Source organism: Rahnella sp. PD4 (assembly GCF_049199325.1).
Classification (GTDB): Bacteria; Pseudomonadota; Gammaproteobacteria; order Enterobacterales; family Enterobacteriaceae; genus Rahnella; species Rahnella perminowiae.
The window spans coordinates 115,343-172,483 of record NZ_JBLZQF010000004.1; the positions used below are offsets into that span (position 1 = coordinate 115,343).

Below are 57,141 nucleotides of genomic sequence, written 5' to 3' on the forward strand. Positions count from 1 at the left end.
ACAAACAGTTGCAGGTCGGTCACCTTACCTTGTTCTTCAACCGGCACCACGCAGCATTGGGTAACATTGGTATTTGCGCAGACAGCAGATTCTATTTCTGCCCGTTCGATACGGTTGCCATGCAGCTTAAGTTGCCCGTCATCCCTTCCGCAAATAAACAGTGACTGGTTTTCATCGACAAAACCGCGGTCTCCTGTTGCGTAATACCGGCCAAATTCATCCTCACCGAAAGCCTGATTGCGCGGGTGATCTTCAGGCAGATAGCCTTGTGAAACCTGAGGACCATAAAGCCTGACTTCGCCCGTTACCGTCGCGGAAACGGCATGACCTGTCTCATCGACGATGCGCATGCGGTTAAGCCCCTGCGGCCTGCCCAAAGGCAACAAGCCGGCATTATGCTGCGGCGGATGGGACAAAAGATGCGTGTGCGTTACACATGTCGTCTCTGTCGGGCCATAGGCGTGCAGTACCTCAAGCCCCGGGAAACGCGTCTGCAATTGTGTGACTAAACCCAGCGCAACCCGCTCACCGCCGATATAAAAACGCCTCAGACTGGCAAATGTTACGTGGTTAAATAAAGGATCCTTCAGCATGATTTCGGCAAAACTGGGGGTTGAAAACCAGCTGGTGACAGGCGCTTCAGGCTCTCTGGTCATGAGCTTTATGTTTTGCCGGGGTAAAACATTATTGCAATGATCCAGCATCAGCACTGTCTGCCCGCGGCTGAGGACGGGGATCAGATCGAGAATGGCCATATCAAAAGAAAAACAGGCATGATTGACATGGCAACCCCTGTCTTTTCCGGCGGTGACCTGGGGCGCGAACCAGGCACTGAACGCCGCAAAATTGTCATAACTGACCTTGACGCCCTTAGGCTCACCGGTGCTGCCTGATGTCGACAGGATATAAAAAAGTGGCTGGGTTAAGATCGGTTCCTCGGGCAGAGAAGCGGCAGACATATCGTGCAGTGATGCGCTGACGCACTGCGGCCAGGGCTCCAGCCCTGCAAGCGGTTGTGCCAGGGTGGTGATGATCACTTCCGTACCTGTCATCCTGGCAATTTTCTCAATTCTTGACGGCGGATTCGCCTGGTCAACAAAGGTGAAGCAACATCCCTTACTGATGCAGGCCAGAATGCAGGCCACCGCATCGAGCTGTTTATGACCGAAAATCAGAACATTGCAGCCTGCATGCGGGGTAAGAAAATGCGCGATAGCTGCCGTGCGGGCGCCCAGTTCAGCAAAGCTGTACCTTCCCTGCTGATTAATCAGCGCAGTGGCGTTACTGCGGTTTCTCAGCCGGTCAAATAACGGTCTGATTTGCGATAAAAACATATTTTTCCCCTTTATTGAGCGCCAGATCGCGTGCCGCATTACGATCCAGTTTCCCGTTATGATTCAAAACAGTCTGAGGAATGGCATACCAGTAACGCGGGATGGACCAAGGCGGAAAGTGTGCCTGCATGGCCTGGCCCAGTTCAGAGAGCGTGCCTGAACCATTGAGGATGACGCAGGCCTGAATGGCCTCCGCATGACCTTTACGCAGATGAGGCGTAACCACGGCATCTGAAACGAGATTATGGTCGCGCAGGAAGTGCTCTATTTCATAAAGATCAACACGGTGCCCCTGGATTTTGACTTCCCCGTCTTCCCGTCCCAGAAAATAGTAATAATCCGCCTTCATCTGGCCGATATCACCGGTCAGATAAGCGTTTTGCTCCGCATGCCGGATAAACTGGGTCCGTTGTTTCTCCGGTGCATTGAGATAACCGGGGCCGACACAGGCTCCGCTAATGAGCAGCTCGCCCTGGCCGGTGCCACCGTGCCGCACGTACAGGCTGAGCATCGCACCAGGCCTGGCAGCACCAATCGGCAATGGCAATGCATCGCTCATCATCTCCGGTGTGATCAGCACGGAGGTCACTGCCACAGAACATTCCGTCGGGCCATAGGTGTTTATCACCGCAGCCTGAGGGAAGCGTGCCCATAGCTGAGCGACGATGTCTTTTGTCAGTGTTTCACCGCAAAAAATAAACCGCCTGAGCCGGGGAAGTTGCTCTGCATTGAACATGGGATCTAACAGATAAAGGCGGATCATCGAGGGCGTGGACACCCAGCAGACAACCCCGGCCTGTGCGTGCTGAGCAATCATCTTACGGGTGTTAATAAGTTCGCGATGATCGAGTACTGACAGAGGTTGCAGGAAAATCCAGGCTAACCAGATTTCAAATAACGAAACATCAAAGCAGTAGCGAACATTGCCGGTGATTGCGCCGTTTAACGGGAAATCTGCACGGATCCACTGGATGAAATTCACCATGTTTTGCAGGCTGATTTGGATCCCTTTGGGCTCGCCGGTGGTGCCGGAGGAAAACATGATATAAGCCAGGGGAATGCCGGATGCATCATGCAACCGCTGACGGCTTTCCCTGAGCAGTTCATGCAACATGGCTTCAGTACAACCTGACGCGCTGACAGCTGCCGTGTGGATAGCCCCGGCAATGTTTATCTGAACGGCTGGCGTGCCGGTATTCACCAGCAGGTCAGCGCCAGCCGTGCGTGCAATTTTCTCAACGCGCTCAGGACTGTGGTCCGATTCAACCGGCACCACCGGACAACCGCAAATCAGACATGCCCACCAGGCGGCAATAAAATCAAATGACTTATGCCCGTATACCAGCACCGGTTTTAAATGGGTGTTGTATTCGGTCTGGTGCCGGCGTATCTGCACGGCAAGATCTGCCGCGCGCTGGCCCAGCGCCGTATAATCACAGCTTTGCGCGTGATGGGTCCAGGCCGCACCGGGCTGATGCCGGAAACGCATAAAAATGGCGATAATTTCTGTCCATGCATCCATTTAAGCAGCCCGGTTCGCGAGCTGGAGTTGAATGAAGTTCGATAAACTGCCGACGGTTTCGAAATGCTCAAATTCTAATGTGGCGGGATCAAGGATCAGACCATCGATTTTCTCTTCAAGATACATAATCAGCTCAATATACAGGCCGCTTTCAAACCCTAAATCGCGCTCCAGATGCGTTTCTGCATGTAATTCTGAGAGATGAGAACTTTCAAGCACTAAACCGATAGCTTCAATGATGGTTGAGGTAAACATGATGATTTCCTTATAATTTTACGGATTCGCGTTTAACATCATGGGGCGGGGATAACAGGAGTTCAGGCAGCCGGTTACGGTCAATTTTTCCATTAGGATTTTTGGGCAATGATTCGCTGAAATAGTAGCGGTGAGGGCGCTTGTAACCTTCAAGATGTGTCTGACAGAACGCTTTAAGCAGGGCAATATCAGGGGCTGTCACACATTCAATACAGGCGATGATTTCATCACCGTAAACCGGATGAGAGAGGCCAATCACCGCCACTTGTCCGACGCCGGGTATACGTTTTAGTACGCCTTCGACTTCTCTGGGGGCAACTTTCTCACCGTTGGTTTTCAGAATGTCATCTTTGCGGGCGACAAAATAAAGCAGGCCGTGTTCATCCAGCCTGCAGATATCCCCCGTATAAAGTACGGATTCGCCGGGAAGCGGGCCGGGACGCAATTTATTTTGCGTTTGTTCCTCATTGCGCCAGTATCCCCGCATGACTGTCGCACCACGGATTACCAGTTCACCGGTGGCATTGTTACGGTGTTGCACGCCGTTATCATCGACCACCCAAAGTTCGGTATTCGGAATGGCGTAACCGACACTTTCTTTATGCGTTGACAACATCGCCGGCGGCAGCCAGGTGCAGCGATGACATTCCGTCAGGCCATACATAGAAAAAATTTCCGCCTGAGGGAATAAGGTGATCAGTGTATCAATATCATTGGAATGCAGTGCGGCAGCCGTATTGGTGATTTTACGCAGAGAAGAAAAATCATAACGCTTTGCCAGAGGGGCAATCAGAGCCAGCAATGTAGGAACAATTGGCAATACCGTTGCCTGGTGTTTCACCAATTGTTTTAGGGCAAACAGCGGGCGACTGAAATCCTTTTCAATGATCAGTGTTGCGCTTGCTCTGGCGGCCAGAATCGCCTGATAAAGCCCGTAGTCGAAACTCATCGGGATAGTGCAGAAGATGCGATCGCTTGCCCGGAGATCCAGATAAGTGCACACCGACGACGCCGCACTCAACATATTGCGTTGGGTGAGCATGACACCTTTGGGATGGCCGGTGGAACCTGATGTATATATCAGGCTGGCCAAATCGATATCCAGCGCATTTTCCACCGTCAGCGGCGCAACGTCTGCTTGTGCTGCGATATGCTGTAAGGTCAGCAATACCGGATGGATCAGGTTCTCCGCACCAGGCTTATCAAACAGCACCGGGCCCGGGGAGCGCTGGCCTTGTTCATCGGCGGGCAGGGCAAACAGCGCAGCAGCTTGTTCACTGCTACTGACCAGCAATGCAGCCTCGGCATTGTTGAATATCCAGCGCACGCGCGCGACGGGCGTATCAGGATTTACAGGAACAAAGACAGCCTGCAGGTATTGAACCGCCCAGAAACACACCACAAAGTCGATACTGTTGGGCAGCCAAACCACCACCCGGTCGCCCCGTTTAATAGAATGTTGCTGCAAATAGCTGGCCGTCTTCATGACTCGCCGGGACAGTGCTGCCCAGCTTATCTCATCATCACCGGCAACCAGGGCTGTTTTCTCCGGGAATGCCTGTGCAGAACGGGCCAGCCAATGCGTTAAATGACTTGTATTCATTGATTACCCTCACTTTCTGATTCGAGAACCATGGCGCCAAAGGTGCCCGCCACACCGGATGCCAGCGCAAGCATGCACTGAGACTTCGCAGGATTATCGTGACGGGCGAGAAGACTGTGGAGATTAAGAAACGCATCGCTGCAAAAGCAGTGACCCAGCGTGTAAAGGTTATGATGGAAAATGATCTCTCTGCCAAAACCGGTACGGTCGGCAATGCGATCAAAAGTCACCGGGCTGATGTGATAGGGGAGCACGGCGCTGAGGTCTTCAGGCTTGCGCCCGGCGGCTTCCAGCGCTTTTTGAATGGTTTCGGTCATCATCGGCAGAAATGCGTGATCATAAGCATTTTCACTTTCACGATCCGTTGACCGCATACGTGTGCCATAAGCAGCAAGTTGTTGTATGTGGAGTGCACGCAGGCGAAGTGACTGTACCGAAGGCAACATACCGACCAGCGTGGCGCAAAAAGCTTCGCCGAAATAACCGTTCTGATCGACGTATTGTACCGTACGGTGAAAGCATTTTTCGCCGGTGATCAACAGGCCACACACCGGGGCATTATTCTGCTGCGCGGTGCTCATTTTTGCCTGCAGATATTTCAGACTCATCAGACCCGAAGCGCAGGATGCCTGGGTTACCGAAAAAAATTCAATATCCCGATCACCAAAAAGCGCCTGAAGTCCGCCGGACTGTCCGGTCATAAGGTCGAACGGACTGACGGCATGCAGAGAATGCGCCCAGGCAACATAGCGAATTTGACGAAATAACCCGGGGTCACACTCCGCGCGTAATTGCTGCAGCAGTCGGATGATCAGATCCGGTAATGCCTCATGTTCAAAGAGACTGGCAGACTGCATCTTATGAAACCGGCTAAAAATCTTATGGTTGCGCTCCCCCCAGCGGTATTTTTTTTCCAGTACAGACAGCGGCGTAAGAACGGGAGCAACCAGTTTTGTGGTGGCATGGATATACACGATCAGCCCTCCATCACGAAACTGGCAAATATCATGTTCTTCCCCTCCGGGACGATGAATAAGAATCGCGTATTATTCCGGGCCAGCTTTTTTAGTAATACCCAGGGCGCTGAAGACAAGAAGGCATCGTCCCAGGTTTCTATCTGGATAGACGGGAAGTTTTCATCCCGGCGCAATACAGACGACAACTGCATTGTTGTCAGAATAATCAGAGGCAATTTGTTTTCCGTATCACTGAACATATCCAGCGTGGACAGCAAAGGATAAATGCCCGCCCCGGAAAGCGGGAGCGCGGTCTTCTGATAATTTTTAAAGATAATATTGCCCGGCACGCTGCGGACACCGGCGGGTGCGAAGCTCTGTAAAAGGAGCAAACAGCAACTGGCAGAAGGCCGGAAACTGGCGAGATAAGGGCTGTCATAAAGGATCGCATCCTGATCGGCCATCATCAGAAGCGCCTTGCGGGAACGCCCGTCCCCGCCAATATCCTCCAGGTAATCTTCAATGATTTGCAGCGCAACAAAGGCACTGCTTAAACCATGATCACTGATGGCGATACCAAAAGCGTTATGAGAGCCGGTTTCGTAAATAATGGCATTGGTTACCGACGCGCCGATTTCTGCATCAGGCGTCCAGTGGGTCAGCACCACCAAATCGAGATCATTCACCAGCGCCTGTTCTTCAAGCTGAGTGACCAACTTTTTGAGCATCGCCGTGAAGGTCAGGTTATCTGCATTATACCAACGGGAGACCGGCCGAAGCGGGGCTTCATTTATCCGGGAATGGGACTGGAAAAAAGCGTTAACAAAACTTTTAACTTTATCGAGTTGCTCACTGTCCGCTGCCGGAGAAGGCACGTTATTTTTTTCAAACTCATGCCACAGAATATTTGATGCGGAAAACTCCAGAGACATAGAGGTACCTTAGGCGTTCGCAACAGATAATGGCTGACAAATCTGAGGCGCCAATAATGTTTCAATGTTATCTGCGGTCCGGATAAGAAAAGCCTGATCTTTCTCCACCAGAATTTCGGCAGGATGACCAAAACCTAAAAAGTTTACCGGTGAGGCACTGGCCCCGTAAGCGCCTGAATGTCCGATGCCAATAAGATCACCTGGACGCAGTTCAGCCAGCATAACGTTCTCGCCTAATAAATCTGTGGGTGTGCAAAGCGGCCCGGTGACCTGGTAACGATATTGTTGGTCGGAGCGGGTTTCACCCAGGCGGGCCATGGGAAAATTACGGCGAATCAAAGAATTGATCCCTGCCGCACTGCCGTGACAGTTGGCACCTCCGTCACAAACCGCGAACCATTCATCCCGCGAGGGCTTGAGGTAGTTAACCCGGGTAACGAAAACACCGGCGCGGGCAATCAGATACCTGCCCAACTCGACGATAATTTTACACCGGGGGAAATTTTCGTGATAAGTACGGATAATGTCCGCTAACGCATCACCCAGCGAATCAATATCCAGCGCTTTTTCTTTGTCAAAATACCGGACACCAAAACCTCCGCCGACATCAACAAAATCAAAATGAATCTTGTAGGTATTCTGCAAAGATTCGGCCAGCGACAGAATATTCAAAGTATTTTTAGCCAGTGCCTGCCAGTCAAGGATCCGCGTACCGAGATAAATGTGGATCCCCGCGAGCCGTAAATGACTCTGCTGCCCGACACAGGAAAAGGCCTGTGGTAAAAGTTGTTCGTCTATGCCAAATTGCCGGGGCTTGCCGCTCATCACCAGTTTGGCTTTTTCGCCAATAAAGTCCGGGTTGATGCGTAACGCAATGGTTTGTATAACGCCCATGCTTGCTGCAATGTCATTGAGCAGTTTCATTTCTTCAATGGATTCTATGACGACAGCTTTAATACCAATACGACAACATTGCGTTAATTCAGCAATGTATTTTCCGGGGCCGACGAAAATAATATCTTGCGGCTCGACGCCCTGACTTAATACCGTTTCGAGTTCTGCCAGAGAACATACTTCACAGCCTGTTCCGGCCTGGTTTAACAGGCGTGCTAACGCTTTATTCGGATTCGCTTTAAGCGAATAAAAATAGTGAATATCATCAGGAAGTGAATTTTTTAACGCTGAAAAGTCTGCCCGTATTTGCGATGCGCTGTAGGCATAGAAAGGTGTCGGAACCTGGTCAGCCAGACGCTGATAACAAATGTCTTCGATTTTTTCTGCGCTGATAAACCGGCTGTCAGGAGGAAAAGCTAACATGGCTATACCTCCGGCTTAACAGCGCTTCAATTTCATTGATATTTTTGAAGTTTTCGAACAGATCGCCATCAAGGATATCAAAAAAACTCCCGGATGAATCGGTTCTGGTTTCCATCCACTCACCCATTTCTGCGATGAAACCCACTAAATGTATTGAGTCAAGTAAGCCTTCAGGTCCGTAGATTTCAGCGCCCTCTGCGATTGCTGCCAGCTTCCTATTGTCAACACCCACTTTCTCTAAAGATGAAAGTATAAATTCTCTCGTCGTCAATGAAATAGACATTGGTTTCGCCACCTTAAAAACTTCGAACCCACATCTTATCCAGCATGACAGAAAAGATTTGCTTGAAATTGCACCTGTTGTAAAAATAGGAAATCACTGAATGTCTGCGTCCCCGTCGTTTTCAATCATTTTGGTCAGAAGAGGAGGTTAATTGCGTTAAATACCGGAGGGCGGGGTATGGTATTATTTTTTTAAATTTCATATTCAGAAGGTGTTATGTTCAAAATATATCTGATCCTTGCTGTTTCTATCTGCGCTGAAACGCTGGCTACCACGATGATGAAGGCATCCAATGGATTTACCCGGTTAGTTCCGAGCGTCATTGTGATTGTAGGTTATGCCATATCGTTTTACGGACTTTCCCAGGTTGTTAAAGTGATGAATATCGGCATCGCCTATGCTATCTGGGCAGGAATGGGGATTTTCCTTGTGTCGACAATGTCATTTTTCATCTACAAACAACGGCTTGATACGCCTGCGCTGATTGGCATGGGCTGCATCGCCCTCGGTATTATGATCATCCAGCTTTATTCAAAATCAGTGTCGCATTAACCCCGGTACTCCCGTGTTGTCTTCCATCATTTTTTGACCGCCGTATCCGGCGGTTAATTTCACTGTTTTTGCACATTAGTTACAACATACTTATATGTGGAGAGATTTTCTGTCCGCATTATCTGTATGTGCCTTTTTCAGTTGAACCTCCGCGTACCTCTGCAGCCGGCATGGCAGGCGGAGACTGGCTTATCCGGCAGGCGGATAAGAAATACCCTAACACTCATTATGAAAATGCCTTGACCCTGTGATAGTGATCACGTTTATTAGCCAGATTATACAGACATGAAATAGTTCACCTTGCTAAGGATAATAAAATGACTGAGTGCTCATCGCTGGACACCCGGCCAGAAACTTCTGCGTTCCGCCGCTGGCTGGCGGTTTTCTCACTGGCCTGCGGCACCTTCGCGCTGGTTAATACTGAATTTTTGCCGATCGGTTTACTTTCGCCGATCGCCCAGTCTCTGGGCATTACCGAAGGGCATGCGGGGCTGGCGGTGATGTTGCCCGGTTTAGTGGCTGCAATTTCTGCGCCGCTGATTATGTTGTTTGCCCGAAAAATGGATCGCCGCACCTTACTGTTGTTGCTCAGCGCAACGGTGATCGTGGCCAACGGTATCGCCGTACTGGCGCAGTCGTTCAATATTCTGCTGATCGGACGTATTATTCTGGGCATCGGCGTGGGGGGATTTTGGTCGTTTGCCATTCCCTCCGGACGACGGCTGGTGTCAGAAGAGCAGGGTGCACGGGCCATTTCGCTGATCACCGCTGGCGTGGCGGTCGGCACGGTCGCAGGTGTACCGGCGGGCGCTTTTATCGGCGATCTGTTCGGCTGGCGGATGGCGTTTACGCTCAATGCCGTACTGGCGCTGGCATTTTTTGTGTTGCAATGGGTGGCGCTGCCTTCGCTGCCCGCCCAGCAATCTATCGGCCTGCGTGCGATGCTTGGCGTCACGAAAGTTGCGGGGATCCGCTATGCGCTGATCATCGGGGTATTTATGGCGGGCGGTCATTTTGCGGCCTATACCTACCTCGAGCCATGGCTGCGGTTTAACCTGCACCTTTCTGCCGGCAATATTTCTTTGTTACTGATGGGCTACGGTGTGGCGGGGTTGTTAGGCACACTGACCAGTGAAATCACTGTCCGTGAGTTCGGTGTGAAGAAGGCATTTATGCTCAACATGCTGCTGCTCAGCGTCTCGGTGCTGGTATTGTCGCTGTTTCCGGTGCCGCTGGCGCTGGCCTGTGTACTGGTAATTCTCTGGGGATTAGCCTTTGGGGCCCTGCCAGTATGTCTGAATATCTGGACCTATCAGGCGTCACCTGCGTTGTTTGAAACCGGTTCGGCGTTGCTGGTGTGTGTCTTCCAGACATCGCTTGCGCTGGGTGCATTGTCTGGTGGTATCCTCGCTGACCACGCGGGCGTCAGCAGTGCCTTTCTGCTCGGCGGTGTGCTGACACTGCTGGCAGGCATCACCATCTTTCTGTCCCGCCCTCAGCCTGCGGTATTACAGGCTGCGGGCGAATAATCGGTTTACGATCAGGAAATCTTTCCACATAAGAGTATCTCCTTCGACAAAACCCGCGCAGAGCGGGTTTTATGCGTTGTAAGGCAGATGAAACTCAATAGTTGCTTGTTTTCTGTCCGTTCCCATAACAGTCCCGTATCTGGTTATTTCTTTTTCGTATTTGCCCATTACGACCTGCTTTGAAACACTGTGAACTTCAGCGATGTTATTTCAACATTTTAATTATTCACGGAAAGAGTAAAAACTTTTATGCGCATAACACTAAAATTTTCAGTTCTGGCGTTGTCTCTGGCAGGTGCACTGGCGCTGAGTGCTTGTGACCAAAAATCGCAGGAAAACCACATTAAAGTGGGTATCAGTGCGGGTATTGATCAGCAGATGTGGGAAACCATCAAAAAAACCGCCAAAGATAAATACAACCTTGATGTGGAAGTCGTGACCTTCAACGATTTCGTGTTGCCAAACTCTGCGCTGAGCAGCGGTGACATTGATGTGAACTCATTTCAGCACCGTCCTTATCTGGATAAGCAGATCAAAGAGCGCGGCTACAAGCTGGTGGAAGTGGGGAAAACCTTTGTTTATCCCATTGCAGGCTATTCCCGCAAGATAAAATCCATCGATCAGCTCAGTGATAACGCGCAGGTGGCGGTACCTAATGACCCGACTAACCTGGGGCGTTCGCTGCTACTGCTGCAAAAAGAGGGTTTGATCAAACTGAAAGAGGGCGTGGGTTTGCTGCCAACGTCTCTGGATATCATTGAGAATCCCAGGCATCTCAAAATTGTTGAAATCGAAGCACCGCAGCTGACGCGCGCCATTGATGACGACAAAATTGAACTGGCAATCATCAACACCACTTATTCAGGACAGGTCGGGCTGACGCCGGGCAAAAATGGCCTGTTTGTCGAAGATAAAGATTCACCTTATGTAAATATTATCGTGGCACGGGAAGATAACAAAGACAGTCAGGCAGTGAAGGAACTGGTTGAGTCTTATCAGACGGATGCCACAGTAAAAGCGGCTGACGCTATCTATCACGGAGATGCGGTAAAAGGCTGGTAAAGCAGGCAGGAAGTAGAATCATTGAATCCTGGGATTTAACAATCTCAGGATTTTTTATTTTAATGCACAGGCTAAAATGAATATCTATTCAAAATAGAACCACGCCGTTTTAATCAGTCCCTTCTCCACTTCAAATACGGCAATGCTGTTAACCGGGGTGTCATAAATCCCGTAAATCATTTCATGATCAAAAACGTTATTGCCCAGTACTGTTCGCGAAATCAGCTCAGCGCGTAACGCCGCGTTGTTAAACCGGTGGTGCTTGTAAAAAGTTCTGAGTGCTTCTTTGCCCTGTAAGGAAGGCGACATGTTTGGCATACGATATGCGATGAAATCGTCGCTGTAGCAGGAAACGAAGGTATCGAGATCGTGACTGTTATAAGCCTGAAACTGTTTTTCTACCGGGATAACGACGTCCATTTATTACCGCCTTTAATGAATAATTATACTGTAATATCGAATATTAATTCATTAAAGGAGCAGAGGCAATACATGGGAAATAAAAAGGCCACCACGGCGGCCTCAATGGTCAATCGATGTGGTGATCAGCACACGCCAAAATCGCCGTCTTCATGATACAAATCGACGGTATCGGCTTTTACTGAAATTTCTGTGGCAGAAAAGTCATCTGTCCGCGAGCACCACAGCGTGTCGCCCTCAACGCGCCGGACAATCATTTTCGGGCCGCCGGTTTTGGACTGAACGAGATCTTGCGGTTTAAACATGCTTTATTCCCCGGTTATCTATGTTGTTGTGATTCATGGAAAAGGTGTCCGCAGACCGTACAGTCCGGTCATCCTCGCGGATCACTCATCAGAAGCTATACTTAAAGTTAATGTAATACAAACCGGAGGAAAAGATGACCATACATAAGAAAGGACAGGCACACTGGGAAGGTGACATTAAACACGGTAAAGGCTATATCTCTTCTGAAAGTGGTGCCCTGAAGGAACAGCCATATGGATTTAATACCCGTTTTGAAGGCAAGCCAGGCACCAATCCGGAAGAACTGATTGGTGCGGCGCACTCAGCCTGCTTCTCCATGGCGCTCTCGCTGATGCTGGGTGAAGCCGGGCACACGCCGGAAAGCATCGATACTGTTGCTGATGTTTCACTCGATAAAGTGGATGGCGGTTTTGCGATCACCAAAATCGCACTCGACAGTAAAGTGAAACTGCCAGGCATCGACAAAGATAAATTTGATGAAATCATCAAAAAAGCCAAAGCAGGCTGTCCGGTTTCTCAGGTACTGAACGCTGAGATCACGCTGACGTACCAGCTGGAAAACTGATGATTTAACAGTTCAGGATTTTCTGAAAAAAGCCACGCGATGTTTGCGTGGCTTTTGTGTGGTGAATCATGCTCATTTTTAAACAGGCGTTACTGAAAGTTTTGCCGCGGCGAAAGCAACCCAGAGACAGCAATCCCATTTGCCTTCTTATCCCGGGATACAGGAGCACTGTTTAGAAAATCTTCGCACAAGGCAGAGTTTCACCGCCTCAGGTTATTCCGGCGCGCCGCCACTTCCCTGTTGTGAGGGCCATTTCCAGTCACGAACTTCAGGCAAATCCTCACCATACTCACGCACGTAGCGATGATGCGCGGCAATTTTCTCTTGCAACGTATCCAGAACATCATCCGCCTGGCCTTGCAATTTTTCCGTATGCAGAATGGCTGCCTGCGCCAGGTGAAAGCGATCCAGCTTATTGAGCACGGTCATGTCAAACGGCGTGGTGGTGGTGCCTTCTTCCATAAAACCGCTGACGTGGAAATTGCGGTGGTTGTTGCGCTGGTAGGTTAAGCGGTGAATCAGGCTTGGATAGCCGTGGAAAGCGAAAATCACCGGTTTGCTTTGGGTGAAAATGTGGTCAAAAGCAGCTTCGCTCAGTCCGTGAGGATGTTGTTCCTGGGTCTGTAAAGCCATAATATCCACCACGTTCACCACACGGACGCTGAGATCCGGCAGATATTCCCGCAATAAATCGACCGCCGCCAGGGTTTCCATGGTTGGCACATCGCCCGCACAAGCCATCACTACATCAGGTTCCGTTCCGTCCGGCTCATGGCCCGCCCACGGCCAGATGCCCATCCCTGCGGCGCAATGTTCTGCGGCTTCGTCGGCAGACAGCCATTGCGGGGCAGGTTGTTTACCAGCCACAATCACATTGATGCGGTCCCAGGTTTGCAGACAGTGATCTGCGACCCACAACAACGTATTGGCATCCGGCGGCAGATAAATACGCACGATATCGGCTTTCTTGTTCGCGACATGATCCATAAAACCCGGATCCTGATGGCTGTAGCCGTTGTGATCCTGACGCCAGACATGGGAGGAAAGCAGGTAGTTGAGAGAAGAGATCGGCTGACGCCACGGCAATTTACGGGTCACCTTCAGCCATTTAGCATGCTGATTAAACATGGAGCCGACGATATGAATAAAGGCTTCATAGCAGTTGAACAGCCCATGCCGTCCGGTGAGTAAATAACCTTCCAGCCAGCCCTGACACTGATGCTCACTGAGAATTTCCATCACCCGGCCATCGGCAGCCAGTTGCTCATCGTAAGGTTCAATGTCTTCCAGCCAGGTGCGGTTGGTGACATTAAACACATCGCTGAGCCGGTTAGACGCAGTTTCATCCGGGCCGAACAGACGGAAGTTATCAGGATTGAGGGTAAAGATATCGGCCAGATAGCGGCCGAGCATTTCTGTTGATTGCACCTGCGGTTCGCCGCGTGAGGTCAGCTTAACGGCGAATTTGGCCAGTTCTGCCGGCACCAGTTTCCGCCGCAGTCTGCCGCCATTGGCGAAGAGCGAGGCACCCATGCGTTTATCCCCCTGTGGTGCCAGCGCCCGTAATTCCGGCTTCAGGCGTCCCTGTTCATCGAACAGATCGTCAGGCTGGTAGCTGCGCATCCAGTCTTCAAGGATCTGGCGATGCTCGTCGTTGTCACGGCAGGAAGATACCGGCACCTGATGTGCGCGCCAGAAACCTTCGACTTTTTTACCGTCAACGGTCTTCGGGCCGGTCCAACCTTTCGGACTGCGCAGGATGATCATCGGCCACGCGGGAACACCGTCGTTGGACGTACCGGCGCGGGCGCGTTGCTGGAGATCTTTAATCATATCCAGTGAAATGTTCAGTGCGCGGGCCATCTGAATATGCATCTGTTCCGGCTCGTGTCCGCTGACAAATAATGGCTCGTAACCATAACCGGAAAATAACTGACGTAGATCGTCGTCGCTCATTCGCCCCAGGAGGGTCGGGTTAGCAATTTTATAACCATTAAGATGCAGTATCGGCAGTACTGCGCCGTCCCGCATGGCATTGAGGAATTTAATGCCGTGCCAGCCCGAGGCCAGCGGACCGGTTTCGGCTTCACCATCGCCAATGACGCAGGCGGCAATGAGATCAGGATTATCAAATACTGCGCCGAACGCATGAGACAGAGAATAGCCCAGTTCGCCGCCCTCGTTAATCGACCCCGGTGTTTCCGGCGCCGCATGGCTGGGAATGCCACCGGGGAATGAGAACTGCCTGAACAGTTTTTGCATTCCGCTGGCATCCTCGCTGATCTGCGGATAAATCTCGCTGTAGCTGCCTTCAAGCCAGGTATTTGCCACCATGCCGGGGCCGCCGTGACCCGGACCGCAGATATAAATAATATCAAGATCACGCTGGCATATCGCCCGGTTGAGGTGCGCATAAATAAAATTCAGACCTGGCGTAGTGCCCCAGTGCCCCAGCAGACGAGGCTTGATGTGCTCAGGTTTGAGGGGTTCGCGCAGCAACGGGTTATCCATCAGATAAATTTGCCCGACAGACAGGTAATTGGCGGCCCGCCAGTAGCGGTCAATGAGTCTCAGTTCTTCTGTAGTAGAGAGGTGTGAAGGGGGGAGTGTCATCGTTTCCTCCTGGATGGGTTGGATGAGGTATACCTATTAACCCTAATAGAAAAATGCGATCCCGGCCAAGTTGCGCAATCTGCGAACTCTGACAAATGGCATTACATCAGCTATAGATACTGAGCGTTACCTTAAAAATTCGAATAATTTACCGGGGTTATAATGAAGGATAAAAGCGAAAAAACAGGTCTGATCGGGCTGGCAATCGGCGCGGCTGTTATGGGGTTAATTTCCAGTGGAACCGTCATTAACCGGGAAAGCATCATTGAAGAATTACGACGGCTCGGACGTAAAAAAGGGGATGGCCTGGAAGATGAGATCTTTGTCAAAGCCGCTCAGCTGGTCGGTAAAGGGCAGTGATTGAGTAAACGGGCGCAAAAAAATACCCGCCAGGGGAGACGGGTATTGGATTCGTTACAAGGGGAGTATCTTAGTATCTGTAGATAGCTACAGAAAACACTATGCTATCTCCTTTATGCGAATCATTTATTTAGGAGAAATCTGTTTTCTCCTGAACGGTTATTTGCGGCCTAAAAGCAACCCCAGCACCACGCCAATCGCGCCGGCAGCAATCAATCCCGACAGCGGATTTTCTTTGATCTTATCCGCCACGTCAGAGACAGCTTCACTTGCCTGTGCGGAGTATTTGCGTGCAGCACCTTTCAGCTGGTGTTTAGGAGAATCAACAAAATCTCCAAATTGCTTTTGTGCTTCACCGGCAAACTCATTGACCGTGTTTTCTACTTTATCTTCCACACGGTTAGGATCTTTATCAAAGTCTTGTGATGACATATCGTGCTCCTTTTTGGGTGGATTTTAAGTCTAGTCGAAAAGTCAGGACATGCAGGGTTTGCCTGCGAAGGAGTCATAGATATCAGACTTTTCTTGCCAGCAGTGTCGCAAAACGCAGCGAATAACGGTGTCCGTTTTCGTCACGTTTATGCAGTTCTCCGACATCCTCGTTGTATTTCACTATCTCCCAGTCGCGATAATAATCACGCAACTCTGCCGGCTTAAACGTGAACGGGAAAGGCAGCGGGCACGGATAATCCGGGCTGTCCATGGCGGCGACAATCAGGTTATAGCCGCCCGTTACGGTGGCTGCATGCATATCTTCAATGATGTGTGGGATGCTGTCGCGTTGCAGAAACATCATTACTACGGTCGAAAAGATAAAATTATATTCACCGGTGAAACGGTGGGTGTTCAGATCCGCTTCGCTGATAGTGATGTTGGTCAGGGATTCCGCCGCAATAATATTATTCACTTTTGCGACGCTTATGGCGTTGTTATCCCAACCCGTCACATCAAAGCCTTTAAGGTTAAGATACAGGGAGTTACGCCCGCTGCCACAGCCTAAATCCAGTGCTTTACCTGACTGTACATAATGTGTTGCGTTGATGATTTCTGAGTGGGTACGGGTCAGACCGTATTTTTCGGTGTAAAAATCTTCTGGTGCGGGTTGATGAGTCATGCCCTGGCTTCCTGAAAGTGAATCGAATATCAGCGATTATCCTCTAAAACGACAACCGCGCCATTATCCTTAATGGTCAGGGACCTGCGCAACAAGGCATTCCTTGCCACAATATGTAAGGAAAGATAATCAATTGAGAATTTTCCGTAAATAAAATTTCTGTTATCGTGGCGTTCTTAACTGGAGCCTGCCCTGGAATATCTGAATGCTTTTAACCCTCGTCTATCGCAGTCACATCAGCGACTCTGTCCGGCCTGCTTCTCTGGCAGAGATGGTGTCGCGAGCCAACATCGAGAACGAACGCCGTAGCATTACCGGTATTCTGCTTTTTGACGGAATGCACTTTTTCCAGTTGCTGGAAGGGCCGGAAGAAGCCGTCGATGCCATTTATAGCAAGATTTGCAGCGATCAACGCCACAACAATGTCGTTGTTCTCATGCGTGATTACGCACCGTCGCGGCGCTTCGGCAATGTAGGGATGGAGCTGTTTGACCTCAGGCATCATCATGAGGATGTTGTTCTTCAGGCAGTCCTGGATAAGGGAACGTCTAAATATCGGCTTACCTACGAAGACCGCGCGCTTCAATTTTTATGCACCTTTGTACAGGCTCGCGAAAAGGAAAATTATCTCGAAATTTTGCCAGCGGATGCCTGGTCCTTTATCGCAGATGAGCCACTGAAACCTGAAGCAGGATTTATCTTTCCCGAGATGAAGGATTACAATTTTACGTTTCAGCCGATTGTTGATCCCCTCAGTCGAGAGATTATTTCTTACGAAGCGCGTCTGTGCGGTCCCGGTGGCGGTTCTCCGATGGAATATTTCTCTGCACTTAGCGGCCCAAACATTTATGAAGCCGATTTACGATCCAAAAAGCTGGCTTTTGCGCTTGTCCGAAAGATGGGGATTGGCGACAAAATGCTGTCAATCAAACTGTTGCCTATGACGCTCGTCAGGGTACCCGACGCGATTGGATTTTTGCTTCGTGAGATTGTTGCTCATGATCTGGTACCGGAGCAGATTATTGTGGCAATCACAGAAAACGGTGTCGCGACGCGCGAAGATAATTTCGCGACAGCGTTACAACAGCTTAAAGCCTCAGGGATGCGCCTGGCCGTTGATGATTTTGGCGCCGGATCTGCCGAATTATTGCTGTTGACCCGATGCCAGCCTGATAAGATTATGATTGACCGCAATATGATTTGTGACATCCATACCAGCGGACCCAAACAAGCCATCATTCAGGCCATTATCAGATTATGTTCTTCTTTGGAAATATCGGTCATCGCGGCGGGTATTGAAAAACCAGAAGAATGGATGTGGCTTGATGCGGCAGGGGTCTGTAATTTTCAGGGACCGCTGTTTGCTTCGCCCAGGCTAAATGGGGCGCCGGTTGTTACGTGGCCGGAGATTAAGCAGGAATATACATTAATGAATCAAAATCTTTAACTATGCGGGTCTGTTAAAAGATTCTCAGAAAAGTAAACTCATCAGCCGGTGAGGTATCGTGTATTTTCCCGGCTGATTTGAAAAATTATTGCCATACAGACGATATTTTATAGTGTGTCATCATCAGGGGTACGGTATACCACATACTCAAGTGCTTCTAAATATACATCCTGTTTAATCGAATCACTTTCCTGCTCAATTTTTTGAATCAGGCAAAGAATAATATCTTTATGCGTAACCCGTTCTTTATGACTTTTTAAATTCTTATAAATACGGATGACAGTTTCATTTCCGACCAGAAGTTCCGGATCCTCTGCGAGAATGTAATCAGCCAATTTGACATGAGTATAAGACACATCTTGCATTTTGATACCCTCCGCACCTGCTGTTTATGAGAGAAAGCACGCTCAGTTTTAAAATTGAACGTGAAACGATTAAATATCAGTAGCCGGGTTCAGACGCTGATGTCATCAGGCGTCATACCCACAACTATTTCCAGTGCACTACGCAGAATATCCAATTGTACAACATCGGAAGTGCATTCAAGCTGGGTGATCAGGTGCAATATAATGGCTTTATTTGTCACTTTGCCTTTTTCAGCCAGAATGACACGAATAGCGGCACCCAAAACTTCGGTTTCACTCAAAAAAAGTTCGCCCGCTTTGTTAAAATAGTTATAAGCTTCTGAATTAAAACCAGAGTCTGTCATCGGCTGGGATTGGTTTGATTTCATCGGGTCGCTGTGATTTAGCGTATAGCTCTTTGATGAATCAATGTCTTTTCTTGTCATCGGACGGCCCTTCAGCATTGAAAAAGTGTCGCACATTGTCGACATCCCGCACTTCGTAAGTGATTCGCCCACGTTTATCAGCCAGATCATGGCGGATCTCATTAATAATTCGCTCACAGGCGCTTTTTCGATTGATGTTGTCAGCACTCACAGCCATAAACTGTAATTGTGCAATAAGTCTGTCAGTCGATATTGGGCTCTTAGATTTAAGCAAGGAAATTACAGCCTCACCTATCAGCTTATCAGTTAATCTTTCTTCGTTACTTCTATACATATTAGCAGCCTCTGAATATACGCCGGCCAAAGGTCTTGGGCAGATTAGCTTCAGGTTCAGAGTTAGTACTTTACGCCATCAGGCATAAAATTTGGTAGGCTGTAAATTAATCAAGCCCGCATAATATGTCGAACTGAAATGCTATGAAGCCAATCGTTGCACTGTAACCTTAATCAGGATGGATCATGAATCTCGCTCAAGTACCAGACGGATAAGCTTCATATAATGCTTTTCCTCTTCTTCGCTGCCAGCGGCTTCAACACGATTTAAAAGTTTCGAACATAAAGCTTTGCGATTGAGGTTCTTCCCTGCCTCAAGGATTTCAACCACAACACGCCCCATGGTTTCCTCATCAGAAAAGACCTGCGTATAGAGGGAATGAGACGTGTCCGGGGACGTTCCATTGTGCCTGTTCTGACGCATGATTAACCCTTATGTTAATAGATGTGTGATTAATGATTGCCTGTGTGACTATAAAGTTATACAAGATGTGAAAGGTTGTACAGGTATTTTAAGAAAAAAAAAGCCCGCAATGTCAGAGACTCGGAATTTTCCGATCTCAGGCCGGGGAAGCCTTGGCATGCGGGCCTTTATTCAGTCGAATGTTGAGCCATTTACCACGTACTGGCTGGTCTGCCGGTACAGGTAACTGCCGATGCCATGCACCGGATCACCCTCAAAACCCGTTTTTTGCATACCGATTTTTTCCAGAACATGCTGTGAAGCCAGATGATTTTCACGCACGGTAGCAGAAATCTGCGGTATCCCCAGTTTCTCAAAACCGGTGTTGAGCACGGCGGTGGCAAACTCCGTCGCCAGCCCTTTTCCCCAGGCTGCTGTCGCAAAGCGATAACCGAGAAACACACGATGATTTTCGTAGCCTTCACGGATACCCAGTCCGCCGAAACCGATGATCTCGTCAGGCTTATGGTTCAGTGCAATTGCCCAGTGCCCGAAGCCATGATCCGACCATTCCTGTAACCAGCCGCTCAGTTTTTCCTGCGCAGCCGTCATGTCTTTCAGCGGACCGCGCGGATTAAATAAATTAGTTTGCGGATCGCCGTAAATAGCAAAAAAAGAACCGATATCATCAGCCTCTACTGGCCGGAGTAGCAACCGCGCTGTTTCGAGGATCATAGTGAGCGTCTTCCTTCTGTGAACTGCACTAAATCTTACTCTGGGCAGGAGACTCCGCCATCTGTTTTTTGAGGAAATCAATAAAACGCCGCACTTTTTCCGGCACATGGCGGGTGTTGGGATAGAGTGCGAAAATGCCCTGCGGTGGGAAACGGTGATCGGGCAGCAAATGGCATAACCGCTGTGCGTCGATTTCCGGCTGTACCAGCCAGTCCGGCAGCAGGGCGACCCCTGCGCCTGCGAGTGCAAAAGCTAACAACGCCGACGCGCTGTCGGCCACAATGGCTGCGGGCGAAGAAACCCTGAACGGTATCTTATCTCTGCCGGGGGTTATCACCGGCCAACGCATTGGCAGCGGCAACCGGCTATGAGCAATTTCCAGTTGCTTAACGTTAAAACTCACCACCGCTTTGGTCAGCCCGAGCGAAGTTGCTGCGCGGGTAAAACTGCCTGCACTAACCACCGCAATGAAAATCTCCAGCCGCTGTAAATTCAGCATTCCGGGTCTCCTCACTGTCAAAATAATTTTGACAGTGTAACTGCATCACGTCCGTTTATCCCTCCGAAAATCTCCGCTACATTGCCCGCCTTTAAACATCAGTGCGAGTTTGACGAACTTGTCGAAGCTGCCAGAGCAGCAGCCGATGGTGGTGATTTCGCCGCATATATTTCTGCGCAGGGTGGGGCGAATGTCCCACGCGATGAGTAAACGGTAATAACCGCCCACCAAGTGATTGATGAGTTAAACGAGTACGACGAAGAGATCCAGAAAATCATCGGTGTTTATGCCCCTCATCTTGGCACTGACTGAGTAGCGTTGCGTGTGGTGCCTTTGACGAGCTAAGAAAACCAAAGAAAAAATGGCTACCAGTGTACTCTGGTAGCCTTGTCTTAACCGATGAATCAGGATTTATGTTGTAACTGTTCTGGAGCCAATGCCACAGAAGCGATTGTTCGGCCTTGTTGATCGCAGAATTCAACTTCATAAGCCATCGATGGCGAACTATAAACATCTATAATTGCCCCGGTCATTCCTTTAACTAGCCCCTCATCAGGCAGGTCTACATTTAATATAACAACATCAAAAAGTGAAAATTCCATATCTGGCCTTTATTTAACGAAGATAGTAGTCATTCTGGGAACGGAGGAACCGGTATCGTACATCCAACCTGTTCGTACAATTGCTGTATTCCCATTAATCCCTGTAATTGGCATCTCTACAGCCATACGTTGACCAAAATTGTCTGAGCCTAATAGTTTTGCTGGGTTGGAGACAATACCAGCCTGAACTTTAGTAATTAGGTCGTCAACATTCGTCTGGTTATAGCCTAAAGCTGACTCGAAAACCTTAGCTTTGTTACCGCCAACAGGATGGTCTGGATTTAACGCATATGAAATGAGTTTTTTAGGATCAATTACAGCTTTATCAGCGTTCAACAATGTTCCTGATTTTAATAGAAAGCCCGTTTCTGAAGTAATTGAATTTGTTTTCGCAAGATTTTCCAGTTGCTTTATCTCGCTAATTGCACCCATTCGACCAAGACCTAATCCCGCTGCCGCAGAGACAATAGCAATCGCCGAACCTGCGGTTGTCTCATTCAGCATCTGATCATAACCTGCCGGAGCTTCACCGCCGAGCTGCTGAGCTGTTTTGGCATAGCCTTCTATGTTTCCATTGTAGACACCGCCAGCAGCTAATAACCGCCCGGCAGCTTTACTATTGATTGTCTTAGTTGACTGGGCATGTTGAACAGGTGCTGAACCCCACCCCCCGTAATCGTATTTCTGAGTTGGAAGGGCTTTTACACCTTGTCTTTCGGCTACGGCGAATTCATAAGCATCCATAGTCTGTCGAATAAACCATTCGTGGTACAGATAGGCTCTGTCACAAATCAGGTCACCATTTTCATCAACGTAAAATGGGTTTTCGACCCAATTCCATTGCTCAGTGGTATCCACACCAATCAGCCAGCCTAACTGAAGATGCTCTTTTATTAAGTCGTAAATGGGATCCACATACCCGGCCTGTGCGCGTCGCCATGTGGGCTGTCCTGAGTAAACGCGCTCAGGAACACTAAAGGGGCTGAATTTGCTGCGGTAATTTCGCTCATCCAGATCATAGTGGGTTTTAGATTGTTCTAAAGCGTGCTCGGGTGAGCAGATATAGGCGAAGCCTTCTGGGCTGAGTTCCCATTTAATTTCACGGCCTTCGTAGAGTGTAAACATGATGCACCTGCTAATCCTTGCAGTTTTGGTTGATCAGATTTTCATCATATTACTTTTTTTGACTTAACCAAAATTATTGTGTTTATATGCCTAAATAACATTTAGTTAGTGAAGTAAATGCATGCATCAAAACCGCCAAAAATATGGCGGTTTATTCAGTATCAACAATGCTTAAAGCGCATAATCAGCAAACCTTCCTGATGTGATCGCAGAAACAAAAAAGCCCCGCACAGTTAAATGCGGGGCTTTTTTGTCGTTAAATCTCGAAATGGTCAATATGTGGACGTGGTTTGAAATAAATGCTTATATTTCAATTTGGTAAACCCTAAATCATGTCACCTTGAACTGTCTTAATAGCAAAAACAAAAGGAAATGCGATGAATCGTTTTGTTAAAGAAGTGTTTGATGCACATGTATTGATCCAGTGCTGGTTTTCCGATCCCGCTGCACATCAGCAGGCAGGAACCGAACTCCTGGCGCGTTTTAGTCCGGCATTTTCGATGGTAACCGTCACCGGTTACCGGTTGGATTATCCTGCATTATGTGCCTTTTTCAGGGAACAGCGGGGCACGAAAATCGGTTTGGAGATTAACGTTGAAGCACCCGTTGTTATTGCTGAAAATGAGGCAGGCGCAGTCGTTGCGTATCAGGAACGCCAGCAACTGCCAGGTCAGCCGGAGACGTTGCGTTATTCGACAGTGGTATTTGAAGTCGATACTGACGGGAAAGTGCTGTGGCGGCATCTGCATGAAACGGCGGCCGCTAATGGTCACTGACAATAATTCTTTTTCTTTCAGAAAATGATGCGGGTCAACAGCAGCGTTTATTACACAATAATAATCTGTAATCAAACTCGCTGACACTCAGTTTATGATAAAATCACGCCGCCTTGCAGGACAGAGGCTTATTCCCAACGGAGAGGGATGCGTGATATGACGTTATTTGATGTTAAAGATAAGTGTAAGTTAAATATGTTAGTGTTTTTCTTATACATATTGATTGTTTTAGTTCCTGTTACGGTGATGTCTCATCGCTATTTTTTTCATGAAACGCCTGCTGTAGTCTCAATATTTCCCGTCACTACCGCCATTTTATTTGTGCTGCATACCCTTATCGCCTTTTTCATGCTGATGCAATACATGGCGAATCGCAAGAAACTCTACCTGGCTGTATTATCCTTTGCGTACTCGTTGTCGGCATTCTATCTGGTTTACAAGCTGCTCTATTATCCGGGGATCTTCCTGACCGGGGCAGTGCTTGAAGGCTCCGTCAATGATCTGGCTATTTACTGGGTCTTTCGCAGTATCTCGATGGCCGCTGTATTTTTGCTCACTGCTTTCCTGTATCAGCGCAGGGATACTCTGTGCATCAGCCATCGTCGGGTGCTGAGCGTTGTGCTGGCCGCAAGCTGCCTGGCTGTGATTTTTGCCTATTTTCTTTCCAGTAAAAATCCGCTGTTCGGCATGGAGATTGTAACGGCAGACGGACGTGATTATAGCCAGCTTTGGTCTGGAAAAATGGGGTATGTTATTGGCGGTATCTGGGCACTGGCCACCGTCCTGATTATTTCTGTGACCCGGCTTAAAAATACCTTCTGGCTTGCTATCGGATTGAGCTGCATTTCCTATTTAGGCAACGTATCTATTTTACACAGCAGCATTTATATTCATTCGCTGGTCTGGTATTACGCGCGTTTTTTTGAAGTGTTATCGACGTTCTTTGTCGTGATTGTTTTACTATACGATATTTCTATGGTTTACAAGAAAACATTGATGAAATATCAGATTTCTTATGAGTCTTCTATTCGCGATCCGCTGACTAATCTCTATAATCGCCGGTATTATTACGATGCAATGAAAACTTATTTAGATAAAAAACAATCAGGGGTAAGGCTGGCGGTAATGGTGGCTGACATTGATTATTTCAAACGCTTCAATGATACCTACGGACACATTCAGGGCGATGAGGTCATTAAATATGTTGCCTGGTCACTTTCGCATTCCCTGCGTGATCAAGATATTCCTTCACGCATTGGCGGTGAGGAATATTCCGCACTGGTGATCGGTGCCTCTGAAGAGGAGGTTCGTACGATGGCAGAGCGTTTTCGTATCAACGTGACACAACATCATAGGTCAGAATTTCCCGGCACTCTCCCCGCGCCGGTAACGGTCAGCGTCGGCATCTATTTTATGGGTAGTGAGGATGATAAAGCCGAAGCTTGTGTGGCGAAAGCTGATGCTGCGATGTATCAGGCGAAGCAAAGCGGCCGCAATCGCATCGTGGTGTTCGGCGAGGCGTCCCTTTGAGAAGATGACATAAAAACGGCCTTCCGTGAGGAAAGCCGTTTGTTGATGAGCAGAACGTTTAGTGAGCCAGAGTTTTTCTCACTTCACTGACGTCTTTTGCTGTGACAGCCGGTGCGTTGTTGCTCCAACCCTGACGGATGAAGGTCGACAATTGTGCTGCTTCTTCGTCAGTCAGACGGTGGGCAAAGCCCGGCATGACCAGTGTCGACGGTGCACGTGCCGTTGAAGGTTGCTGTGCACCCGCGAGAATGGTGTGGATCAGTCCTGTCGGGTCTTTCGCGTTCACAATCGTTGCCTGATCCAACTGTGGGAACACGCCTGGTGCGCCTTTACCAGTCACAAAGTGGCAGGCACCACAGTTATCCAGATACAGACGCTCGCCTTCGGTGAGATTTTTCGCTGCCGTCAGTCTGGCTTCGGTCGCGCTGGCTTTCTGCGAATCTTGTGCCGGAACCGGTGGATTACCGCCCAGGAACTTGATGTATGCCGCAATGGCTTTGAGGTCTTCATCGGTCATATGGGCGGTGCTATTTTCCACCACAGACGTCATTTCGCCGCCTACCGCCGCTTTGTCGTTACGCCCTTTGCCCAGATAATCGACGATCTCCTGTTCGTTCCAGTGCGCTACGCCGCGCAGCGACGGGACGTCCCAGTTATTGAGGCTGCCACCCGCCAGAAAATCAGAGTCGCTGCTGTCGAGTGCTTTTTCATTCATGCCGAAGCCGCGCGGAGTGTGGCAACTGCCGCAGTGGCCCAGGCTTTCCACCAGATAAGCGCCGCGGTTAACCTGTGCGGACGCACCGCCGATTGGCTGGAATGGTTTGTCAGACGCAAACGCCCAGTTCCAGAAGCGCATGCCCCAGCGCTGGCTGAACGGGAAGCTCAGATCCGTTTCCGGCGGTTGTTCCGCGCTCGGTTTTACGCCCTGCATAAAGTAAACGTAGAGCGCGTGCATATCCTCATCGCTGATTTTGGCGTAATCAGGGTAAGGCATCGCCGGATACAAACGGGTGCCATCCGGCAATACACCTTTACGTACCGCGTCAGAAAACTGGGCTTCGGTATAACCGCCAATGCCGTGGTCTTTATCCGGCGTAATGTTGGTCGAATAAATGGTGCCCAGATTCGAGTTGATCGCCAGCCCGCCGGAAAACGCCGGTTTGCCAGCCACCGTATGACACGCGCCGCAGTCGCCCAGGCGCGTCACATACTCACCTTGTTTTATGAGCGCGACGTTGTCGGCTTGTGCATTCGTGGCTGCCTGCGCATTCGCCATAAAACCTGCACCCAGCAGCAAGGCATTAGCGATAAATAAACTTTTGAGTTTCATCGTGTTCATCTCCGCTTATGCCTGAACCAGTGGACCGGGATTTTTCAGGTACTGATCTTTAATGGCCTGCGCCGCCATCAGGGTGATCGCACCAATGGTATCGGTCGGGTTAGCCTGGAAGTTTTGCGGGAAGGCATTGCCGCCCGGCACAAAGACGTTATGTACATCCCAGCTTTGCAGGAACTTGTTCAGCGCAGAAGTTTTCGGGTTGTCGCCCATCACCGCGCCGCCCACGTTGTGCGTGGAAACGTATTTTGTCAGGTCAAAGTGCGCGTCCATCGGCAGGAAACTTTCGCTGTAGCTGTCCGGATTCAGCTCTTTAGTGATATTGCCAACGATACCTTTCAGATATTGCTGCAATTTGAGTTCGTTCTGTTTCCAGTCGAAGGTCATGCGCAGCAGCGGATAGCCATATTCATCTTTATAATTCGGATCGAGATCCAGATAAATATCGCGATAAGACTGGCAGGTGGTGGTAATACTGATTTTCATTGAATGGCCGTACCATTCTTCCATGCCTTCTTTCCAGCCGGTGCCCCACGCAGGCGTGCCTTTTGGCAGCGAGGTGCTGATTGGCGTGCCGGTGGCCTGCGAACTGTGGATTTTCGCGCCGCCGATAAAGCCCAGCGCAGGACCGTCGAAGTTGCCCGGAGAGATATCGTTAAACATCTGACCGGTAGCGCCTGCCGTAGCAAACGGATTGAAGTTTTTGTCTTTGAAGAACAGCGTCGAGCCGCCGTTACTCAGGAATGCATAGTTGCGGCCAATCACACCTTCTTCAGTGATCGGGTTGTAAGGTTTGCCGATGCCGGACAGCAGCATCAGGCGCACGTTACAGAACTGGAAGCTACTCAGCACCACGATTTTGGCGGGCTGGAAACACTCGTTGCCGTCTGCATCCATGTAGATCACGCCTTTCGCGGTTTTCTTATCATCATGCAGTTCGACTTTCAGCACGTTGGCATGCACTTCATAGGAGAAGTTATCCATACGTTTAAGTGCATCCATGACCGCCGTCTGCGGTGAGGCTTTCGAGTAGTTCAGGCACGGATATTTACTGCAATAACCACAGTAGTTACAGGGTGCAATTTGGTTGCCGTAAGGGTTAGTCCAGGCGCGGGAGACACAGGCTGACGGATTCGGGAACGGGTGATAGCCCATCTTTTTGGTCACTTCAGCAAACATACTGCTGTTAAGCGTATCTTCCAGTGCAGGCAGGGGATATGGCTCGGAGCGGGGTCCTTCGAACGGATCACCGCCTTCCATAATCTGACCACGAAGATTGCCGGTTTTGCCGGACTGGCCGCAGATGTGTTCAAACTTAGTGTAATACGGCTCAATTTCATCCCATGTGAATGGGAAATCCATGATCCGCATATCTTCCTGCAAGATGCCCGGTTTGTAAGCCTCGTCAGCGTAGGTTTTGAGTTTTAAATCAGTCGGCGTCGGGCGAATCAATACTGCTGTCCAGTGCAGACCGGAACCACCAACGCCGGTACCCGGCGCAAATGCACCCCATTTACGGGTCGGAAGGGCAGTTTCACGCATGTTGTAACGCACGGTGACGGCGGCTTCTGCCGGGGTCGCCATGACTTTATTGCGTACCGCGTAGGCATATTCGTCCGCCGGTTTCGGGTAAGCAAATTCTTCATAGCCACGATCGCCGCCACGCTCAAGCGCGCGCACGGTCAGGCCCGCCATTGCCAGCTCAATACTCATCAGTGAGCCAGCCCAGCCGAGGCCGACAACAACAACGTCGACTTCCGGTTTAGTTACTTTTGCCATTTTTAATCCTGTCATTCATCAGAAAACGGTAATAGGGCGGGCACTCAGGCACGCGCGCCTTGCAGGCTCACAGGTCCCAGCGGATAAGGGACATTGTGCTGCTTAACCCATTCGGTGAAACTGGCGCGGGCGCCGGGGAAGCCGATGGCTATCCATGCTTTCATCCCTTTGTTTCCGCCGTAGATCGGGTCTGCCAGATAACCGTGTTTGGTATCTGAAAGCAGTTCACTGAAGAATTGCGAAGCCACGAGGTTCTCTTCACCAAGATCCGCAAACTGAATGCCATTTTTCTGCAGCTGCGTCAGAACGTTGTCTTTGTCCTGAGCGGCGAGGTCATGGAAGGCTTTCTGGTGGTTTTGCTGACACCAGGCGTTCGCCAGGCGAATGCCGGTTTTGTAGATTTGCTGCGGACGGAACGGGATCTGATACCCCATTGTGGCCGGAGCATGCACATTGAACGGGCCCTGCATGTAAATTTCATCACCAAAATCACCGTGCATTTGCTGGTCGATAAAAATCGGCACGTTGGTTTCGAGTGCGCCCGGTGCTTTACCTTTGCCACCAGCAGGGATCAGACGGTCAGCAGCGGCCATAATAAACTGCCACTCATCGGTACTGAAAAATATGGGTTTATAATCGAGTAAATCCGGGGCAGCCATTTCCGCAGCTTGTGCCGCCGACAATCCTTTCATCATTATGGTGCCGACCGGCAGAGCCATCAGCGACCCAAGTAAAAACTTGCGACGGGTTGTTTTTTTTTGAAGGAGCATAGAATTACGACTCTCACATGCCTGATGTTAAGTTTGGGTTAATTATTATTATTTTGGGGTACAAATTTATAATATCACTGCTACATCTAAAATAAATGAATAAATTCCATGCGAACTGTGCGGTGGCTAATGTGGTGGTTTTAAATAATCATGGAATAGATTTTAAATCCTTTTAAAACAGCTGGTTATAATTTTTCTATTTACCAAAACTCAAATTAAATTAGCATCAGTTATCAAAGATCATTGTCTGTCTTCACTGGCTGAATTTAGATCAATATAATTGCGCACGGAAAGTTCCTGTTATTAGCTGTTGTGAATGTTAGCTAACATTTTTAACAAATAAGAATTGATTTCAATTTCGGATAATAACGCAGCACGGCTCCCTCCCCTGCGAAGGGGAGGGTTGGGGTGGAGTATTAAGGTCAAAAACATAAACTGAAATGTGCGCGGGCCCTAAGCCGATTCCCGAATCACCAGCCGGTAACCCATATCGACAATCGGCTCTTCAACCACGATGCCTTCAATTTTATCCGCCAGCATATCCGCCGCGCGGATGCCTAAATCCCACTTTTCAACGCTGACTGTGGTTATCGCCGGGCGGTTGTGGGCAGCAAAATTCAGATCCGCAAAACCGATCACCGAGAAATCATCCGGAACACATAAACCCTGTGCTTCGGCTTCCATAATTGCACCTTGGGCCAGCGTATCAGAACTGCAAATGATGGCGTCGAACGGCTCACCGGTGGCAAGCAGTTGTCTGAGTGCATGACGCCCGACTTCCATATTGGCCGGACGTGAGACGATCACTTCTTTAATATCGTGCCCGGAGAGAGTCCGTAATACACTGATGGCTCCGTTTTTACGTACCATGGCGCGGCGATCCGAGGCGCAGATAAAACCAAAGCGGGAAAAACCTTTGCTGAGGAAATAGTCACCGATGGCCTTGCCGACTTTTTCGTGCGAGAAGCCAATCAGCATATCTATCGGCGTAGGTGTCAGATCCCAAATCTCCACCACCGGAATATTGGCATTCAGAATGATTCTTTTCAGTTCTGAGGTGTGATGGATGCCGGTCAGCACAATCCCGTCCGGTCGACGCGAAAGCAAGGTCGCGACAATATCGGTTTCATCTTCCGGCTCATAGCCGACAATACACAACAGCATGTGGTAACCCCGCGCCGCGAGCTGGTCGCTGATCGCCTGTACAGTATCGACAAACATATTATTGTTGATTTGCGGCACCACGACGGCGATGAGTTTTGTGCGACGGGTGGCCAGTCCGCCGGCCAGCATATTAGGAATGTAACCGGTGTTTTTTACGGCCTCCATCACGCGGGCAATGGTTGCCGGACGCACGACTTTAGGATTGTTTAAGGCGCGGCTGACCGTCATCGGGGAGAGGCCGGCGGCCTGTGCGACATCTTCGAGCGTGGCCGTGCGGGAAAGGCCATTTTGGATATTTGTTTTCTTATTCAAAGTATTGACCACTGAATTCGGGCGTCAAAATAGTAATGTTTGCGCAATCATTATCAGTTTCTCATATTGTTCCCTGCTTGGGTAAGGGGAAATGTTAACTTTCTGTTGCGTTGCAGCCCGGCTCGGTCTTATTTATCCTCGCGAATTATTTCCCCAAAACGTGAAGGGAGTCATAGGGGATGGTCAAGGAGAGAAGATTTCTGTAAGCACCGAATTATCGCGTCCCGGCGCGATGCCGTATAATGCTTTCAAGCAGAGACGATTCATCATTTTCATTTATATGCTCTGAATACATTCTCACAGGTGAAGGAAAAACCGTTGCCAGAGCTGCAATCTATCGGGATATGAGGGTTTCATCATGGAAAAGAAAGTCATTTATTTGTTTTGCTCCGCCGGAATGTCCACTTCATTGCTGGTTTCTAAAATGAAGGTTCAGGCCGAGAAATATGAGGTCCCGGTCATTATCGAAGCATTTCCTGAAACACTGGCCGCTGAGAAGGGTATGGCGGCAGATGTCGTTCTGCTTGGGCCGCAAATTGCTTATATGCTGAATGAAATTAAAAATGTCTTGCCCGGCAAACCGGTTGAGGTGATTGATTCTGGCCTGTACGGCAAAATCGATGGGTTAGGTGTTCTGAAAGCAGCGGTTGCTGCGATCAAAAAAGCAGCAGCGCAGTAATTTTAATTTTTCCTTATTTTTAAATTGATCGTCTTTATATTGAAATTTTTAAGTCAAAGAGAACTCCAGTCAAAGAGCGAATTTCTTCCCCTGGCCGCCGGATGGCGGCATTAAAGGAAAATACCAATGAGCAAAGCCATTGATTCACTTGAAAAGATACTCCTTCCTTTTGCCGTCAAAATAGGTAAACAGCCGCATATTAATGCCATTAAAAATGGTTTTATAAAACTCATGCCGCTAACCCTTGCGGGTGCCATGTTCGTTTTAATTAATAATGTATTCCTGAATTTCGGGGCCGGTTCTTTCTTTTATTCATTAGGTGTGCGTTTAGACCCGTCAACTATCGATACACTGGCCGGTCTGAAAACCATCGGTATTAATGTTTATAACGGTACGCTCGGTATTATGTCGCTGATGGCACCGTTCTTTATCGGCATGGCATTAGCGGAAGAACGTAAAGTTGATTCGCTCTCCGCCGGTTTATTAGCCGTCGCGGCCTTTATGACCGTGACGCCATACAATGTCGGCGAAGCCTATGCAGTAGGTGCAAACTGGTTAGGGGGCGCCAATATTATTTCCGGTATGCTGATAGGTTTGGTTGTCGCAGAAATGTTTACCTTTGTCATTCGCCGGAACTGGGTTATTACCTTGCCGGCGAGTGTGCCGTCTTCTGTTTCCCGATCTTTTTCAGCACTCATTCCGGGATTTATTATTCTGTTTATTTTCGGGATGATTTCCTGGTTACTCGGATTATATGGTCATAACTTCCACCAGATCATTATGGATTCTATTTCCAAGCCTCTGGCGGCGATGGGCGGCGTGGTGGGCTGGGCGTATGTGATTTTCAACTCCCTGCTGTGGTTCTTTGGTGTACACGGTTCGCTCGCACTGACCGCTCTCGACAACGGTATTATGACCCCGTGGGCCCTGGAAAATATCGCCCTGTACACCGAGTACGGTTCCGTGAGTGCTGCCATTGATGCCGGGAAAACCTTCCATTTCTGGGCAAAACCGATGCTGGATTCCTACATCATGCTGGGCGGTTCCGGTGCGACGCTCGGGCTTATTATCGCCATCTTTATCGCTTCACGCCGTGCCGATCATCGCCAGGTGGCGAAGCTGGCGCTGCCGTCAGGTATTTTCCAGATTAACGAGCCTATTTTGTTTGGTCTGCCGATTATCATGAACCCGGTCATGTTCATTCCGTTTGTCCTGGTCCAGCCGATTCTCGCAGCTATCACACTTGCGGCTTACTCTCTGGGGATCATTCCCCCGGTGACTAACCTGGCGCCGTGGACCATGCCGACCGGGCTGGGCGCCTTCTTTAACAGTAACGGCAGTATCGCTGCGCTGCTGGTCGCGTTGTTCAATCTCGGTGTCGCCACGCTGGTGTATATGCCATTCGTGATCTTATCTAACAAAGCGCAGGCGATCATTGAAGAAGAAGAAAGCGAAGAAGACATTGCAGCCGCATTGAAATTTTAATCTCAACGGAGGGCGGGCAGAGGCCATCTTCCCGCTGTTATCCGGCCAATCAAGGAGAGACCAGGATGATGGATTTAGACAGTATTGTAGAAACTGAAAACGAAATGCAGGATCTCGAAGAAGTGGTCATGGGGTTGATCATTAACTCCGGACAGGCGCGCAGCCTGGCTTACGCAGCGCTCAAAAAGGCCAAAGAAGGAGATTTTGAGCAGGCGCACGCGGTAATGGCACAGTCAAAAATGGCACTCAATGAAGCGCATCTGGTGCAAACCAAACTGATTGAGGCCGATCAGGGCGAAGGGAAAACCAAAGTCAGCCTGGTACTGGTGCACGCGCAAGATCATCTGATGACGTCAATGCTGGCCCGTGAGCTGATTGCGGAACTCATTGAGCTTCATGAGAAAATAAAATAACGTAGGGATCCCTAATGCAGCCACCGGTACTGAGCATGGAAATCAAGACAGCGCGCGAAAATCAGCTCTTCGACGGGCAGAATTTCCACATGTTCATCTACAACAAAGTAGAAAGTATTTCCGGGCTGCATGAGCATGACTACTATGAATTTACAGTGGTACTGACCGGGCGGTATTACCAGAACGTCAATGGCAAACGGGTATTGTTAGAACGCGGCGATTTTGTGTTTATCCCGCTGGGATCTCACCACCAAAGCTTTTATGAGTTTGGTGCGACGCGGATATTAAATGTCGGGATCAGCAAAGCGTTCTTTGAGCAACATTATTTATCTTTATTGCCATCCCGCTTCGTGGCATCACAGGTTTATCAGATTAAGACTGAATTTCTGGCTTATATAGAATCTGTGATTGCTTCGTTGAATTTCAGGAACGGGGAATTTAATGAGTTTCTGGAAATGGTGACGTTTTATATTGTGAACCGTTTACGTCATCACCGGGAATCCGAAGTAGCGACAGATGCGCCAGGCTGGCTTAAAAATGCTATTGAGAAGATGCATGATAAAGCACAGTTTGGTGACAAGGCATTAGTGAATATGGTGGCACTTTCCGGTAAATCTCAGGAATATCTTAGCCGAGCCACGCAGCGACATTATGGCAAAACGCCGATGCAGATTATTAATGAAATCCGTATTGATTTTGCCAAAAAGCAACTGGAAATTACGAATTACTCGGTTTCGGATATTGCATTTGAATCTGGTTACAGCAGTCCGAGTATGTTTATTAAAAACTTTAAAAAGCTGACATCTTTCACCCCGAATCATTACCGGAAGAAGTTATGCAGTATTAATTAATCCGAATCATTTATTTCTCTGTTTAAATTTGCAGTGCATTATTATTGCACGGGAGTTCCTATGCGTAAAAAACTGAAAGTCGTCACCGTCGGTGGCGGAAGTAGTTATACCCCGGAATTACTGGAAGGCTTTATTAAACGCTACGATGAACTGCCCATTACTGAATTATGGCTGGTTGATGTAGAAGCCGGTAAAGAGAAACAGGACATTATTTTCAACCTTTGCCAGCGTATGGTGGAGCGCGCAGGCGTGCCGATTGTGATGCATAAAACACTGGATCGCCGCGAAGCGCTGGCGGATGCCGATTTCGTCACCACGCAACTGCGTGTCGGCCAGTTGAAAGCACGCGAGCTGGATGAACGTATCCCGCTGAGTCACGGTTATCTCGGTCAGGAAACCAACGGGGCTGGCGGATTGTTCAAAGGGCTGCGGACTATTCCGGTGATTTTTGACATCATCCGGGATGTCGAAGAAATCTGTCCGGACGCCTGGGTCATTAACTTCACCAACCCGGCGGGTATGGTGACAGAAGCCGTATTCCGTCATACCCAATTCAAAAAATTTATCGGCGTATGTAACATCCCGGTCGGCATGAAAATGTTTATTCAGGATGTGCTGAAGCTGGCACCGCAGGATGATTTGTCTATCGATTTGTTTGGCCTGAACCACATGGTGTTCATCAAAGATGTTCTGGTCAACGGCGAATCACGTTTCGCCGAACTGCTTGACGGCGTAGCATCCGGCACACTCACCGCCGGTTCGGTGAAAAACATCTTTGATTTGCCCTTCAGTGAAGGGCTGATCCGCTCCCTGAATCTGCTGCCGTGTTCTTATCTGCTGTATTACTTTAAGCAGAAAGAGATGCTGGCGATTGAAATGGGGGAATTCTACAAAGGCGGCGCGCGCGCTACGGTGGTACAGAAGGTTGAAAAGCAGCTGTTCGATCTGTACAAAGACCCTGATCTGAATGTCAAACCCAAAGAACTGGAATTGCGCGGCGGGGCCTATTATTCCGACGCGGCCTGCGAAGTCATCAGCGCGATTTACAACGATAAACAAACCGAGCAGTACGTCAATTTCCCGCACAACGGACATGTTGATAACATTCCGGCTGACTGGGCGGTGGAAATGACCTGTACTATCGGGCGTGACGGCGCAAAACCACACCCGCGTATCACGCATTTTGACGAAAAGGTACTGGGGCTGATTTACACCATCAAAGGGTTTGAGATTGCCGCGAGTGAGGCCGCACTGAGCGGTGAACTTAATGACGTTCTGCTGGCAATGAATCTCAGCCCGCTGATCCATTCCGATAAAGATGCCGAAATACTGGCGCGCGAAATGTTGCTGGCTCATGAAAAACTGCTGCCAAATTTTGCCAAAACCATTGCTGCGCTGAAATAACCCATGGCCTTCCCCGAAAAGGGAAGGCGTTCAACCGGGACATTTATGGATAAATTACTGATAGTGAACGCCGATGATTTCGGGCTTTGTAAAGCGCAAAACTACGGGATCATTGACGCATTCAACAACGGCGTGGTGCGGTCGACGACGGCGATGGTCAATATGGCCAGTGCTGAACACGCGGCGGCGCTGAGCAAAGCAAATTCTGATCTTGCTGTGGGCATGCACTTCGTGCTGACGCTTGGACGTCCGTTGTCACCCATGCCGGGTCTGGTCCGCGACGGTGAACTGGGCAAATGGATTTGGGAAATGGCCGGGCAGGGTACGTTACCGCTTGATGAAATCAGGCATGAACTGCAAAGCCAGTTCGACCGTTTCCTGGCTCTGTTTGGCCATTTGCCGACCCATCTCGACAGTCATCATCATGTGCATATGTTCCCGCAGATTTTCCCGATCGTTGAGGCGTTCGCACAAGAGCAGGGCATTCCTGTACGCATAGACCGTGAGGAAATCCGCAGGGGCGACATTGCGCTGTGCGGCGCGAAGAGTACCGACGGTTTCGACAGCAGTTTCTACGGTGAGGCGGTTTCAGAAGCCCTGTTTGTGCAAACACTGGACAGCGCGACACAACGTGGTGACCGCTCCGTGGAAATCATGACCCATCCGTCGTTTATCGATAACACCATAATGGCGAGCAAATATTGCACTCCGCGCCTGGCAGAGCTGGATGTGCTGACGTCGGCCTCGCTCAAAACTGCGATAACTGAACGCGGATTCCGGCTGGGATCGTTTAAGGATTTATAAGCCGTAATACGCAAAGGCTGCCGCGGGCATCAGGTTCGCGGCGGCCTTTGTGCAGGCATCAGCCCGGCCCCTCACTCCCCGCCGCCAGCAGCGGGACCAGAATGTCGCTGATCGGTGTAGGAAGACCCCGGGCGAGCCCATAACGCTGTACGACGCCGTTACGTATATCCCATTCCAGCGGGCGGTTAGCCTGGCGATCGGCGAGAATGGATGTGCCTAAATCTGCCGGCGCACGATGAAAACCCTCAACGATCTCTTGCGGAACGGTATCGCTAAGTACCGCCCCCTCTGCACGCGCGACCGTCAGACATTCCTGCAGATATGCCAGTGCCAGTTGCGTGATATCCCCGCGTGAGAACATACCTGCCCGGCGGTTTGCGAGAACCATCAGACCAGCGACCGCATTCTGCAGCAGTTTGCGCCATGCGATCGTGAGGAAATCGGATGACAATTCAACCGCACAGCGTGTTCCACTGAGCGCCTCAGCGATCCGTTTTGCCTTTGGCACATCCGGCAACGTCAGTCGCGGTTTGGCGCGCAGCCGGACTGAAGCATCCGGTTCGCGTTGTGCCGGGAACCATACGACGGAAGGCAGTACCGTTGCTCCGTTAACGTAAGGTTCCAGCAGCGTTTTCTGTTCAACGCCGTTTTGCAGTGCACAGACAACGGTATTTTCATCGCATAAGGTGGTCAGCCAGCCAGCGCTGTCAGCCACCTGCGTCGTTTTCACCGCAACAAAAACCAAATCGAAAGGACGGGTAACGGTTGACGGATTGTTCAGTACCGGACCTGGTACTACAATTTCGCCGTCATCATGGCGCAGAATTAATTCGGGGTGTGCGGTGCGCCCGTACAGCAGCGGGGTGCGGTTCACCTCATGCAGTACTGCGGCGATGGTGGTACCAATCGCACCGGGGCCTATCAGAGCTATAGCAGGGCGGTCAGACATTTTAAGTTCTCCTGATTTGATTAACCCATCAATAATGTGCCGGTGGCAATCACCGCACATGCCAGCATTTTTCTCAGCGTGAGTGTTTCGCCAAGGAACCAATAACCCAGAACAGCGGCAAACAGTACGCTGGTTTCGCGCAGCGCGGAGACGGCACCCATCGGTGCGGCCGTCATGGCATAAATAATAATGCCGTAAGCCAGCAGCGATACCAGCCCCCCCGCGGCCGCACTGAGTAAACCAGGCCGCCAGCGCAGTAAGCTTTTTGTGTCGCGCAGAACGATATACAGCACTGGCATCAGCACTCCCCATAACATGCTCATCCACACGGTATAGGAAAACGGATTGCCGGAGACGCGTACGCCCATTCCATCCACTACGCTGTATGCGGCGATAAACGCGCCGGTAGCCAGGGTATATTTCAGGCCTGGCATCGCCAGTTTGCGGCTTCTCATTGCAAGCATAAGAATACCGCCAGAAATTAGCGCGATGCCAAGAAGGGTGTTAAAAGCGATCTTCTCCCCGGCGAACAGCGCTGCCCCACAGGTCACCATCAGCGGCGAGGAGCCGCGTGCAACCGGGTAGGTTTGCCCGAGATCCCCGCTCTGATAACTGCGTATTAAACACAGGTTATAGCTGACATGCAGCAGGGCAGATAACACCGCATATCCGATGCTCGCCCGGGCAGGCAGTGGCAGAAATGGCGCGATGACAACGCAGCTCAACGCAATCGCCACACACATGATGGTCATCGACCACAACCGGTCATTACCGCTGCGTAATAAGGCATTCCAGCTGGCATGCAGCAGGGCGGCGAATAATGTAAGTAAAATAATATGAGCGGGCATGTACCGATGCTAAACAGCCTGTCCCCGGATTAACAGTGAAGTGTTGTCATCGGGGTATGAGCGATGATTCATACTTCAGCGGTAACTTAACTGTGCCTGTTGTGATTCGGCCAGCAGCCAGTTACGGAATTTAATGATATGTGGCTGCGTTTCGATGCCTTGCGGACAGACGAAGTAATAGGCGGCCGGTGAAGGAAAATTGACGTCAAAGAGCCTGACCAGACTGCCCTCACGGATTTCTTTTTCTACGTGTCCGCTGCGCGCTAGCGCAATGCCCTGGCCCAGTAACGCGGCTTCAATCGTCATATTGGTATCGGCGAAGCGTACACTCTCGTGCAGCACATCGGTGTTTATCCCGACCAGCTTAAACCAGGCATCCCATTTCGGTACCAGATCGGCTCCGTCACGCGTCAGCAAGGGAAAACGCAACAGTTCAGCAGGCCCGGAAGGGGTACCAAAGCTGGCTAAAAAAGCGGGGCTGGCCACCGGAAATAATTGTTCGCGGAACATAAATTCTGTATGCAGTGCCGCATAATTACCATGTCCGAAACGGATCGCCACATCGGAATCTGCGCTGGCGAAGTTGATGGCTTTATCCGTACTTTCCAGCGACACCAGAATCTCCGGATGCAAACGTGCTAATTCCGGCAGACGCGGTAACAACCACTTTAAGGCGAAAGAATAGGTGGTGCTGACACGCAGTCGCACCCGTCCTTTCTGTTCACGCAGATCCGCAAGTGTGGTTTCAAGTTTACTAAAGAATTCCCGTACCAGAGGGGCGAGCGCGGCACCGGCAGGTGTCAGGCTAAGGGTTTTCCCCCGTTGGAAAAGTTGCAGGCCCCAGATTTCCTCCAGTTTTTTCAGCTGATGGCTGACCGCACTTTGTGTAATAAACAGTTCTTCTGCAGTTGAGGTAAACGTTGTGTGGCGGGTGGCCACTTCAAAGGCACGGAGTGTGGCTGTAGGAGGGAGGTCACGCATCATGGTGTTCCTGTTAATGAGCAAATGCTCATAATAGGGTATGGCGTAGCCTGTGCAAAAGATACGATGACAGAAAAAATGGCCTGCGTTACAGGCCATTTCCATGTTGTTCTTAAAGGGTCAGAACGAGAAGCACGAACACCCTAAAGCACCCCAGAAGGCGTTGTCATCGGACACCGGGACATCGGAACCCCGGGCAATATCATGGCTGTGTTTATGCACGCCGCACGGGCCAACGCACTGATGTCCCTGACGAACCAGCCCGACACGCGCGGCACCTTGTGGCGGTGCAGAGCGGTAATGTCCGGGTACCGTGGTGACCGGCGACCAGTCCGGCAGCACCGGAATCGCTGGCGGAGCCAGAGGCGAGAAGCTGCCGGCAGCATAGACCACTTTACCATCGACTACGGTCATCACTGATTCGATACCCTTGATACGTTCTTCCGGCACGCTGAAGAAATCTTCGGAAAGCACCGCCAGATCGGCCAGCTGTCCGGCTTTGATCTGACCTTTCTTGCCCTGTTCGCTGGAGAACCACGAGCTGCCCTGTGTCCACAGCATCAGCGCAGTTTCGCGGTCAATGCGGGCCTCATCATCATACATGGCCATGCCGCCTACTGTACGACCTGAAACCAGCCAGTACAGCGCCGTCCATGGGTTGTAACTGGCAACGCGGGTCGCGTCGGTACCCAGTCCGACCGGCACGCCTGCGGACAACATTTTTGCCACCGGCGGTGTATGTTTAGTGGCTTCGATACCGTAACGGTCAGCAAAATATTCTCCCTGGAACGCCATACGATGCTGTACCGCAATGCCACCGCCCAGCGCTTTGACGCGCTCAATATTACGTTCGGTGATGGTTTCCGCGTGGTCAAAGAACCAGTGCAATCCGTTGAACGGAATATCGCTGTTCACTTTTTCAAAGACATCCAGCATCCGGCTGATCGATTCGTCATAGGTTGCATGCAGGCGGAACGGCCAGCGGTGCTCCACCAGATGACGCACCACGCGTTCAAGTTCGACCTCAGTTCCCGGCGGTAAATCCGGACGCGGTTGCAGGAAGTCTTCAAAGTCTGCCGCTGAAAATACCAGCATTTCACCTGCGCCGTTATGACGGTAGAAATCGGTACCCTGGCCAGGTTTGAGCATGTCAGTCCAGAGTTCAAAATCTTCCAGCTCGTGTTGCGGCCGCTGGGTAAACAAGTTGTAGGCAATGCGTACCGTCAGCTGATTTTTCTGATGAAGCTCATCAATGATCTGATAATCCTCAGGATAATTCTGGAAGCCGCCGCCCGCGTCTATGGCGCTGGTCAGGCCGAGCCGATTCAGCTCACGCATAAACTGGCGTGTGGAATTCACCTGCTGCTCCAGCGGCAGTTTCGGACCTTTTGCCAGCGTTGAATACAGGATCATGGCGTTTGGTTTGGCGATCAACATGCCGGTCGGATTGCCGTTGCTGTCACGCTGAATTTCACCGCCCGGTGGATTTGGCGTGTCTTTGGTATAGCCGACCACTTTGAGTGCGGCGCGGTTGAGCAGAGCACGGTCGTATAAATGCAGGATAAACACCGGCGTATCCGGTGCGGCCTGGTTAATTTCATCGAGCGTAGGCATGCGGCGTTCAGCAAACTGAAACTCGGTCCAGCCACCGACGACGCGCACCCATTGCGGGCTTGGCGTACGCAGCGCTTGTTCTTTGAGCATACGCAGGGCATCGGCCAGTGAAGGTACGCCTTCCCAGCGCAGTTCCAGATTATAATTCAGACCGCCACGGATCAGGTGCAGATGCGAGTCATTCAGGCCGGGAACGGCGGTATGGCCGTGCAAATCGACCACCTGCGTCTGTGCATCAGCAAACTGCATCACTTCATTTTCGGTACCGACAGCCAGAAATTTACCGTCTTTGATTGCGACGGCATTTGCCAGCGGTTTTTCTCTGTCAACGGTATGGAACTTGCCGTTAAGCAGGATCAGTGAAGCAACATTATTTATTGGATTCATTGGAAAATCTCCTGTTATTGCGCGGAAGAGCGCGTCAGCCATGAATGAAATACGCGTGTAACGATCGGCATCCAGAGGAAAACCACCAGCCCGACGACCGTAGCGTCATTAAGTAAATGACCGCCTTCGGTGCCTTTAAGCTGCGGCAAAAACTGCCCCCAAAACCAGGGCACAATGTGAGTCGATGGGTAAATCACCCCTAATGTCAGCAGATATTGTTTCCAGCGTGCTGGCGGGCGGATATTCGCACTTGGCGGGGTGAACCAGAATTCGGCGCCGGGACGCACCTCGGTGTTGTCGTTTTGCAATAACAGCGGGCTGACTTCGGCGACCAGTTGTTTACGCAGATCCGAGTTATGCCATGCGTTGAGATTTTCCAGCGTGTCGAAACGCACCAGAATGGTGTAAGCATCGCCGCTGCGGTTCGGGCGTATAACGTTGACGCCCAGATGGCCCGGAAAGGTGCTGGCCTGCGGCATAATTTTATTCAGCCAGGCCTCGTATTGTGTTTCGCTGGCTGGCGCAATCTTGTGGGTAATAACGAGCGTGACATGTTGCTGGTGGGGCTGGGACAGGGACATACATCACCTCAGCTGATTAAAATAAAAGGATTTATCGAATCAATGAAATGATGTTAGTCGGTGGGTTGAATCAATGATAGGTGAGAATTTTTGGGGACTTGTTAAGTTTTTTTGTTAATTACTGCGTGCCTGCAATATGCAAGCTACGCTGTTTCATCACACGATGCAGATTCGACTCCAGCCAGTCTGCGAGTCCGGCAACCTGATCTTTTACTTCAACGCCGAGCGGGGTCAGAGAATATTCCACATGTGGCGGCACCACCGGATAAGCGCGGCGGTCGATGAAACCGTCTTCTTCAAGGGATTGTAAAGTCTGCGCCAGCATTTTTTCACTGACACCACCGACTTTGCGGCGCAGCTCGCTAAAGCGCAACGTATTATCGCTGAGGGCGATCAGGATCAGTAAGCCCCAGCGGCTGGTGATGTGGCGTAGAATTTCGCGCGACGGGCAGTTGGGATCCAGCACTTCGCCCCGGCGGATTTGCTCTGTCAGTGGTAAACGTTCAGCGGGTTGTCCGGAAGAAATTATTTTCATACTAACCTTTGGGTGCGTACTTACGAAAAGTTAGTATATCGCATAGGATGTGCTTACGGCGACGCTTTTAGCGTCTTTAAAGTATAACTTTTCTGTCGAAGACTTTTTGGAGAAACCACTATGATCGCAGTTACCGGTGCTACCGGCCAGTTAGGCCGCCTCGTTATTGCCGCACTTTTGAAAAAAGTGCCTGCTCATCAGATAATTGCTGCGGTACGTAATCCGCAAAAAGCGCAGGACCTGGCAGAGCAGGGTATTCAGGTACGTCAGGCCGATTACAGCCAGCCCGCCACACTGGATTCGGCTTTTGAAGGTGTCGAAAAATTGCTGCTGATTTCTTCCAGTGAAGTCGGTCAGCGCGAAGCGCAACATAAGGCGGTCATCGATGCAGCAAAGCGTGCAGGCGTGCAACTGCTGGCCTACACCAGTTTGCTTCATGCAGACAAAAGTCCGCTGGGACTGGGTGTTGAACACCGTGCGACAGAAAAAGCATTAAGTGAATCCGCTATTCCTTTCGTGCTGCTGCGTAACGGCTGGTATACCGAAAACTATGCGGCAAGTATTGCCCCGGCGCTGGCACATAACGCGTTTATTGGTTCAGTGGGTGAAGGAAAAATTTCTTCCGCTGCGCGTCAGGATTATGCTGAAGCCGCCGCAGCAGTACTGACCCAGGAAAATCAGGCCGGTAAAATCTACGAACTGGCCGGGGATGATGCCTATACGCTGGCTGAATTCACTGCCGAAATTGCCCGTCAGTCCGGTAAAAAAGTCGATTATATCAACCTGCCGGAGGCGGATTTTGCCAAAGCGCTGCTCGGGGCCGGTTTACCGGAAGGTCTGGCGAATATGCTGGCTGATTCTGATGCGGGTGCCGGGAAAGGCGGCTTGTTTGATGATTCCCATACATTGAGCAAACTGATTGGTCGTCCGACTACGCCAGTTAAAGATGTCATTGCAGCGACGCTGAAAACGCTTTAATAAAAAAATGATTGCACTCCGGCCTGTTAATATCATGCCTTAACAGGCCGGTAATATTTTTAGATCACATCATCCTGCGTTGAAAGCAACACCAGCTCTAACAAGTTGCGACAAGCTTGCTGATTACTGACGTTGGTCTCCTGTTCCAGCTGACGCACCAGACCTTCAATGATGGCCTTATTGCTTACCGGATAATGGCTGGAGAGAAGTCCTGAAACGATAGTCCCGAGGATCTCCACTTCGCTTAATGTCGGCGTTTCCCGAACATTTAAATAATCACTGATTTCTGTAACTGTATGTTCTGCTTCGATTTGCATGTAGACCTCCTTAAACTTTTCAGCAGACTTGTCTCATGTGAAAAGTGCCTATTACCAGTCAGAAAAGAGAGTATTGTGAAGTTTCTCTTCACAATTTCCGGCCCTGACTCATCTGATCATTGAATTGCGCATCACGAAATCCCAGCCGTGAAAAAAACCTTTGGAAGAAGGGAAATCCAATTTTCCTTCCAAAGGCCAGGCTGAACACGCCCGTAAAAGACGGACTAATGATGAAGCAGGGGTAACAGAAAGTTATACAAAGATTTCAAATCTGTACAGGTATGGTCGTAAAATATCTTAAACTTTGTTGCTAGCAATCTAAAAAAAGCACAAAAAGTTCATCGTTCTGGTGTGTTAATACATTCACGTAACAATTAAGTTCCGCGCGTAATGGTTCAGGGCGTGAATTTATCTTCCTGTACAACTGAAATGGAGTGCGGCAAAATATGCGCCTTTTTTGCTCGGGTCATAGGCAATATCCGACAGTAGATAAGGAGTCATACGGTGAAAATCAATGTCATTGGCACCAGCGGAAGCGGGAAATCCACGCTTGCACGCAATATTTCTCAGAAACTGAATATTCCTTATATTGAACTGGATGCGCTGTTCTGGCGTCCGGACTGGCAGGGCACGCCGGATGACGAATTTTTTGCCCGTCTGGCAGAAAAACTGGCGGCCAGTGACGGCTGGGTGATTGACGGAAATTACAAACGTACGCAGGCAGTGAAATGGCGCCAGATCGATATGATCGTGTGGGTAGATTATTCGTTCGGACGTACGTTATATCAGGCGGTGAAACGCGCCGTTACCCGGGCATGGGGACAAAAGGAAATCTGGGCAGGCACAGGGAACCGTGAGTCGTTTCGTAAGAGCTTCTTCAGCCGGGATTCGATTATTCTCTGGACGTTGAAAACTTATGCGAAAAACCGGCGTCAATATCAGGCATTGTTTAACGATCCTGACTGGCAGCATGTTCGCTTTGTTCGTCTGACATCACCCAAGCAGACTCAGGATTTTCTGCATAATCTGACCCAGCTGTAACACTATCCGCGGGCTGAATGCCCAGGGCGTTGCCCGTACACTGTTGAGTAGGTGTTCCGAATTAACTTACTGATAATCCATGATTTCTTCGCCTGCCTCCCACACCCAGACATAGCGTCCTGTCGTAAGGCTGGTGTCAATCGTGACAGGCCATTTACCTGTCTTATTCCATCTTGAGCTATACCAATCTATGACATCCTGATTATTCACCATAAGCGGTCATTCTCTCTCGCACTGGTGTTGTAACGACGGGTGCTTTTCCAAACAATTTGAGATATGTCACTCGCAGGAATTACAACACCTGGGAAAGGGATCCAGCGCGCCACAAATGCCCCAGGATTATCGACATAGGAGAATTTGAGGCGTTTGATACTTCCAGTTGTCAGTGTGCGCCGCCGTCATCTTTAAGCCATAGGTAAGCGGGAATTGCCATTTTGATAAGTCCCATTTAACAGTGAGGGTATAGTTATGCCCATCAATCGCCGAAAACAATTAGCACCGAAAACAATTAGCGGAAATCGTAATAAGTTGATTTTCAGAGGCTTATTATTGGTGAGCATTCATCATCGGGACGGTGCAAGAGTGCCTTAGTACCTTTTGGGGCAATACGGCGCTGAATGCAGATTAATGACCGGAATTATGGAACGAAGCGGCCTTCACGTAATCAAGCCACAAGGGTTTACGGCAAAGTTATACTGAATCCTCCATCATCGACTTCAGCAGACGGACTAAATGCTGTTGATCGTCCGGAGAAAGTCTTGCCAGAAATTCAGTATCTACCTGCTGACCGACGGGCCGGATTTTCGCAAGAACCGCTTTCCCCTCCGCCGTCAGGGTAATAAAACGCCGGCGTTTATCTGCCGGATCGGCTGCACGGATCAGCAGCCCGCGTGTTTCAAGACGTGCCAGCATTTCAGCCAGTGTCGCTTTACTGCTGAAGGCGACATCCGTGAGTTGGACCTGCTCAATTCCGGGGTTTTCAGCAATAGCGCGTAACACTGCATACTGCGGTTTCGTCAGTTCCGGGATGCACTGCTGCCATCTCGCAGTGTGTTGCTGGAATACCTTACGCATTAAGTGAAAGGCTTCCTGTCTCAATTGTGTGCTCATCATCATTTCCCGAATTTCTTATTGGTCTGACTCTATCTTAGCAATCTCTGAAGAACGAATGTGACAAGCTATCGCAGGGTTCTCAAAAAGGGCATAAGAGAAGGATTATTCTCATAAGAACAAAGCGCTTTTCTTGTAAAGGAGAATCAGCCTGTCTCTCAGGCCGATTCTCCTGACCAGACGAACATCCGGAGTGTGTTCTACTAAACGGATTCTGTGGTGTTAAAAAACACATTTTCCGGATGTTTTAATCCTAAATTTTCCCTCAATGTATTCCCTTCATATTCTTCACGGAACAGTCCGCGTCGTTGGAGTTCAGGGATCACGAGATCAATAAAGTCATTGACGCCCCCGACAGTGTCCGGAGGCTGGATATTAAAACCATCGGCTGCGCCTGCATTGATCCACTCCTCCATTTTATCAACGACTTCTTTAGCGGTTCCTGCGATGGTGATATGCCAGTCATCTCCTCTGGCAATAGCCCGGTACATGTCTTTGATGGTGTATTTATGTTCTGCTGCTTTCTGAAGCAGAAGCTTGCTGAAATGGCTGTTGATCCATTCAAGTTTTAATGCTTCAACATCAAGCGGGAAAGGGGCGTTAATATCCAGGTGCGTTAAATCACCGAAGAAGGGTTTGATCAGGGCAAACCCCACATCAGGCGTGACGAGATCTTGCACTCTGTCCAATTTTGCCTGTGCTTCTTCACGCGTCTGGCCGACATAAACCATCATTCCCGGCATTACGAAGACTTCATCCTCTCGTCCGTACTCCCGGGCCTTGCTTTTGATTCGCTGATAAAAATCTCTTGCACCCTCTAAGTCGGGCTGTCCGGCATAAACAATATTGGCGTATTTACCGGCCATCGTCACGGTATTGTCTGAGTCGCCAGCAGTTACGAGCACGGGCTGGCCCTGGGGAGATCGTACAATATCCAGCGGCCCACGGACTTTAAAATGTATCCCCTCATGTGCCAGAACATGCATTTTGCTGCGATCGACATATAACCCTGTCTCCTTATTTACAGGAAATGCATCATCACCCCAGCTATCCCATAACCCTTTTGTGACATCAATAAACTCCTGGGCACGCGCATAGCGAATGGCCGGATCCGGCCTCTTTTCAAGACCGAAGTTTCGTGCTTCTTCCAGATTGTGTGAGGTCACAATGTTCCACCCTGAACGTCCGTTACTGATTTGATCTAAAGTGGCGAAGGCACGCGCAGTTTTATAAGGATGACCGTATGTTGTAGATACCGTGGCGACAAGACCAATATGCCGGGTATGTACAGCAATGGCCGAAAGGATTTGCAGGGGATCATTTTTATGAACCGCATGGCCTTTCGTTTTCGTTCTTGAATCATTTTCTATATGGTGTGAGCCAAGGACATCGGCCAGAAACACTAAATCAAATTTTCCTCTTTCGGCAGCTTTTGCAACGTCAATAAAACGCCATATATTCATCATATTATCTTGTGGAACTTCAGGAAGTCGCCAGGATGCAACATGGTAGCCATGACGCCAAATGGACAGACCTAACTTAATTTTTCGTTTCATCATAATTCCTAAGGCCAATAAAAATAAAAAAGGCAGGTATATTTGAGGATTAAAATATCTCAGTCGCATGAATGCGATTATTTAAGGCTGCTAATTTTCGAGTGCCATCTGTGCGTGGTAATGTCACGCATTGTAATTGATCAAACCAAACGGCATCCGGGTCATATTTCGCAAGGAAAGGCTTTCTGCATAATGACGGATCGCGAGCCTGTAGATACTGAAGAGAAAGATATTTCTCTTCATTGAGTTCAATGATGCCGTCGATACAAACTTTACCTGAGGTCGCCGACATTATGGGCCCTCTGACCGAACGTGAAAGCCCCGAGACTTTTGAATAGGCCTTCTGGAATATGTCATAACACTCTACCAGAGGGACTTCGAAATACTGCTTCGGACCGGTATCCCGCTCAACGAACATGTAATAAGGAATACAACCAAGCTGAACCTGTTTAGTCCATAAATCTATCCAGGTCTCTGGTTTATCATTGATATGTTTTAGCAAAGGTGCCTGGGTTCGGATGACGGCCCCGGTCGACAGTATTCGTTTTATCGCCTGCTGGGTTTGTGCCGGTGCCAGCTCCCGTGGATGATTGATATGGGCCATAAAGGCTAAATGCCTGCCACTTGCTGTGATTTTTTCAAATAATCTCATGAGGTCGTCTGCATCTTCATCACTCGTGAAACGTTGCGGCCAGTAGGTAAGTGCTTTAGATCCCAACCGTATTGTTGAAATATGTGTTTCGTCGAGTAGTGGTTGAATGTAGCGCTCAAGTATCCGGGTCCGCATAATCATTGAATCACCGCCAGTAATTAATATATCCGTGATCTCAGGATGAATTTTCAGATAGTCGATTAACTGACGAATATCTCGTGACTGAAAACGATCCTCTGTTTCACCCACAAACTGAGCCCAGCGAAAACAGAAACTGCAATAGGCATGGCATGATTGACCGGCACTGGGAAAGAACAATGCCGTTTCATTGTATTTATGCTGAATGCCCTGAATTTTCTGATCATTAATCGTTGGTACATTAAATGCCTGGCCTGAAGGATGCGGATTCAACTCTGTGCGCACGTCTCTGACCACGTCAAGCAATCCGCTACGACTGCCGCGTTGAGCATGATGAATACGATTGAATTGTGAGTCTGTTAACATACCTGATTGTGGAAATACCAATTGAAAAAGGGGATCGCTAATACCCGCATCCCAGTCAATCAAATTCTCCAAATAAAAGGTGTTAACACGGAACGGTAAGATCTCTGAAATAACGTTGAACGTTTCCTTATATTCACTGGGTAATTTATCCCAATAAAGGGATTCACGAAACTTATTTGCATTCATTGGAAGAAATACAGTGCTGTTGCTTGACATTGTCACTCCTGTTACCGGATATGTTATGAGAAATTAATAATGAATGACGGAATTATTCAATAAAACAGGTATCAATCTTTCCCAACAGGGTTTTTTAATTCGACAGCCATCCAGTCCACAGAAAGTGTGGTGAATGAAGGGTGTTGTATATCAAATCTATGGTATATCTCTTCAGAAAACCCGGGTGTTATCGGGCGTAATGCTGTTGCCAGCGCGATAAGTGCACGCGCAATTACTCTGGCCCGGGTTCTGTTCAGGGCGGAATTCATAAACACGGGTTTTTGTTGCAGTGCTGCGTCTAAACAGAATGTGGTCATTTCATCCACAAAAGTTTCCACACTGCGCGTTATTTTACGTAAATTTGGCATGCTGAGCGAATAACACTGTTCTATTGATGCCATAAACAGAGAGGTGACTTCAAAGAAAGAATGACAATCGGCACACCATTGCCCGGGTCCGGGCAGGTTTTTGCTATCAGAGAAGGGCTCAAATAATCTGTCAGCTGCTTCCAGCATTACCGGTAGTTGTCCGTTCCAAAACTCTGCATTAAAGCGTTCGAATTCCTGGCGATGAAAGTCTGCTTCCTTACGGTGAGTCCGGTTTCTACAAAGATAAAAACGTAGCGCCTGAGCATTTTCAGGGGTGACATACTCATCCACCCAAATAGCATGATTACGCGATGTGGAAAACTTCTGGCCTTCGAGCAGCATCATGTGATTCGGGATAACATACATTGGCATAAATTCTGGCATTCCCAATGCGGCAAGAACGGCAGGGATGACAAGCAAACGGCCAAAAGCATTATCAACCCCAAACAGGATCGCCAGCTCAGGCAATTCATCGCCCGCTATTGCATGCCAGAGCCGGTTTTCACCTTGTAATGCGTACATCTGTTCAATGGCGAGTAAATGACGTGGGACATACTCCATCGGTACCGTGAACCTGAGATTATCGAGTCCGGCCATTTGCACGGGGACTCCCGCACTGTTGGGGTTTGTCAGGCATACTTCCGGTAACCCCCGCTTAAGCCAGCCTTCAATAAACAATTTGGCAAATGCCGGAAGGCTTGCGCTGGCAGCAAAACGCTCCAGTTCATTTTTTAGCGCATCAAGCCGTAAGAAAAGTCGCGTGAGCGGGCGGCGTTCAAGAGACACACCCTGTAAATTAACCGGTCTAATCAGCTCAGCATCAAGCACTAACGCCCCGCATCCCTCGCATTCAGTCCCAGACGATTCGCCACCACAATGAGGGCAGTCACCATGCACAAAGGCATCAACGCAAAATTGACGTGTTGAAGGGTCATAAGGTACGTCGTATGTTCTTTCAACAATCAGACCAGCAGACATCAGTTTCTCAAGCACTTCATACAAAATGGCGGTTGAGCGCTGTGTCGGACGTGTTTCAAGGAAGATATCCTGTTCAACGTTCAGTAATTGAAGTGACTGTTTTAATCTGCGGGTATTCGTTTCTGCCAGACTATAGTAATCAGTGCCTGCTTTAGCCGCAGCGATCTGAATGTGTTCCAGATGCCCGTGTGTACCCTGCACCAGAAAGGTTTTTCTTCCCGACATCCTCGCGGCTCTGGTCAGCACATCTGCCACCATAAAAGGCCCTGCAGCGTGGCCCAGATGCATTCCGCCGTTAGGCGTCAGCATGGCGGGCACGATCAGTAATGGCCTTTGGGACCCTTGTGAACGCAAAGCGCCTTGCTCCGAACTCTGTTCGAATATTTCACGATGATGCCACCATACGGTTTGCATCACGGCGTTTTCGTCAAGTGCTTCAATACGATGGCGGCAAAGAGGTTCGACCCGAATACTGTCACCCGCCTGCAAAATGAGATCCTCACCATTAAGGCAGACGCGTACACTGCCGCTGATAACTGTCCAGAATTCCACTTCCGTATGGTTGTGGCGCTCGGTACTGCTTCCAGGCGTCAATTTTAAAATGCGGATCGAAATATCTGAGGCTTCAGGCACAGGATTAATACGGTAAATACCCTTATCCAGTACGGCTCGTGAAAGATATTTTTCTTGAGTAAGATTAATAATTTCAATATGTGACAATTTTAGTATCCTTATTATTCATGTTACCTGTCAGTGTTTCGTTGTTTATGCTGACCGGTTCTCTACCGGAATAACGCATATTTTTAATCAGTGCATCACCTATCACTCTTCCTCTTTCTGATACCCCTGCCAGGGTGTGCTCTGTCGGGCCATGCTGTGCCTGAGAATGGTTAATAATAAAAATATCTGGAGCTGAAGGTGAGCCGAACTGCACAGAGAAATTTTCAGTCACGACTAAATCATCATTGATAATTTCTGGTTGCAACGGGCTGATTAATGACTTATGTAAAATGTTTTCAAATCCGGTTGCGCAGATAATCAGATCAGCCGTTATTTCCATTGCCCCATTTTTTGATTGCCTTTGTTGCAATGTCACGGAAATTTTATCTGACTGTTTCTTAATACACTCTATTAAGGCGTAGGGATAAAGATATAAGCGCTGGCAATGATTGACGCGGTCGGAAAATGTTTGTTCGTAGATAGCAGATAGCACATCATCTGTGACAGTGGCGTAATTAGTGTTTCTCAGACCTGACAGCATATTCTCGCGTTCAGCAATGTCATAATTGAAAAATTCCGTTGCGCGCGGATGCGTATAAATATCATTGACGAAAGGGTTGGCATCCGTCGATTTGAAAAGGAAATCACGCGAGACCACACTAATTTTACCCACTGAAGTTTTTTCGAGTAAAAAGCGAATGATTTCACCTGCACTCTGCCCGCGCCCTACCACGACAATATGGTTCTCAGCTGATAGTTCTTGCGTTGCTACCTTATTTAAGAGCTGACTGGAGTGAATGACGTGCTGGTTTTCAGTCAATAACACCTCAGGAATAAAGGGCTTATGCCCCTGAGATAATACTAACTGACGCGTCTTTAAAACTTCTGTTTCACCTGCGCTATTTCGCAGTGTGACTTCAAGAATATCTTTTCCCTGCGGCGAAGATATTCTTTTTAAGTTGTAAACCTCACTATTATAAGAGATGAAGTCTTGCAGTTTTGATGCTACCCATCCGAGGTAATCAGAAAAAAGATTCCGGGAAGGATAATAGGTGTTCAAATGCATAAACTGATAAAGTAATTTTTGTTCTTTAAGATAATTAAAGAATGTATAAGGGCTGGCCGGATTCCTTAAAAAAGCCAGATCTTTCAATAAAGAAACCTGTAGGGTAGAAGTAGGCAAAGCCAGGCCAGGATGCCAGCTGGCGTTCTCTCTTTTCTCTACCAGGCGTATGTTGTCCCCACTCGTCAGGATGCCGGCTTCATCCAGGTAACTCAAGACCGAAAGGTTCGCGGGCCCTGCACCGACGAGTAAGATATCCAATATCGCGCTCATACTGCCTCCGTAATCATGCATGTTAGGGTTCCGGATGTGGTGATCTCCACATGCCGAAATTTTTTTATTTCGTTTAAAAATTTTAAGCCAATCAGCCCTGCCGGCTTTTCATGCGGATAAATAATGTTTTTAAGTGCCATTTCAAAAATAACTTCTGTTGCAGTGATAGCAAAGGCACAGGTCATAAATGCCATGGCGGTAATATCCGGCGCGGGCTGGAATACTTTAATGATTAGCTCACCTTTTTCACCCGATGAACTGATATGTTGCCATTTGCATAAAACGAAATCTTCACTTGTCGTTTCAACATTCTTACAGGCTGCAGTAAACAGTGTTTCGGCCACATCTCTGATACTGGTATTTAATTTGCCGACGTTAATTTCTTGTCGGGAAAGCAGGCCTAATTCCTGACAGGCCCGTGCAGCGTAGGAAAATCCCGGCCAGCGCAATGTATTTTGCGAAAAATTAACCACATGCTTTTGGAAATATTCCGCCGTTGTTGCAAGCATTGCATCGTCAAAGGCTTCAAGCAGACCAATCGAAGGAAAATAATGATGTTTTACCTGCGCGAACCTTGGGACTGAAAATGTCTGGTGATCCTTTATTGTTAATGCCAGTCGGGGGTCGATGGGCAATTTCCTGCCAAATGTTAGCCGATAACCAAAAGGCCCGGTCGGGGTCACCGGGATACCGCCGCAAAAGCTTTCTATCGTATGACTTTGCGGAAATCGCTCCAGAATAGAAGAAGATATCGATTCCATTAGACCAGGTTCCAGGCCGGTGCCTAACAGCAGAGGATGCTTTCTGTTACCCATCGCCGGGATTAATGGATCATTCAGGTCAGGGCGACCCAGTACAATAATGGGACAATCAATCTGTGATGCCAGAACATTGATAAGTTCCCTGGCATCATGCCAGGAAACAGCAATAATAATGGCATTTATTCCCAGTGGGATTTCAGTAGTAAATGTTTCCTCTTCAATAACGTTAACGTTCAATCTTCCTGACGCGATAAACCCACTATATTCCGGGGGAAGATTATTGAACGCCTCCGGGTTAATATCAAATAAAAAGATGCGCGCCCCGTTATGTAAAGCCATTTTGAGTAAGGCTCGCCCCATATTGCCGGCCCCAATAATGGCAATGCTTCTGTCTTGCAATGACATGACGTTTATTCCTGAATGAAATTTAATTATCTGTACGCATTTAAAAAATGGCCGGAATATATTTTTCTGCAGATATCTTCCAGCGCATTATTTAATAAAGCGCGGTCATGACGATCATTCCTTATTGAATATTAATGCTTAACGAGGTTGTAACGTTGTTTAGTATATTTAAAAGTATGTCATAAGAAGGTGCATGAGCGACAACCGATGCTACACGATGAGTGGTATAGCTTTCCGGTGGCAGGGTAATGGTGCTGCCTACCGGGATTTCAGTCATAACGTTATCCAGCCCCCCGGTATCCAGGATCGCCTGATCATAACCTGTCAGACCTGAAAACTGACCTTCTTTTTCTGCAAACAGGTAACGTATGCCAGCATAGGATCCCTCTCTCAAGGGGCGCAATTCGGGGACCTGACCAATAGCCACTCTGATAATATTGGCGACATGATCTACCCCGGTGCTTCGTGGCACTAAATGGGTAGTGATATAACCACCACCAGGGCGTCCGTTGATTTCAATCAGCGTAAATTTGTCATTTTCAATTTTACCTTCGATATGCAAAGTACAATTGTCACAACCTACTGCCTGAACAATGGCAACAATTTTTCGCTGTACGTCTAATTTCGCTTTATCAGACGCTGCAGAAGGAAATATATGTTGTGATTCAAAAGGGAAGGGAGTGGTGGTCGACTTGTCGGTTATGCCGATAATATCCACTACCCCACGGTGTACCAGAACCTCAACACTGACCTCCTGTCCCTGAACATATTGTTCAACAATAAATTCATCACCGTGTGAGTTGAAAATAGGGTCATTACCTGCGGAAACCAGTGAGCGGAGATTGCTGATAGCGGATTCAAGCTCCTTTTCGCTTTTCAGAATAAAGATCCCTTTTGAACCATTGCCACCTGTTGGTTTTACAACTGCCGGATAACCTAATGTCTCCATGGCAGTATACAGTTCGTCGAGAGAGGATATTTTGAAATACTGCGGAGATACGTCCTCAACTTCCGAAACAGCCTGACGTGTAAGAAATTTACTTCTGATGATTTTGACCGCTTCGGGAGTTAATCCAGGTAATGACAGAGCCTGGTTGATTCTGGCAACAAAACTCAGTTCCAGATCTGTCCAGCTGAATGCACCGACCACGTTATGTCGCGAAGCTACATCTTTAGCAACCTTAAGACCTAATTCATGATTTGAGGTATCGCATTCATGCCACTCCAAAAGGTGCTCTTTAGCCATTTCAGGGATAGTACGTCCGATAAGTACGACTGAAAGCCCTAATCTTTTTGCTGCTGCCAGGGCTTCAAATCTTTCGTTATTCGTTCTTCTTAAACCCGCAAAAATCACCACTGAATTATTCACAAAACCTCCGTCTCTGGGAATTACATACATTTAATTAACATTTATGGTGCCTTGGAATTTTAGGATTTGGCTTAAGTAAAGTAAATATGAAATATCTTTTTGGGGAGGAAAGTGCGCTATTGAAAAATATTCATGGCGTAAACTATTGAAAATAAATTTTTCATTAATAATCATATAGTTAATTTTTTATTTGTCATTCATGGTGCGGAAATATTTAATAATAAAAATAATCCACGTTTAACAAATTTTTGTTTGTATTTTATTCCAATGATTGATATTTGGCGGTAATTAAGCATGTTGCAAAATTTTAATATTATTTATTGTGTTATTTAAGTAATTATGTTTACATATTACTAACAACTTTGATTGGCCTTTCACCCCAACTAGCTTTAGTAAGGGAGTTTTCCTGCGCGTTATATATAGAGAAGGGTTTTATTGAATTTTCACGACGCTCTCGGTTTAGAATTTATTTAATAAAAGTGTTATTGAAAATTACATTCAAATATTAATTGTTTTTTGGCGAAATAGGGTGTTTATATTTTTCTGCAACATTTTTCTTGGTTTTTCTCTGAAGAAAATAAAAATATCCTTTTTAAAAAAAGTTATTTTTATTTATTTTATGCTAACTAACAGTATTAAAAACTAAGCTGGCGTGATTTTAAGTGAAGTGTTCCGGCCTACAGAAGTGATGAGTGATAATTCATACATGCAGTATTCTTTAACAATGTGGAAAAGAATAAGCTTCTACTTTTATGCTATAAGAAATATTATTTTCAGGAGTTTTTATGGATGCATGGCAATGAGGATGCCATTGAGCGAATATTTAAGGAGCCAAAGGATAGGGGAGACTGACGGAGGTATAAACAACAGGGGTAATCCGGGCAATGAAAGTCCGCCCGGATTATCAGGATCACGCGAGGGAGGTATGGCTTCGCATACAGAACAGACTGATTAGTACAGTGACAGCAGACATGAGAATAAAGATAATGTGGAACAAGGGGCTGTGTTCATTTGTCCATACGGCGAAAACAGCACCAAGACTTTCACCTATACCTACGGCAAGGATAGAAAGTGAAAAAATAGCTGTCCTTTCATATTCTCCCGTGTTGAAAGACATAATGCTTTGATATGCCGGGATAGCGATAATTTCAGCCGTGCTTACCAGGAAAAGAAACAGGTATAGCATTGCCAGCGAATTATGGAGAGATAACACTAAAAATGCTAAGCCAAAGAGTAAAAATGAGATAATAAGTTTGGTATTATCATCAAATCTGTCAATTAAATAATTAACCGGATAGGCAAGAACTAAGACGGCCAGCCCGTTCAGTGCCGTTACCGTCCATACCAAGTCTGTTCTATGCAAACGGTCGATCACAAAGAGTGGCATTGTGGTTAACGCTAACGAATAGATGAACCACACAAGCAGGATAAGTAGCAGCGTCAGTAAAATCACTTTCCTCCTGACCAGGCTCATTAATACCTTGAAGAAATGTCCCTGTTTGGGGAGGATTATTTTTCTTGTCGCCCAGTAGGTGTATGCACAGGTGAGTGTAAACAGTAAGGACATTGTTTCAAACATATAAACGGGCCCGACATGCTGATACAACATGCCCAGGAGTATGGCCCCACCACTTGAAGCCAGGTTTGTGACCGTACTGAGCAACGAATAGTTTAAAGAGAGTGACTGATTTTTCAAAAAGGAGGTGGCAATACGGATAACAATTGAGTTATTCCCGTAGAAAAGCCCGACGAGAAATGCGCCTAAATAGAGTTGTGTAATCTCGCCACGCGATAGCAGGAAGAAGCCCAATCCTCCTAACAGTTGCAGTATTGCAAGTAAAAGAGGGAAGTTTATTCTATCCAGATAGGGTGAAAAGGCTAAGCGGCCAATTCTCGAAAAGAATATCAACGTGAATAATATACCGCTGGTATGGGCTGCTGACAGCTGCAAGTTTTCGTGTAAATAAGCGATTAACAATGCCTGAGGAGCAAAGAAGGCAAAGGCCCCGATGAAATCCTGGACAAGGATGATTTTAAATATTGAAGAGTTTTGAAATGCTTTTTGCATTATTTAACGCCTCCTCATAACTTGCACCCTCAGCACACAATAAATTGCGTTCGCCCAGATAGGCGTGGCCAACAAACCCTGGTTTTTGGTCTAAATCCGGCGGCAAAGCAGAGGGGCGGCTTACTCCTTTACGTTCTGACCACACAGCCATATGCTCTTTTTTCTGTGCTTTATAACAGAGAGTATCGGTTAGCTGGCTTTGCCATACATTAATACCTGCTGTCTCGGCCGCCATCACTGAGATGAAGTCACCCCCGACACGGTTGTGAATTTCTCCCAAAATAATACCTGCATCAGTATCCCAAAACTCGGCGTGGATCATGCCGTATTCGATACCAATCACTTTGCACGCAGACTCCACTAATGCCCGGGCCTGACGTTTTTTCTGCTCGTCAAGAGAAACACCTGCCGGATTAACATGCCCTTGCTCAAAAAAAGTCTCTGCAAATAAAAACTTTTCAGTGATATTTAGCATTCTGAACTTTTTGCCAACGAAAAGGGCTTCAAGGCTGTATTCTTTACCTTCCACCTTCTCTTCAAGGATGAATGGGTAACCTTTCTGCGGGAGTCTGGGAATAATATTATCAATGTTGTCTGAACAGACAGAATATACCCCGCGACTGCCTGCATCGGTGACGGGTTTAAGGATGGCTTCATGACCGGAAAAATGTATTCTTAATTTTTCCTCTACATCACTTGCTGAATAACACAAAAAAGCTTCCGGCTGGCTGATGCCGCATTTTCGTAACAGCTCACGACAAAGATACTTGTTTTGTATCAGCATGATTGTTGCAGGGCGTGTCCATGAGGAATCTAATAATATATTAAGTTTACTATTTACAAACTGAAGTTTTTCGCGAAAAGCATAACTCCGTTTTATATAGGGATACCTGGCCAGTAAATCCCGCATTGCTTCATCATCGTAATGATTGGTTACCACCACCTCGTCGGCTTTTTGCGCTCTGTC

The 57,141-nt window shown here is 48.6% G+C and carries 57 protein-coding genes and 2 pseudogenes (2 of these 59 only partly in view); 17 read left to right on the forward strand and 42 right to left on the reverse strand.

The annotated features are described in order from the left end of the window. The 8 genes in view from ACOZIO_RS12320 to ACOZIO_RS12355 are tightly spaced (at most 10 nt apart) and all read right to left on the reverse strand, a layout consistent with a single transcriptional unit that may run on beyond the window. Positions 1–1,334, reverse strand: partial view of an AMP-binding protein gene (locus ACOZIO_RS12320; RefSeq protein WP_129991083.1) — the 5' portion only. It extends 181 nt beyond the left edge of the window; the window shows 1,334 of its 1,515 coding nt (coding positions 1–1,334); the start codon lies at positions 1,332–1,334; its stop codon lies beyond the left edge, outside the window. Next, on the reverse strand, positions 1,303–2,856 hold the full coding sequence (locus ACOZIO_RS12325) for an AMP-binding protein (RefSeq protein WP_129991082.1): 1,554 nt from the start codon (positions 2,854–2,856) through the stop codon (positions 1,303–1,305). Before ACOZIO_RS12325 ends, ACOZIO_RS12320 begins: the two co-directional genes overlap by 32 nt. Continuing rightward, positions 2,857–3,111 carry a phosphopantetheine-binding protein gene (locus ACOZIO_RS12330; RefSeq protein WP_129953422.1) on the reverse strand — a complete coding sequence of 85 codons (255 nt, stop codon included), beginning with the start codon at positions 3,109–3,111 and terminating at the stop codon, positions 2,857–2,859. It abuts the gene before it with no gap. A gap of 10 nt (positions 3,112–3,121) precedes the next feature. Beyond that, entirely contained in the window at positions 3,122–4,714 is a 1,593-nt protein-coding gene (locus tag ACOZIO_RS12335) for a class I adenylate-forming enzyme family protein (RefSeq protein WP_129953423.1), read from the reverse strand. Continuing rightward, positions 4,711–5,688: a 3-oxoacyl-[acyl-carrier-protein] synthase III C-terminal domain-containing protein gene (locus ACOZIO_RS12340; protein WP_129991081.1), complete on the reverse strand. Its 978-nt coding sequence runs from the start codon at positions 5,686–5,688 to the stop codon at positions 4,711–4,713. The genes ACOZIO_RS12335 and ACOZIO_RS12340 overlap by 4 nt, the downstream gene beginning before the upstream one ends. 2 nt (positions 5,689–5,690) lie before the next feature. Further along, positions 5,691–6,602: a hypothetical protein gene (locus ACOZIO_RS12345; protein ID WP_129991080.1), complete on the reverse strand. Its 912-nt coding sequence runs from the start codon at positions 6,600–6,602 to the stop codon at positions 5,691–5,693. Positions 6,603–6,611: 9 nt separating this feature from the next. Beyond that, positions 6,612–7,919, reverse strand: coding sequence for a diaminopimelate decarboxylase (locus ACOZIO_RS12350; protein ID WP_129991079.1), 1,308 nt, complete (start codon positions 7,917–7,919; stop codon positions 6,612–6,614). Continuing rightward, positions 7,900–8,202, reverse strand: a complete 303-nt coding sequence (locus tag ACOZIO_RS12355; RefSeq protein WP_129953427.1) for a hypothetical protein — start codon at positions 8,200–8,202, stop codon at positions 7,900–7,902. Before ACOZIO_RS12355 ends, ACOZIO_RS12350 begins: the two co-directional genes overlap by 20 nt. A gap of 216 nt (positions 8,203–8,418) precedes the next feature. Between ACOZIO_RS12355 and ACOZIO_RS12360 the strand changes: the two genes are divergently transcribed. The 3 genes from ACOZIO_RS12360 to metQ all read left to right on the forward strand — a co-directional run bounded on the left by ACOZIO_RS12360 (position 8,419) and on the right by metQ (position 11,345). After that, positions 8,419–8,754, forward strand: a complete 336-nt coding sequence (locus tag ACOZIO_RS12360) for a DMT family transporter (RefSeq protein ID WP_129953428.1) — start codon at positions 8,419–8,421, stop codon at positions 8,752–8,754. Between the two features lie 317 nt (positions 8,755–9,071). Beyond that, positions 9,072–10,283, forward strand: a complete 1,212-nt coding sequence (locus tag ACOZIO_RS12365; RefSeq protein ID WP_129953429.1) for an MFS transporter — start codon at positions 9,072–9,074, stop codon at positions 10,281–10,283. Between the two features lie 249 nt (positions 10,284–10,532). Continuing rightward, complete coding sequence (gene metQ / locus ACOZIO_RS12370; RefSeq protein WP_129953430.1) at positions 10,533–11,345, forward strand: methionine ABC transporter substrate-binding lipoprotein MetQ; 813 nt, start codon at positions 10,533–10,535, stop codon at positions 11,343–11,345. 84 nt (positions 11,346–11,429) lie between these two features. Here the strand turns inward: metQ and ACOZIO_RS12375 are convergent, their stop codons facing one another. Both ACOZIO_RS12375 and ACOZIO_RS12380 read right to left on the reverse strand, forming a co-directional pair. Then, positions 11,430–11,765, reverse strand: coding sequence for a nuclear transport factor 2 family protein (locus ACOZIO_RS12375; RefSeq protein ID WP_129953431.1), 336 nt, complete (start codon positions 11,763–11,765; stop codon positions 11,430–11,432). A gap of 125 nt (positions 11,766–11,890) precedes the next feature. Then, positions 11,891–12,070 carry a DUF2158 domain-containing protein gene (locus ACOZIO_RS12380; RefSeq protein WP_129953432.1) on the reverse strand — a complete coding sequence of 60 codons (180 nt, stop codon included), beginning with the start codon at positions 12,068–12,070 and terminating at the stop codon, positions 11,891–11,893. Positions 12,071–12,204: 134 nt separating this feature from the next. On the opposite strand from ACOZIO_RS12380, the gene ACOZIO_RS12385 reads away from it, so the two are divergent. Then, a complete protein-coding gene (locus ACOZIO_RS12385; RefSeq protein ID WP_129953433.1) occupies positions 12,205–12,636 on the forward strand; it encodes an OsmC family protein in 432 nt (143 codons plus the stop codon). A 213-nt stretch (positions 12,637–12,849) separates the two neighbouring features. On the opposite strand, the gene ACOZIO_RS12390 is transcribed toward ACOZIO_RS12385, so the two are convergent. Continuing rightward, complete coding sequence (locus ACOZIO_RS12390; RefSeq protein WP_421595323.1) at positions 12,850–15,249, reverse strand: phosphoketolase family protein; 2,400 nt, start codon at positions 15,247–15,249, stop codon at positions 12,850–12,852. Positions 15,250–15,411: 162 nt separating this feature from the next. Here ACOZIO_RS12390 and ACOZIO_RS12395 point away from each other — a divergent pair, with 162 nt between their 5' ends. After that, entirely contained in the window at positions 15,412–15,609 is a 198-nt protein-coding gene (locus ACOZIO_RS12395) for a hypothetical protein (RefSeq protein WP_129953435.1), read from the forward strand. Between the two features lie 159 nt (positions 15,610–15,768). Here ACOZIO_RS12395 and ACOZIO_RS12400 read toward each other — a convergent pair whose 3' ends face one another. Further along, positions 15,769–16,041: a DUF883 family protein gene (locus ACOZIO_RS12400; protein WP_129953436.1), complete on the reverse strand. Its 273-nt coding sequence runs from the start codon at positions 16,039–16,041 to the stop codon at positions 15,769–15,771. A gap of 82 nt (positions 16,042–16,123) precedes the next feature. Beyond that, positions 16,124–16,723 (reverse strand): tellurite resistance methyltransferase TehB, encoded by a 600-nt coding sequence (gene tehB / locus ACOZIO_RS12405; protein WP_235174350.1) that lies wholly within the window; start codon positions 16,721–16,723, stop codon positions 16,124–16,126. 205 nt (positions 16,724–16,928) lie between these two features. On the opposite strand from tehB, the gene ACOZIO_RS12410 reads away from it, so the two are divergent. Continuing rightward, entirely contained in the window at positions 16,929–18,170 is a 1,242-nt protein-coding gene (locus tag ACOZIO_RS12410; protein WP_421595324.1) for a diguanylate phosphodiesterase, read from the forward strand. Between the two features lie 107 nt (positions 18,171–18,277). On the opposite strand, the gene ACOZIO_RS12415 is transcribed toward ACOZIO_RS12410, so the two are convergent. The 6 genes from ACOZIO_RS12415 to ACOZIO_RS12440 form a co-directional block, all read right to left on the reverse strand. Beyond that, the gene (locus ACOZIO_RS12415) at positions 18,278–18,535 is read right to left on the reverse strand and encodes a biofilm development regulator YmgB/AriR family protein (protein ID WP_129953439.1); all 258 of its coding nucleotides are present in this window, start codon (positions 18,533–18,535) and stop codon (positions 18,278–18,280) included. 89 nt (positions 18,536–18,624) lie between these two features. After that, positions 18,625–18,960, reverse strand: coding sequence for a biofilm/acid-resistance regulator YmgB/AriR (locus ACOZIO_RS12420; RefSeq protein WP_370278323.1), 336 nt, complete (start codon positions 18,958–18,960; stop codon positions 18,625–18,627). Then, positions 18,941–19,234: a hypothetical protein gene (locus ACOZIO_RS12425; RefSeq protein ID WP_129953440.1), complete on the reverse strand. Its 294-nt coding sequence runs from the start codon at positions 19,232–19,234 to the stop codon at positions 18,941–18,943. Before ACOZIO_RS12425 ends, ACOZIO_RS12420 begins: the two co-directional genes overlap by 20 nt. 183 nt (positions 19,235–19,417) lie before the next feature. Continuing rightward, positions 19,418–19,657 (reverse strand): regulatory protein YcgZ, encoded by a 240-nt coding sequence (gene ycgZ, locus ACOZIO_RS12430; protein ID WP_129953441.1) that lies wholly within the window; start codon positions 19,655–19,657, stop codon positions 19,418–19,420. A gap of 171 nt (positions 19,658–19,828) precedes the next feature. After that, positions 19,829–20,371 (reverse strand): GNAT family N-acetyltransferase, encoded by a 543-nt coding sequence (locus tag ACOZIO_RS12435; RefSeq protein WP_217138751.1) that lies wholly within the window; start codon positions 20,369–20,371, stop codon positions 19,829–19,831. 28 nt (positions 20,372–20,399) lie between these two features. Further along, positions 20,400–20,870, reverse strand: a complete 471-nt coding sequence (locus ACOZIO_RS12440) for a LysR family transcriptional regulator (protein WP_217157383.1) — start codon at positions 20,868–20,870, stop codon at positions 20,400–20,402. A 105-nt stretch (positions 20,871–20,975) separates the two neighbouring features. Here ACOZIO_RS12440 and ACOZIO_RS12445 point away from each other — a divergent pair. Continuing rightward, positions 20,976–21,173: pseudogene (locus tag ACOZIO_RS12445) on the forward strand (hypothetical protein); the annotation flags it as partial. Between the two features lie 101 nt (positions 21,174–21,274). Here ACOZIO_RS12445 and ACOZIO_RS12450 read toward each other — a convergent pair. Beyond that, positions 21,275–21,472, reverse strand: coding sequence for a DUF4926 domain-containing protein (locus ACOZIO_RS12450; RefSeq protein ID WP_129953444.1), 198 nt, complete (start codon positions 21,470–21,472; stop codon positions 21,275–21,277). A gap of 9 nt (positions 21,473–21,481) precedes the next feature. After that, a complete protein-coding gene (locus tag ACOZIO_RS12455) occupies positions 21,482–22,597 on the reverse strand; it encodes a DUF6883 domain-containing protein (protein WP_129953445.1) in 1,116 nt (371 codons plus the stop codon). A 377-nt stretch (positions 22,598–22,974) separates the two neighbouring features. Here ACOZIO_RS12455 and ACOZIO_RS12460 point away from each other — a divergent pair, with 377 nt between their 5' ends. Continuing rightward, entirely contained in the window at positions 22,975–23,373 is a 399-nt protein-coding gene (locus tag ACOZIO_RS12460) for a DUF4440 domain-containing protein (protein WP_129953446.1), read from the forward strand. A gap of 246 nt (positions 23,374–23,619) precedes the next feature. Next, entirely contained in the window at positions 23,620–24,903 is a 1,284-nt protein-coding gene (locus ACOZIO_RS12465) for a sensor domain-containing diguanylate cyclase (protein WP_165385169.1), read from the forward strand. A 58-nt stretch (positions 24,904–24,961) separates the two neighbouring features. On the opposite strand, the gene ACOZIO_RS12470 is transcribed toward ACOZIO_RS12465, so the two are convergent. From ACOZIO_RS12470 to ACOZIO_RS12485, 4 genes are all read right to left on the reverse strand, one after another. Continuing rightward, positions 24,962–26,233, reverse strand: a complete 1,272-nt coding sequence (locus ACOZIO_RS12470; RefSeq protein ID WP_421595325.1) for a c-type cytochrome — start codon at positions 26,231–26,233, stop codon at positions 24,962–24,964. 15 nt (positions 26,234–26,248) lie between these two features. Then, positions 26,249–28,018: a GMC family oxidoreductase gene (locus ACOZIO_RS12475; RefSeq protein ID WP_129953449.1), complete on the reverse strand. Its 1,770-nt coding sequence runs from the start codon at positions 28,016–28,018 to the stop codon at positions 26,249–26,251. 44 nt (positions 28,019–28,062) lie between these two features. Continuing rightward, positions 28,063–28,788, reverse strand: coding sequence for a gluconate 2-dehydrogenase subunit 3 family protein (locus ACOZIO_RS12480; RefSeq protein WP_129953450.1), 726 nt, complete (start codon positions 28,786–28,788; stop codon positions 28,063–28,065). A gap of 453 nt (positions 28,789–29,241) precedes the next feature. Then, positions 29,242–30,264 carry a LacI family DNA-binding transcriptional regulator gene (locus ACOZIO_RS12485; RefSeq protein ID WP_421595326.1) on the reverse strand — a complete coding sequence of 341 codons (1,023 nt, stop codon included), beginning with the start codon at positions 30,262–30,264 and terminating at the stop codon, positions 29,242–29,244. 355 nt (positions 30,265–30,619) lie between these two features. Between ACOZIO_RS12485 and ACOZIO_RS12490 the strand changes: the two genes are divergently transcribed. From ACOZIO_RS12490 to chbG, 6 genes are all read left to right on the forward strand, one after another. Beyond that, positions 30,620–30,943, forward strand: coding sequence for a PTS sugar transporter subunit IIB (locus ACOZIO_RS12490; RefSeq protein WP_255466699.1), 324 nt, complete (start codon positions 30,620–30,622; stop codon positions 30,941–30,943). A gap of 126 nt (positions 30,944–31,069) precedes the next feature. After that, positions 31,070–32,428, forward strand: a complete 1,359-nt coding sequence (gene chbC, locus ACOZIO_RS12495; RefSeq protein ID WP_129953453.1) for a PTS N,N'-diacetylchitobiose transporter subunit IIC — start codon at positions 31,070–31,072, stop codon at positions 32,426–32,428. Between the two features lie 65 nt (positions 32,429–32,493). After that, a complete protein-coding gene (gene chbA / locus ACOZIO_RS12500) occupies positions 32,494–32,841 on the forward strand; it encodes a PTS N,N'-diacetylchitobiose transporter subunit IIA (RefSeq protein ID WP_129953454.1) in 348 nt (115 codons plus the stop codon). 14 nt (positions 32,842–32,855) lie between these two features. Next, the gene (chbR, locus tag ACOZIO_RS12505; RefSeq protein ID WP_129953455.1) at positions 32,856–33,692 is read left to right on the forward strand and encodes a transcriptional regulator ChbR; all 837 of its coding nucleotides are present in this window, start codon (positions 32,856–32,858) and stop codon (positions 33,690–33,692) included. Positions 33,693–33,752: 60 nt separating this feature from the next. Then, a complete protein-coding gene (locus tag ACOZIO_RS12510; protein WP_421595327.1) occupies positions 33,753–35,096 on the forward strand; it encodes a 6-phospho-beta-glucosidase in 1,344 nt (447 codons plus the stop codon). Between the two features lie 45 nt (positions 35,097–35,141). After that, positions 35,142–35,900 carry a chitin disaccharide deacetylase gene (chbG, locus tag ACOZIO_RS12515; protein ID WP_421595328.1) on the forward strand — a complete coding sequence of 253 codons (759 nt, stop codon included), beginning with the start codon at positions 35,142–35,144 and terminating at the stop codon, positions 35,898–35,900. Between the two features lie 58 nt (positions 35,901–35,958). Here chbG and ACOZIO_RS12520 read toward each other — a convergent pair whose 3' ends face one another. From ACOZIO_RS12520 to ACOZIO_RS12545, 6 genes are all read right to left on the reverse strand, one after another. Further along, a complete protein-coding gene (locus ACOZIO_RS12520) occupies positions 35,959–36,849 on the reverse strand; it encodes an oxidoreductase (RefSeq protein WP_421595329.1) in 891 nt (296 codons plus the stop codon). Between the two features lie 20 nt (positions 36,850–36,869). Then, positions 36,870–37,697 carry a DMT family transporter gene (locus ACOZIO_RS12525; protein WP_129953459.1) on the reverse strand — a complete coding sequence of 276 codons (828 nt, stop codon included), beginning with the start codon at positions 37,695–37,697 and terminating at the stop codon, positions 36,870–36,872. Between the two features lie 75 nt (positions 37,698–37,772). Continuing rightward, positions 37,773–38,678: a transcriptional regulator GcvA gene (gene gcvA, locus ACOZIO_RS12530; protein WP_129991124.1), complete on the reverse strand. Its 906-nt coding sequence runs from the start codon at positions 38,676–38,678 to the stop codon at positions 37,773–37,775. A gap of 120 nt (positions 38,679–38,798) precedes the next feature. Continuing rightward, positions 38,799–40,679, reverse strand: coding sequence for an amidohydrolase (locus tag ACOZIO_RS12535; RefSeq protein ID WP_129953460.1), 1,881 nt, complete (start codon positions 40,677–40,679; stop codon positions 38,799–38,801). A 14-nt stretch (positions 40,680–40,693) separates the two neighbouring features. Beyond that, positions 40,694–41,260 carry an antibiotic biosynthesis monooxygenase gene (locus ACOZIO_RS12540; protein ID WP_421595330.1) on the reverse strand — a complete coding sequence of 189 codons (567 nt, stop codon included), beginning with the start codon at positions 41,258–41,260 and terminating at the stop codon, positions 40,694–40,696. A gap of 118 nt (positions 41,261–41,378) precedes the next feature. Then, positions 41,379–41,795, reverse strand: a complete 417-nt coding sequence (locus ACOZIO_RS12545; protein ID WP_129953462.1) for a winged helix-turn-helix transcriptional regulator — start codon at positions 41,793–41,795, stop codon at positions 41,379–41,381. A 120-nt stretch (positions 41,796–41,915) separates the two neighbouring features. On the opposite strand from ACOZIO_RS12545, the gene ACOZIO_RS12550 reads away from it, so the two are divergent. After that, entirely contained in the window at positions 41,916–42,773 is an 858-nt protein-coding gene (locus tag ACOZIO_RS12550; RefSeq protein ID WP_421595331.1) for an SDR family oxidoreductase, read from the forward strand. A gap of 59 nt (positions 42,774–42,832) precedes the next feature. Here the strand turns inward: ACOZIO_RS12550 and ACOZIO_RS12555 are convergent, their stop codons facing one another. Then, positions 42,833–43,090, reverse strand: a complete 258-nt coding sequence (locus ACOZIO_RS12555) for a biofilm/acid-resistance regulator YmgB/AriR (protein WP_129991063.1) — start codon at positions 43,088–43,090, stop codon at positions 42,833–42,835. Between the two features lie 504 nt (positions 43,091–43,594). Here ACOZIO_RS12555 and ACOZIO_RS12560 point away from each other — a divergent pair. After that, positions 43,595–44,131, forward strand: a complete 537-nt coding sequence (locus ACOZIO_RS12560; protein ID WP_129991062.1) for an adenylate kinase — start codon at positions 43,595–43,597, stop codon at positions 44,129–44,131. Positions 44,132–44,337: 206 nt separating this feature from the next. Here the strand turns inward: ACOZIO_RS12560 and ACOZIO_RS12565 are convergent. From ACOZIO_RS12565 to ACOZIO_RS12610, 10 genes and pseudogenes are all read right to left on the reverse strand, one after another. After that, positions 44,338–44,523, reverse strand: a pseudogene (locus ACOZIO_RS12565) (STM2901 family protein); the annotation flags it as partial. Positions 44,524–44,821: 298 nt separating this feature from the next. Next, entirely contained in the window at positions 44,822–45,241 is a 420-nt protein-coding gene (locus ACOZIO_RS12570) for a MarR family winged helix-turn-helix transcriptional regulator (RefSeq protein WP_421595332.1), read from the reverse strand. Between the two features lie 203 nt (positions 45,242–45,444). Further along, complete coding sequence (locus ACOZIO_RS12575; RefSeq protein ID WP_165383738.1) at positions 45,445–46,797, reverse strand: LLM class flavin-dependent oxidoreductase; 1,353 nt, start codon at positions 46,795–46,797, stop codon at positions 45,445–45,447. 49 nt (positions 46,798–46,846) lie between these two features. After that, a complete protein-coding gene (locus ACOZIO_RS12580; RefSeq protein WP_129953468.1) occupies positions 46,847–48,169 on the reverse strand; it encodes a KamA family radical SAM protein in 1,323 nt (440 codons plus the stop codon). Positions 48,170–48,240: 71 nt separating this feature from the next. After that, positions 48,241–50,235, reverse strand: a complete 1,995-nt coding sequence (locus ACOZIO_RS12585) for a class I tRNA ligase family protein (protein ID WP_129953469.1) — start codon at positions 50,233–50,235, stop codon at positions 48,241–48,243. Next, positions 50,222–51,571, reverse strand: a complete 1,350-nt coding sequence (locus ACOZIO_RS12590; protein ID WP_165383739.1) for a SidA/IucD/PvdA family monooxygenase — start codon at positions 51,569–51,571, stop codon at positions 50,222–50,224. The genes ACOZIO_RS12585 and ACOZIO_RS12590 overlap by 14 nt, the downstream gene beginning before the upstream one ends. After that, positions 51,568–52,737 carry a saccharopine dehydrogenase C-terminal domain-containing protein gene (locus tag ACOZIO_RS12595; RefSeq protein ID WP_421595333.1) on the reverse strand — a complete coding sequence of 390 codons (1,170 nt, stop codon included), beginning with the start codon at positions 52,735–52,737 and terminating at the stop codon, positions 51,568–51,570. Before ACOZIO_RS12595 ends, ACOZIO_RS12590 begins: the two co-directional genes overlap by 4 nt. A 121-nt stretch (positions 52,738–52,858) precedes the next feature. Then, entirely contained in the window at positions 52,859–54,106 is a 1,248-nt protein-coding gene (locus ACOZIO_RS12600; RefSeq protein WP_165383740.1) for an ATP-grasp domain-containing protein, read from the reverse strand. Between the two features lie 910 nt (positions 54,107–55,016). After that, the gene (locus ACOZIO_RS12605) at positions 55,017–56,174 is read right to left on the reverse strand and encodes an MFS transporter (RefSeq protein WP_129991061.1); all 1,158 of its coding nucleotides are present in this window, start codon (positions 56,172–56,174) and stop codon (positions 55,017–55,019) included. Continuing rightward, positions 56,140–57,141 carry the 3' portion of an ATP-grasp domain-containing protein gene (locus ACOZIO_RS12610; RefSeq protein WP_129953474.1) on the reverse strand. 132 nt of this gene lie beyond the right edge of the window, so the window shows 1,002 of its 1,134 coding nt (coding positions 133–1,134); its start codon lies off the right edge, out of view; it ends in the stop codon at positions 56,140–56,142. Before ACOZIO_RS12610 ends, ACOZIO_RS12605 begins: the two co-directional genes overlap by 35 nt.

What these genes read in the sequence shown, in the direction of transcription:
- ACOZIO_RS12330 (WP_129953422.1), bottom strand. Translation starts at nt 3,111, where the DNA reads ATGTTTACCTCAACCATCATTGAAGCTATCGGTTTAGTGCTTGAAAGT.
- chbG (WP_421595328.1), top strand. Translation starts at nt 35,142, where the DNA reads ATGGATAAATTACTGATAGTGAACGCCGATGATTTCGGGCTTTGTAAA.
- ACOZIO_RS12595 (WP_421595333.1), bottom strand. Translation starts at nt 52,737, where the DNA reads ATGTCATTGCAAGACAGAAGCATTGCCATTATTGGGGCCGGCAATATG.
- ACOZIO_RS12510 (WP_421595327.1), top strand. Translation starts at nt 33,753, where the DNA reads ATGCGTAAAAAACTGAAAGTCGTCACCGTCGGTGGCGGAAGTAGTTAT.
- ACOZIO_RS12475 (WP_129953449.1), bottom strand. Translation starts at nt 28,018, where the DNA reads ATGGCAAAAGTAACTAAACCGGAAGTCGACGTTGTTGTTGTCGGCCTC.
- ACOZIO_RS12540 (WP_421595330.1), bottom strand. Translation starts at nt 41,260, where the DNA reads ATGTCCCTGTCCCAGCCCCACCAGCAACATGTCACGCTCGTTATTACC.
- ACOZIO_RS12465 (WP_165385169.1), top strand. Translation starts at nt 23,620, where the DNA reads ATGTCTCATCGCTATTTTTTTCATGAAACGCCTGCTGTAGTCTCAATA.
- ACOZIO_RS12360 (WP_129953428.1), top strand. Translation starts at nt 8,419, where the DNA reads ATGTTCAAAATATATCTGATCCTTGCTGTTTCTATCTGCGCTGAAACG.
- ACOZIO_RS12435 (WP_217138751.1), bottom strand. Translation starts at nt 20,371, where the DNA reads ATGATCCTCGAAACAGCGCGGTTGCTACTCCGGCCAGTAGAGGCTGAT.
- ACOZIO_RS12555 (WP_129991063.1), bottom strand. Translation starts at nt 43,090, where the DNA reads ATGCAAATCGAAGCAGAACATACAGTTACAGAAATCAGTGATTATTTA.
- ACOZIO_RS12420 (WP_370278323.1), bottom strand. Translation starts at nt 18,960, where the DNA reads ATGACAAGAAAAGACATTGATTCATCAAAGAGCTATACGCTAAATCAC.
- ACOZIO_RS12365 (WP_129953429.1), top strand. Translation starts at nt 9,072, where the DNA reads ATGACTGAGTGCTCATCGCTGGACACCCGGCCAGAAACTTCTGCGTTC.
- ACOZIO_RS12590 (WP_165383739.1), bottom strand. Translation starts at nt 51,571, where the DNA reads ATGAGCGCGATATTGGATATCTTACTCGTCGGTGCAGGGCCCGCGAAC.
- chbR (WP_129953455.1), top strand. Translation starts at nt 32,856, where the DNA reads ATGCAGCCACCGGTACTGAGCATGGAAATCAAGACAGCGCGCGAAAAT.
- ACOZIO_RS12395 (WP_129953435.1), top strand. Translation starts at nt 15,412, where the DNA reads ATGAAGGATAAAAGCGAAAAAACAGGTCTGATCGGGCTGGCAATCGGC.
- ACOZIO_RS12570 (WP_421595332.1), bottom strand. Translation starts at nt 45,241, where the DNA reads ATGAGCACACAATTGAGACAGGAAGCCTTTCACTTAATGCGTAAGGTA.
- ycgZ (WP_129953441.1), bottom strand. Translation starts at nt 19,657, where the DNA reads ATGCGTCAGAACAGGCACAATGGAACGTCCCCGGACACGTCTCATTCC.
- ACOZIO_RS12605 (WP_129991061.1), bottom strand. Translation starts at nt 56,174, where the DNA reads ATGCAAAAAGCATTTCAAAACTCTTCAATATTTAAAATCATCCTTGTC.
- ACOZIO_RS12355 (WP_129953427.1), bottom strand. Translation starts at nt 8,202, where the DNA reads ATGTCTATTTCATTGACGACGAGAGAATTTATACTTTCATCTTTAGAG.
- ACOZIO_RS12440 (WP_217157383.1), bottom strand. Translation starts at nt 20,870, where the DNA reads ATGCTGAATTTACAGCGGCTGGAGATTTTCATTGCGGTGGTTAGTGCA.
- ACOZIO_RS12415 (WP_129953439.1), bottom strand. Translation starts at nt 18,535, where the DNA reads ATGCAAGATGTGTCTTATACTCATGTCAAATTGGCTGATTACATTCTC.
- tehB (WP_235174350.1), bottom strand. Translation starts at nt 16,723, where the DNA reads ATGACTCATCAACCCGCACCAGAAGATTTTTACACCGAAAAATACGGT.
- ACOZIO_RS12580 (WP_129953468.1), bottom strand. Translation starts at nt 48,169, where the DNA reads ATGTCAAGCAACAGCACTGTATTTCTTCCAATGAATGCAAATAAGTTT.
- ACOZIO_RS12545 (WP_129953462.1), bottom strand. Translation starts at nt 41,795, where the DNA reads ATGAAAATAATTTCTTCCGGACAACCCGCTGAACGTTTACCACTGACA.
- ACOZIO_RS12480 (WP_129953450.1), bottom strand. Translation starts at nt 28,788, where the DNA reads ATGCTCCTTCAAAAAAAAACAACCCGTCGCAAGTTTTTACTTGGGTCG.
- ACOZIO_RS12520 (WP_421595329.1), bottom strand. Translation starts at nt 36,849, where the DNA reads ATGTCTGACCGCCCTGCTATAGCTCTGATAGGCCCCGGTGCGATTGGT.
- ACOZIO_RS12425 (WP_129953440.1), bottom strand. Translation starts at nt 19,234, where the DNA reads ATGTATAGAAGTAACGAAGAAAGATTAACTGATAAGCTGATAGGTGAG.
- ACOZIO_RS12390 (WP_421595323.1), bottom strand. Translation starts at nt 15,249, where the DNA reads ATGACACTCCCCCCTTCACACCTCTCTACTACAGAAGAACTGAGACTC.
- ACOZIO_RS12350 (WP_129991079.1), bottom strand. Translation starts at nt 7,919, where the DNA reads ATGTTAGCTTTTCCTCCTGACAGCCGGTTTATCAGCGCAGAAAAAATC.
- ACOZIO_RS12550 (WP_421595331.1), top strand. Translation starts at nt 41,916, where the DNA reads ATGATCGCAGTTACCGGTGCTACCGGCCAGTTAGGCCGCCTCGTTATT.
- ACOZIO_RS12575 (WP_165383738.1), bottom strand. Translation starts at nt 46,797, where the DNA reads ATGAAACGAAAAATTAAGTTAGGTCTGTCCATTTGGCGTCATGGCTAC.
- ACOZIO_RS12335 (WP_129953423.1), bottom strand. Translation starts at nt 4,714, where the DNA reads ATGAATACAAGTCATTTAACGCATTGGCTGGCCCGTTCTGCACAGGCA.
- ACOZIO_RS12325 (WP_129991082.1), bottom strand. Translation starts at nt 2,856, where the DNA reads ATGGATGCATGGACAGAAATTATCGCCATTTTTATGCGTTTCCGGCAT.
- ACOZIO_RS12525 (WP_129953459.1), bottom strand. Translation starts at nt 37,697, where the DNA reads ATGCCCGCTCATATTATTTTACTTACATTATTCGCCGCCCTGCTGCAT.
- chbA (WP_129953454.1), top strand. Translation starts at nt 32,494, where the DNA reads ATGATGGATTTAGACAGTATTGTAGAAACTGAAAACGAAATGCAGGAT.
- ACOZIO_RS12410 (WP_421595324.1), top strand. Translation starts at nt 16,929, where the DNA reads ATGCTTTTAACCCTCGTCTATCGCAGTCACATCAGCGACTCTGTCCGG.
- gcvA (WP_129991124.1), bottom strand. Translation starts at nt 38,678, where the DNA reads ATGCGTGACCTCCCTCCTACAGCCACACTCCGTGCCTTTGAAGTGGCC.
- ACOZIO_RS12345 (WP_129991080.1), bottom strand. Translation starts at nt 6,602, where the DNA reads ATGTCTCTGGAGTTTTCCGCATCAAATATTCTGTGGCATGAGTTTGAA.
- ACOZIO_RS12450 (WP_129953444.1), bottom strand. Translation starts at nt 21,472, where the DNA reads ATGGAATTTTCACTTTTTGATGTTGTTATATTAAATGTAGACCTGCCT.
- metQ (WP_129953430.1), top strand. Translation starts at nt 10,533, where the DNA reads ATGCGCATAACACTAAAATTTTCAGTTCTGGCGTTGTCTCTGGCAGGT.
- ACOZIO_RS12455 (WP_129953445.1), bottom strand. Translation starts at nt 22,597, where the DNA reads ATGTTTACACTCTACGAAGGCCGTGAAATTAAATGGGAACTCAGCCCA.
- ACOZIO_RS12460 (WP_129953446.1), top strand. Translation starts at nt 22,975, where the DNA reads ATGAATCGTTTTGTTAAAGAAGTGTTTGATGCACATGTATTGATCCAG.
- ACOZIO_RS12535 (WP_129953460.1), bottom strand. Translation starts at nt 40,679, where the DNA reads ATGAATCCAATAAATAATGTTGCTTCACTGATCCTGCTTAACGGCAAG.
- ACOZIO_RS12470 (WP_421595325.1), bottom strand. Translation starts at nt 26,233, where the DNA reads ATGAAACTCAAAAGTTTATTTATCGCTAATGCCTTGCTGCTGGGTGCA.
- ACOZIO_RS12400 (WP_129953436.1), bottom strand. Translation starts at nt 16,041, where the DNA reads ATGTCATCACAAGACTTTGATAAAGATCCTAACCGTGTGGAAGATAAA.
- chbC (WP_129953453.1), top strand. Translation starts at nt 31,070, where the DNA reads ATGAGCAAAGCCATTGATTCACTTGAAAAGATACTCCTTCCTTTTGCC.
- ACOZIO_RS12385 (WP_129953433.1), top strand. Translation starts at nt 12,205, where the DNA reads ATGACCATACATAAGAAAGGACAGGCACACTGGGAAGGTGACATTAAA.
- ACOZIO_RS12380 (WP_129953432.1), bottom strand. Translation starts at nt 12,070, where the DNA reads ATGTTTAAACCGCAAGATCTCGTTCAGTCCAAAACCGGCGGCCCGAAA.
- ACOZIO_RS12375 (WP_129953431.1), bottom strand. Translation starts at nt 11,765, where the DNA reads ATGGACGTCGTTATCCCGGTAGAAAAACAGTTTCAGGCTTATAACAGT.